Source organism: Nonomuraea basaltis (genome assembly GCF_005893125.1).
In the GTDB taxonomy this organism is placed as follows: domain Bacteria; phylum Actinomycetota; class Actinomycetes; order Streptosporangiales; family Streptosporangiaceae; genus Nonomuraea; species Nonomuraea basaltis.
In genome coordinates, this window is record NZ_VCJS01000005.1 from 1 (window position 1) to 53,810 (window position 53,810).

General features: G+C 69.9%; 61 protein-coding genes and 1 pseudogene (1 of these 62 running past the window's edge). 34 read left to right on the forward strand and 28 right to left on the reverse strand.

What is annotated here, in order from left to right; translation table 11 throughout:
• Positions 1-200: 200 nt before the first annotated feature.
• On the reverse strand, positions 201-656 hold the full coding sequence (locus EJK15_RS70075) for a hypothetical protein (RefSeq protein WP_171074078.1): 456 nt from the start codon (positions 654-656) through the stop codon (positions 201-203).
• Positions 657-662: 6 nt separating this feature from the next.
• Between EJK15_RS70075 and recX the strand changes: the two genes are divergently transcribed.
• Positions 663-1,388, forward strand: coding sequence for a recombination regulator RecX (gene recX, locus EJK15_RS03095; protein ID WP_276615357.1), 726 nt, complete (start codon positions 663-665; stop codon positions 1,386-1,388).
• A 743-nt stretch (positions 1,389-2,131) separates the two neighbouring features.
• Positions 2,132-3,748 (forward strand): ribonuclease Y, encoded by a 1,617-nt coding sequence (gene rny / locus EJK15_RS03100; RefSeq protein WP_138708813.1) that lies wholly within the window; start codon positions 2,132-2,134, stop codon positions 3,746-3,748.
• Between the two features lie 15 nt (positions 3,749-3,763).
• Here rny and EJK15_RS03105 read toward each other — a convergent pair whose 3' ends face one another.
• The 5 genes from EJK15_RS03105 to EJK15_RS03130 all read right to left on the reverse strand — a co-directional run bounded on the left by EJK15_RS03105 (position 3,764) and on the right by EJK15_RS03130 (position 9,230).
• A complete protein-coding gene (locus tag EJK15_RS03105; RefSeq protein WP_138708814.1) occupies positions 3,764-5,623 on the reverse strand; it encodes a S9 family peptidase in 1,860 nt (619 codons plus the stop codon).
• 330 nt (positions 5,624-5,953) lie between these two features.
• Complete coding sequence (locus EJK15_RS03115; protein ID WP_138708815.1) at positions 5,954-6,871, reverse strand: amino acid ABC transporter permease; 918 nt, start codon at positions 6,869-6,871, stop codon at positions 5,954-5,956.
• Positions 6,868-7,536, reverse strand: coding sequence for an amino acid ABC transporter permease (locus EJK15_RS03120; RefSeq protein ID WP_138708816.1), 669 nt, complete (start codon positions 7,534-7,536; stop codon positions 6,868-6,870). The genes EJK15_RS03115 and EJK15_RS03120 overlap by 4 nt, the downstream gene beginning before the upstream one ends.
• Before the next feature lie 58 nt (positions 7,537-7,594).
• Entirely contained in the window at positions 7,595-8,431 is an 837-nt protein-coding gene (locus EJK15_RS03125; RefSeq protein ID WP_240776745.1) for a glutamate ABC transporter substrate-binding protein, read from the reverse strand.
• A 43-nt stretch (positions 8,432-8,474) separates the two neighbouring features.
• Positions 8,475-9,230 carry an amino acid ABC transporter ATP-binding protein gene (locus tag EJK15_RS03130; RefSeq protein WP_138708818.1) on the reverse strand — a complete coding sequence of 252 codons (756 nt, stop codon included), beginning with the start codon at positions 9,228-9,230 and terminating at the stop codon, positions 8,475-8,477.
• A gap of 138 nt (positions 9,231-9,368) precedes the next feature.
• Here EJK15_RS03130 and miaB point away from each other — a divergent pair, with 138 nt between their 5' ends.
• Together miaB and EJK15_RS03140 are read left to right on the forward strand one after the other, a co-directional pair.
• The gene (miaB, locus tag EJK15_RS03135; RefSeq protein WP_138708819.1) at positions 9,369-10,856 is read left to right on the forward strand and encodes a tRNA (N6-isopentenyl adenosine(37)-C2)-methylthiotransferase MiaB; all 1,488 of its coding nucleotides are present in this window, start codon (positions 9,369-9,371) and stop codon (positions 10,854-10,856) included.
• A gap of 187 nt (positions 10,857-11,043) precedes the next feature.
• On the forward strand, positions 11,044-11,601 hold the full coding sequence (locus EJK15_RS03140) for a DinB family protein (protein WP_206060634.1): 558 nt from the start codon (positions 11,044-11,046) through the stop codon (positions 11,599-11,601).
• Positions 11,602-11,674: 73 nt separating this feature from the next.
• Here the strand turns inward: EJK15_RS03140 and EJK15_RS03145 are convergent, their stop codons facing one another.
• Positions 11,675-12,343 (reverse strand): HNH endonuclease family protein, encoded by a 669-nt coding sequence (locus EJK15_RS03145; RefSeq protein WP_240776746.1) that lies wholly within the window; start codon positions 12,341-12,343, stop codon positions 11,675-11,677.
• Between the two features lie 252 nt (positions 12,344-12,595).
• Between EJK15_RS03145 and EJK15_RS03150 the strand changes: the two genes are divergently transcribed.
• The gene (locus EJK15_RS03150) at positions 12,596-13,579 is read left to right on the forward strand and encodes a helix-turn-helix transcriptional regulator (RefSeq protein WP_138708820.1); all 984 of its coding nucleotides are present in this window, start codon (positions 12,596-12,598) and stop codon (positions 13,577-13,579) included.
• Here EJK15_RS03150 and EJK15_RS03155 read toward each other — a convergent pair.
• From EJK15_RS03155 to EJK15_RS03180, 6 genes are read right to left on the reverse strand one after another with little or no spacing between them, the layout of a single operon-like run.
• A complete protein-coding gene (locus EJK15_RS03155; RefSeq protein WP_138708821.1) occupies positions 13,576-14,334 on the reverse strand; it encodes an SDR family NAD(P)-dependent oxidoreductase in 759 nt (252 codons plus the stop codon). The genes EJK15_RS03150 and EJK15_RS03155 overlap by 4 nt on opposite strands.
• A gap of 55 nt (positions 14,335-14,389) precedes the next feature.
• Positions 14,390-16,666, reverse strand: a complete 2,277-nt coding sequence (locus tag EJK15_RS03160; protein WP_138708822.1) for a tetratricopeptide repeat protein — start codon at positions 16,664-16,666, stop codon at positions 14,390-14,392.
• A 19-nt stretch (positions 16,667-16,685) separates the two neighbouring features.
• A complete protein-coding gene (locus tag EJK15_RS03165) occupies positions 16,686-17,441 on the reverse strand; it encodes an SCO6745 family protein (protein WP_240776747.1) in 756 nt (251 codons plus the stop codon).
• Between the two features lie 48 nt (positions 17,442-17,489).
• Positions 17,490-18,302 (reverse strand): diaminopimelate epimerase, encoded by an 813-nt coding sequence (gene dapF / locus EJK15_RS03170; protein WP_138708823.1) that lies wholly within the window; start codon positions 18,300-18,302, stop codon positions 17,490-17,492.
• Between the two features lie 9 nt (positions 18,303-18,311).
• Positions 18,312-19,217 carry a tRNA (adenosine(37)-N6)-dimethylallyltransferase MiaA gene (gene miaA, locus EJK15_RS03175; protein WP_138708824.1) on the reverse strand — a complete coding sequence of 302 codons (906 nt, stop codon included), beginning with the start codon at positions 19,215-19,217 and terminating at the stop codon, positions 18,312-18,314.
• Positions 19,218-19,230: 13 nt separating this feature from the next.
• Positions 19,231-19,755, reverse strand: a complete 525-nt coding sequence (locus EJK15_RS03180; RefSeq protein WP_138708825.1) for a methylated-DNA--[protein]-cysteine S-methyltransferase — start codon at positions 19,753-19,755, stop codon at positions 19,231-19,233.
• Between the two features lies 1 nt (position 19,756).
• Here EJK15_RS03180 and EJK15_RS03185 point away from each other — a divergent pair, with 1 nt between their 5' ends.
• Positions 19,757-20,671, forward strand: a complete 915-nt coding sequence (locus tag EJK15_RS03185; protein WP_138708988.1) for a ribonuclease Z — start codon at positions 19,757-19,759, stop codon at positions 20,669-20,671.
• Here the strand turns inward: EJK15_RS03185 and EJK15_RS03190 are convergent.
• The 3 genes from EJK15_RS03190 to EJK15_RS03200 form a co-directional block, all read right to left on the reverse strand.
• The gene (locus EJK15_RS03190) at positions 20,647-20,955 is read right to left on the reverse strand and encodes a class III extradiol ring-cleavage dioxygenase family protein (protein WP_138708826.1); all 309 of its coding nucleotides are present in this window, start codon (positions 20,953-20,955) and stop codon (positions 20,647-20,649) included. The two genes, EJK15_RS03185 and EJK15_RS03190, sit on opposite strands and share 25 nt — an antisense overlap.
• A complete protein-coding gene (locus tag EJK15_RS03195) occupies positions 20,906-21,649 on the reverse strand; it encodes an isocitrate lyase/PEP mutase family protein (RefSeq protein ID WP_138708827.1) in 744 nt (247 codons plus the stop codon). Before EJK15_RS03195 ends, EJK15_RS03190 begins: the two co-directional genes overlap by 50 nt.
• Positions 21,650-21,848: 199 nt before the next feature.
• A complete protein-coding gene (locus tag EJK15_RS03200; protein ID WP_138708828.1) occupies positions 21,849-22,421 on the reverse strand; it encodes a hypothetical protein in 573 nt (190 codons plus the stop codon).
• 394 nt (positions 22,422-22,815) lie between these two features.
• Here EJK15_RS03200 and EJK15_RS03205 point away from each other — a divergent pair, with 394 nt between their 5' ends.
• Positions 22,816-23,154 (forward strand): hypothetical protein, encoded by a 339-nt coding sequence (locus EJK15_RS03205; RefSeq protein ID WP_138708829.1) that lies wholly within the window; start codon positions 22,816-22,818, stop codon positions 23,152-23,154.
• A gap of 90 nt (positions 23,155-23,244) precedes the next feature.
• On the opposite strand, the gene EJK15_RS03210 is transcribed toward EJK15_RS03205, so the two are convergent.
• The 3 genes from EJK15_RS03210 to EJK15_RS03220 are packed head-to-tail and all read right to left on the reverse strand — an operon-like array spanning position 23,245 to position 25,572.
• The gene (locus EJK15_RS03210; RefSeq protein ID WP_138708830.1) at positions 23,245-23,571 is read right to left on the reverse strand and encodes a PepSY domain-containing protein; all 327 of its coding nucleotides are present in this window, start codon (positions 23,569-23,571) and stop codon (positions 23,245-23,247) included.
• 35 nt (positions 23,572-23,606) lie between these two features.
• Entirely contained in the window at positions 23,607-24,845 is a 1,239-nt protein-coding gene (locus EJK15_RS03215; protein ID WP_138708831.1) for a sensor histidine kinase, read from the reverse strand.
• Positions 24,846-24,894: 49 nt separating this feature from the next.
• Positions 24,895-25,572, reverse strand: a complete 678-nt coding sequence (locus EJK15_RS03220) for a response regulator transcription factor (RefSeq protein WP_138708832.1) — start codon at positions 25,570-25,572, stop codon at positions 24,895-24,897.
• Positions 25,573-25,666: 94 nt separating this feature from the next.
• On the opposite strand from EJK15_RS03220, the gene EJK15_RS03225 reads away from it, so the two are divergent.
• On the forward strand, positions 25,667-26,086 hold the full coding sequence (locus EJK15_RS03225) for a lipocalin/fatty acid-binding family protein (protein ID WP_138708833.1): 420 nt from the start codon (positions 25,667-25,669) through the stop codon (positions 26,084-26,086).
• 45 nt (positions 26,087-26,131) lie between these two features.
• Here EJK15_RS03225 and EJK15_RS03230 read toward each other — a convergent pair whose 3' ends face one another.
• The 7 genes from EJK15_RS03230 to aceB all read right to left on the reverse strand — a co-directional run bounded on the left by EJK15_RS03230 (position 26,132) and on the right by aceB (position 34,695).
• Positions 26,132-28,045, reverse strand: a complete 1,914-nt coding sequence (locus EJK15_RS03230) for a zinc metalloprotease (protein ID WP_138708834.1) — start codon at positions 28,043-28,045, stop codon at positions 26,132-26,134.
• 63 nt (positions 28,046-28,108) lie between these two features.
• Positions 28,109-28,321 carry a DUF2277 domain-containing protein gene (locus tag EJK15_RS03235; RefSeq protein ID WP_138708835.1) on the reverse strand — a complete coding sequence of 71 codons (213 nt, stop codon included), beginning with the start codon at positions 28,319-28,321 and terminating at the stop codon, positions 28,109-28,111.
• Between the two features lie 56 nt (positions 28,322-28,377).
• Positions 28,378-29,127, reverse strand: a complete 750-nt coding sequence (locus EJK15_RS03240) for an IclR family transcriptional regulator (protein ID WP_240776748.1) — start codon at positions 29,125-29,127, stop codon at positions 28,378-28,380.
• Positions 29,128-29,265: 138 nt separating this feature from the next.
• Positions 29,266-30,468 carry a (Fe-S)-binding protein gene (locus EJK15_RS03245; protein ID WP_138708836.1) on the reverse strand — a complete coding sequence of 401 codons (1,203 nt, stop codon included), beginning with the start codon at positions 30,466-30,468 and terminating at the stop codon, positions 29,266-29,268.
• A gap of 1 nt (position 30,469) precedes the next feature.
• Positions 30,470-31,654: an FAD-binding oxidoreductase gene (locus tag EJK15_RS03250; RefSeq protein WP_138708837.1), complete on the reverse strand. Its 1,185-nt coding sequence runs from the start codon at positions 31,652-31,654 to the stop codon at positions 30,470-30,472.
• On the reverse strand, positions 31,654-33,093 hold the full coding sequence (locus EJK15_RS03255; protein ID WP_138708838.1) for an FAD-linked oxidase C-terminal domain-containing protein: 1,440 nt from the start codon (positions 33,091-33,093) through the stop codon (positions 31,654-31,656). Before EJK15_RS03255 ends, EJK15_RS03250 begins: the two co-directional genes overlap by 1 nt.
• A 24-nt stretch (positions 33,094-33,117) precedes the next feature.
• Positions 33,118-34,695, reverse strand: a complete 1,578-nt coding sequence (gene aceB, locus EJK15_RS03260; protein ID WP_138708839.1) for a malate synthase A — start codon at positions 34,693-34,695, stop codon at positions 33,118-33,120.
• Between the two features lie 153 nt (positions 34,696-34,848).
• Between aceB and EJK15_RS03265 the strand changes: the two genes are divergently transcribed.
• From EJK15_RS03265 to EJK15_RS03290, 6 genes and pseudogenes are all read left to right on the forward strand, one after another.
• A complete protein-coding gene (locus EJK15_RS03265; RefSeq protein WP_138708840.1) occupies positions 34,849-35,541 on the forward strand; it encodes a DUF4097 family beta strand repeat-containing protein in 693 nt (230 codons plus the stop codon).
• 84 nt (positions 35,542-35,625) lie between these two features.
• Positions 35,626-37,038 carry a GTPase HflX gene (gene hflX / locus EJK15_RS03270; RefSeq protein WP_138708990.1) on the forward strand — a complete coding sequence of 471 codons (1,413 nt, stop codon included), beginning with the start codon at positions 35,626-35,628 and terminating at the stop codon, positions 37,036-37,038.
• Positions 37,039-37,633: 595 nt separating this feature from the next.
• A complete protein-coding gene (hutI, locus tag EJK15_RS03275) occupies positions 37,634-38,842 on the forward strand; it encodes an imidazolonepropionase (protein WP_138708841.1) in 1,209 nt (402 codons plus the stop codon).
• Positions 38,843-38,852: 10 nt separating this feature from the next.
• Positions 38,853-39,731, forward strand: coding sequence for a DegV family protein (locus EJK15_RS03280; RefSeq protein WP_138708842.1), 879 nt, complete (start codon positions 38,853-38,855; stop codon positions 39,729-39,731).
• Between the two features lie 424 nt (positions 39,732-40,155).
• A pseudogene (locus EJK15_RS74170) lies at positions 40,156-40,818 on the forward strand (ComEA family DNA-binding protein); the annotation flags it as partial.
• 85 nt (positions 40,819-40,903) lie between these two features.
• The gene (locus EJK15_RS03290; protein WP_138708844.1) at positions 40,904-42,361 is read left to right on the forward strand and encodes a recombinase family protein; all 1,458 of its coding nucleotides are present in this window, start codon (positions 40,904-40,906) and stop codon (positions 42,359-42,361) included.
• 731 nt (positions 42,362-43,092) lie between these two features.
• On the opposite strand, the gene EJK15_RS03295 is transcribed toward EJK15_RS03290, so the two are convergent.
• Positions 43,093-43,497, reverse strand: coding sequence for a hypothetical protein (locus tag EJK15_RS03295; protein ID WP_138708845.1), 405 nt, complete (start codon positions 43,495-43,497; stop codon positions 43,093-43,095).
• A 293-nt stretch (positions 43,498-43,790) separates the two neighbouring features.
• Positions 43,791-44,396, reverse strand: coding sequence for a hypothetical protein (locus EJK15_RS03300; RefSeq protein ID WP_138708846.1), 606 nt, complete (start codon positions 44,394-44,396; stop codon positions 43,791-43,793).
• A 543-nt stretch (positions 44,397-44,939) separates the two neighbouring features.
• Between EJK15_RS03300 and EJK15_RS70085 the strand changes: the two genes are divergently transcribed.
• The 20 genes from EJK15_RS70085 to EJK15_RS03385 all read left to right on the forward strand — a co-directional run.
• The gene (locus EJK15_RS70085; protein ID WP_171074081.1) at positions 44,940-45,077 is read left to right on the forward strand and encodes a hypothetical protein; all 138 of its coding nucleotides are present in this window, start codon (positions 44,940-44,942) and stop codon (positions 45,075-45,077) included.
• Complete coding sequence (locus tag EJK15_RS03310) at positions 45,074-45,925, forward strand: DNA replication protein DnaD (protein ID WP_138708848.1); 852 nt, start codon at positions 45,074-45,076, stop codon at positions 45,923-45,925. The genes EJK15_RS70085 and EJK15_RS03310 overlap by 4 nt, the downstream gene beginning before the upstream one ends.
• A complete protein-coding gene (locus EJK15_RS70090) occupies positions 45,922-46,062 on the forward strand; it encodes a hypothetical protein (protein ID WP_171074082.1) in 141 nt (46 codons plus the stop codon). Before EJK15_RS03310 ends, EJK15_RS70090 begins: the two co-directional genes overlap by 4 nt.
• A gap of 54 nt (positions 46,063-46,116) precedes the next feature.
• Positions 46,117-46,611: an HNH endonuclease signature motif containing protein gene (locus EJK15_RS03315; protein ID WP_138708849.1), complete on the forward strand. Its 495-nt coding sequence runs from the start codon at positions 46,117-46,119 to the stop codon at positions 46,609-46,611.
• Complete coding sequence (locus EJK15_RS03320; protein WP_138708850.1) at positions 46,608-46,913, forward strand: hypothetical protein; 306 nt, start codon at positions 46,608-46,610, stop codon at positions 46,911-46,913. The genes EJK15_RS03315 and EJK15_RS03320 overlap by 4 nt, the downstream gene beginning before the upstream one ends.
• Positions 46,910-47,047, forward strand: coding sequence for a hypothetical protein (locus tag EJK15_RS70095; RefSeq protein WP_171074083.1), 138 nt, complete (start codon positions 46,910-46,912; stop codon positions 47,045-47,047). The genes EJK15_RS03320 and EJK15_RS70095 overlap by 4 nt, the downstream gene beginning before the upstream one ends.
• Complete coding sequence (locus EJK15_RS03325) at positions 47,047-47,232, forward strand: hypothetical protein (protein ID WP_138708851.1); 186 nt, start codon at positions 47,047-47,049, stop codon at positions 47,230-47,232. The genes EJK15_RS70095 and EJK15_RS03325 overlap by 1 nt, the downstream gene beginning before the upstream one ends.
• A complete protein-coding gene (locus EJK15_RS03330) occupies positions 47,229-47,615 on the forward strand; it encodes a helix-turn-helix domain-containing protein (RefSeq protein ID WP_138708852.1) in 387 nt (128 codons plus the stop codon). Before EJK15_RS03325 ends, EJK15_RS03330 begins: the two co-directional genes overlap by 4 nt.
• Entirely contained in the window at positions 47,615-47,911 is a 297-nt protein-coding gene (locus EJK15_RS03335; protein ID WP_138708853.1) for a hypothetical protein, read from the forward strand. Before EJK15_RS03330 ends, EJK15_RS03335 begins: the two co-directional genes overlap by 1 nt.
• On the forward strand, positions 47,908-48,816 hold the full coding sequence (locus EJK15_RS03340; RefSeq protein ID WP_138708854.1) for an ATP-binding protein: 909 nt from the start codon (positions 47,908-47,910) through the stop codon (positions 48,814-48,816). The genes EJK15_RS03335 and EJK15_RS03340 overlap by 4 nt, the downstream gene beginning before the upstream one ends.
• Positions 48,813-49,331, forward strand: a complete 519-nt coding sequence (locus tag EJK15_RS03345) for a hypothetical protein (protein ID WP_138708855.1) — start codon at positions 48,813-48,815, stop codon at positions 49,329-49,331. Before EJK15_RS03340 ends, EJK15_RS03345 begins: the two co-directional genes overlap by 4 nt.
• A complete protein-coding gene (locus tag EJK15_RS03350; protein ID WP_138708856.1) occupies positions 49,328-50,095 on the forward strand; it encodes a hypothetical protein in 768 nt (255 codons plus the stop codon). Before EJK15_RS03345 ends, EJK15_RS03350 begins: the two co-directional genes overlap by 4 nt.
• Positions 50,095-50,289, forward strand: coding sequence for a hypothetical protein (locus tag EJK15_RS03355; protein WP_138708857.1), 195 nt, complete (start codon positions 50,095-50,097; stop codon positions 50,287-50,289). Before EJK15_RS03350 ends, EJK15_RS03355 begins: the two co-directional genes overlap by 1 nt.
• A 13-nt stretch (positions 50,290-50,302) precedes the next feature.
• On the forward strand, positions 50,303-50,710 hold the full coding sequence (locus tag EJK15_RS03360; RefSeq protein ID WP_138708858.1) for a hypothetical protein: 408 nt from the start codon (positions 50,303-50,305) through the stop codon (positions 50,708-50,710).
• A gap of 89 nt (positions 50,711-50,799) precedes the next feature.
• On the forward strand, positions 50,800-51,285 hold the full coding sequence (locus EJK15_RS03365; RefSeq protein WP_138708859.1) for a hypothetical protein: 486 nt from the start codon (positions 50,800-50,802) through the stop codon (positions 51,283-51,285).
• 190 nt (positions 51,286-51,475) lie between these two features.
• Positions 51,476-51,892 carry a hypothetical protein gene (locus EJK15_RS03370; protein ID WP_138708860.1) on the forward strand — a complete coding sequence of 139 codons (417 nt, stop codon included), beginning with the start codon at positions 51,476-51,478 and terminating at the stop codon, positions 51,890-51,892.
• Positions 51,889-52,302: a hypothetical protein gene (locus EJK15_RS03375; RefSeq protein WP_138708861.1), complete on the forward strand. Its 414-nt coding sequence runs from the start codon at positions 51,889-51,891 to the stop codon at positions 52,300-52,302. Before EJK15_RS03370 ends, EJK15_RS03375 begins: the two co-directional genes overlap by 4 nt.
• Positions 52,299-52,439: a hypothetical protein gene (locus EJK15_RS70100; RefSeq protein ID WP_171074084.1), complete on the forward strand. Its 141-nt coding sequence runs from the start codon at positions 52,299-52,301 to the stop codon at positions 52,437-52,439. Before EJK15_RS03375 ends, EJK15_RS70100 begins: the two co-directional genes overlap by 4 nt.
• Positions 52,432-52,638: a hypothetical protein gene (locus tag EJK15_RS03380; RefSeq protein WP_138708862.1), complete on the forward strand. Its 207-nt coding sequence runs from the start codon at positions 52,432-52,434 to the stop codon at positions 52,636-52,638. Before EJK15_RS70100 ends, EJK15_RS03380 begins: the two co-directional genes overlap by 8 nt.
• 105 nt (positions 52,639-52,743) lie before the next feature.
• A protein-coding gene (locus tag EJK15_RS03385) for a DNA cytosine methyltransferase (RefSeq protein ID WP_138708863.1) crosses the window boundary here: on the forward strand, positions 52,744-53,810 show its 5' portion. 91 nt of this gene lie beyond the right edge of the window; the window shows 1,067 of its 1,158 coding nt (coding positions 1-1,067); it begins with the start codon at positions 52,744-52,746; its stop codon lies off the right edge, out of view.

Below are 53,810 nucleotides of genomic sequence, written 5' to 3' on the forward strand. Positions count from 1 at the left end.
CCGCTCCCTCGGGCCGCGGCTCGAAGTCCACCCCCAAGCCTGGTGACGTCTGATCGTCCACCTCATGAGTGACACGAACCGGCCACAGACGCCCCACGTTCGGGGCGTCTGGCCCGACCACCCCTGCGGGAGGCACGGGTCCCGCACCGCCGTCCTCGCCGGAGGGCCGGCCCGTGGGTAGCCCGTCGGACAGCACCGGGTCACGCGGGCGTGACCTGGCTCGTTCGGCGGCGGACGGCTGGCCGTCGGTGGACGCGTGGCGCGAACAACGCGACCGCCTCCGCGCGGAGCCGCCCCACGCCGAGCCGCCCCCGGGCACGGGCGAAACCCCACCCGCCACGACCGGCTCCCCGCTCTCGGGCCGAGCCACGCCGCCCCAAGAGAACGAGCGACCCTCGGACGCTGGGGACGCGGGAGAACCATCCACAGGCGACGAGCAGGCCGACGCGGGGAGAGCAGCCGCAGGCCGTCAGCAGGCCGACGCGGAGAGACCGGCCGCAGGCCGTCAGCAGGCCGACGCGGAGAGACCGGCCGCAGGAGACCAGCACACCGCCGCCCCAGACGATCGGGTCGATGCTGCCGTACAGAACGCTGCCGCACGGACCTCCGACGACGAGGCCCCGGCCGGCGGCGGCTACGGGGGCGGCGGGTGGCACTCCGAGGTGCTGGCCGGCAGCAGTTGGTTCGCGGACGATGAGATGGACGGCGGCAAGAAACGAACGGGCAAAGGACGCAAGTCCAGTCGCTCCGCCTATCGATCCGATGGTCGCTCTGGTGGTCAATCCTCTGGACTGGCCGGGGGACGATTCAAGGGACAGACAGGGAAGGGGCAACGGGGCCGCGGCTGGGTGCCTGAGGGACCCGACGCTGACAGCCCCGCCGGTGCGGGCCCCACCGCCGATCCGGAGTCGGTGGCCCGGGCCATCTGCCTGCGTCTCCTCACCATGGCGCCCAAGACGCGAGCCCAGCTCGCCGAGGCCCTCCGCAAACGGGACGTGCCGGAGGAAGCCGCCGAAGCGGTCCTCGGCCGGTTCTCCGAGCTGGGCCTGATCAACGACGAGGCGTTCGCGGAGGCCTGGGTCGACTCCCGGCACCATGGCCGCGGCCTCGCCAAACGCGCCCTGGCGGCGGAGCTGCGCCATCGGGGCGTGGACAACGACACGGTCAAGGAGGCCGTGGAGCGCCTGGACCCCGACCAGGAGGCGGAGACGGCCCGTCGGCTGGTGGATCGCAAGCTCACCGCCACCCGATCCCTGGACCCGCAAACTCGCACCCGCCGGCTCGCGGGCATGCTCGCCCGCAAGGGCTACTCCTCCGGCCTGGCTTACCGCGTCATCCGGGAGGCGCTGGAAGAGGAGGGCATCGACCTGGAGGACGACTTCTCGTAACGCCGCGCTGCCGCGTTTGACTGTGTGTGCGTCTGTCCCACTCGCGCGCGGTGTCCTGTGGTCCGCCTTCCACATGCCATCTGTGGCGGTTATCTTTGCCCACTTGGGTGTGTGCCCCGCTTGCGCGCGGCGCTTGCTTCGGCCGCACCCCGGGAGCCGGGAGCCGGGGGCCGGGTGCTGGATCTCCGACTCAGCCTTGCGTCTCGGGCTCGTGCGATCCCGTTCGAAGATCGTGACTTTGCGTTGTGTTCACCTTTCCCCGGCGGGAGGTGCGAAGCCGGGACTCCCGGGTTTGCCTTGCGTCGTCCCTGTGCCCGATCATCGGCATGGCGGGCGTCTCGGCTGGCCGAAATCCCTGCTCGGACAGGTCTCCCCCTCTCGGACGGGGCCATCGAGCGGGGCAATTCCGGCATCATCGGGGGATATAGGGCCGAATGTGGAGATGCAGGCCTGTAAGACACGCTTGATGACGCGTTTGCTTGCTCGTGACCAGTTCGACGCATAACCTCGACGGCAGTGAGGAGTTACTCCGCGCAGCGCGGATTGCCATACCGGTGAACGACGGACGAACGAGCTTGGTTGATCGAGGCGGGCGAGGTGTCGGCTATCCCAGTCGACGCCCGGTCAGTCTTGGCTTGACCTCGATTCCGGCGCCGAACGGGCTTTTCGCGGCGCGCTTGTGACCCCTCCCGTTTTGGGTCCGCGTTATGAGGTGTTGACGACGCGAGGAGGGCGGGGCGCACATGGGGCCGCTGGTCGTGGTGCTGATGGTGGCTGTGCTCGTGCTCGCGTTCGGGATGATCGTCGCGCTTCTCGTCGTCATACGCCGGACCTCGGGCAGCCTGCCAGGGACCGCCAAGCCGAGCCCCGAGCAGGTGCAGGCCGTACAGGAGGAGCTCGAGCAGGCACGTGAAGAGGCGCGGGAGATTCGCAACAAGGCGGAGGCCGACGCCGAGGAGATCCTGCGCAGGTCCGAGTCGGCCGCCGAGAGCACCGCGCGGATGCGGCGGGAGGTCGAGGAGGAGAGCCGGATCCTCAAGTCCGAGCTCAAGGAGCTGCGGGCCGACCTGGAGCGCCGGGAGGCCCGGCTGGCCGAGCGGGAGCAGCGGCTGGACGAGGAGGCCAGGCGGCAGTCGGAGCGGGACAGGAAGCTGGCCGAGACCGAGATCGAGCTGGCCGACCGGCGCGAGGAGCTGCTCCAGGTCGAGGCGGAGCGGCGGGCCATCCTGGAACGGGTGGCCGGGCTGACCAGCAACCAGGCCAAGGCCGAGCTGGTCAAGGAGATCGAGAACCAGGCCAAGCGCGAGGCCGCGCTGATCATACGGCAGATCGAGGGCGACGCCCGCAAGGAAGGCGAGAAGCGAGCCACCAAGATCGTGACGCTGGCCGTGCAGCGGGTGGCGGCGGAGCAGACGGCGGAGTCGGTCGTCAGCGTGCTGCATCTGCCCGGCGATGAGATGAAGGGCCGGATCATCGGGCGTGAGGGGCGCAACATCCGGGCCTTCGAGTCCACGACCGGGGTGAATCTGATCATCGATGACACGCCCGAGGCGGTGTTGCTGTCGTGCTTTGATCCGGTGCGGAGGGAGACGGCGCGGCTCACGCTGGAGAAGCTGGTGCTGGACGGGCGCATCCATCCGCAGCGCATCGAGGAGGCGCACGATCGCAGCCGCCAGGAGGTGCAGGACCTGTGCGCGCGGGCCGGTGAGGACGCCCTGGTCGAGCTGGGGATCACCGACATGCATCCGGAGCTGACGCTGCTGCTCGGGCAGCTGCGCTACCGCACCTCCTACGGGCAGAACGTGCTCAAGCATCTCATCGAGTCCGCGCACATCGCCGGGATCATGGCCGCCGAGCTGAAGCTGAACCAGTCGCTGATGAAGCGCTGCGCCCTGCTCCACGACATCGGCAAGGCCCTCACGCACGAGGTCGAAGGCAGCCACGCGCTGATCGGGGCGGAGATCGCCCGCAGGTACGGCGAGGAGGAGGACGTGGTGCACGCCATCGAGGCGCACCACAACGAGGTCGAGGTCCGTACCGTCGAGGCGGTTCTCACGCAGGCCGCCGACGCGATCAGCGGGAGCCGGCCGGGCGCCCGCCGGGAGTCCCTGGAGGCGTACGTCAAGCGGCTGGAGCGGCTGGAGGAGATCGCGCAGTCGTACGAGGGTGTGGAGAAGGTGTTCGCCATGCAGGCCGGGCGGGAGATCCGGGTCATGGTCAAGCCGGACGCGATCGACGACATCCAGGCCCAGGTGATCGCCCGGGACGTGGCCAAGCAGGTGGAGGAGGAGCTGACCTACCCCGGCCAGATCCGGATCACCGTGGTCAGGGAGTCGAGGGCCACCGAGTTCGCCCGCTAGCCAGAGCGAGCAGAGCTAGCTGAAGAGCTGCTGGTAGAAGGCCAGCTCCGCGGCCAGGGCGGCGGCCCGGGTCTCGGTGCGGCGGAAGCCGTGCGACTCGCCCTCGAACGCCAGGTAGGTGCACGGGATCCCGCGTTCGGACAGCGCGTCGGCGAACGCCGCGGACTGCTCGGGCGGCACCACGGGATCGTCCAGGCCCTGCAGGAGCAGCATGGGGCAGGAGATGCCGTCGGCCAGGGCGAGTGGTTCGCGCGTGGCGTACACCTGCGGATCCTCCGGCCCCACCAGCCACTCCACGTAGCGCGACTCGAAGTCGTGGGTGTGCGCGGCGAGCGGTGCGAGCGCGCTGACGCCGTAGTACGACACGCCGCCCGCGAACACACCGGACCGGCAGCAGGCCGCCATCACGGTCCACCCGCCCGCGCTGCCGCCGCGCACCGCGATCCTGGCGGGATCGGCCAGCCCTTCGGCGGCCAGCCATTCGGCGGCGGCGACCGTGTCGGCCACGTCCACCAGCCCCCACTGCCCCCTCAGCCGCTCGCGGTACGCCCTGCCGTAGCCGGTGGAGCCGCCGTAGTTGACGTCGAGCACGCCGATGCCGCGCGAGGTCAGGAACGCCTTCTGCAGGTCGAGCGCGGTGCCGGCGTGCGCGGTAGGCCCGCCGTGCACGAAGATCACATACGGCGGGGCGCCGCCCTCGGCCGCGGGAGCGTACGGCGGGGCGCCGTCCTCGGTCGCAGGGACGTACGGCGGGTAGAGGTAGGCGTGGACCTCCCGGCTTCCTGGGACCCGCACCGCCCGCGGAACGGGCAGGTAGGCCGGATCGGGCAGCCGATCCACGTCCTGCCGGAGCGATCGGGCCGCGCCCGACGCCGTGTCCACGCTGACGACCGACCGAGGGACCGTGGCGGCGTACCCGATCCCGACCACGGACGTCCCGTCGGCGGCCAGCGCCCCGTCCCAGCCCTTGTAGGGCACGTCGAGGTCGGCCAGCACGCCCGACGCCGGGTCGAGCAAGCCCAGCCGCAGGTCGCCGCTCCCGTGCAGGACCGCCAGCCGCCCGTCCCCGAGCACCGCGTACGGCAGCCCGCCCAGCTGCCACGGCGGCAGGATGAACTCCTCCTCGGCCGGACGCACCGCCCGCGCGCCCTCGCCGTCGAGGCCCACCTCGTAGAGGTTCCACCAGCCGGAGCGGTCGGAGATCAGGTAGAGCCGGGAGTCGTCGTGCCACGACGGCGCCAGCACGGACTCCGCGGGCCCGCCCTGCACCGTCCACGACCCGCCGCCGCCCGACAGGCGGGTGACGCGCAGCTCGGTGCCGTCCCAGGGCATACGCGGGTGGTTCCAGCACACGTACGCCAGGTGCCGCCCGTCGGGCGAGACGGCGGGGGAGGCGTAGAAGTCGCAGCCGGTGGCCCATTCGCGCACCTCGCCGCCGTCCAGCGGGATCGACACGACGGCCCGGGTGACCTTGCCGTCCTCGTCGTGCCGCTCGCGCACGCACCACACCTGGCCGTCGTGGATCAGCAGATCGGCGTAGCGGCAGCCCTCCGGAGTGAGCGGTTTCGGCTCGCCGTTATCCCCGAGGACGTACAGACGCTGGTCCTTGAGGTTGGCGAAGACCAGCTCGCCCGCGGGGGTCACGGCGTACGGCCGCCCGCCGTACTCGTGGACCCGGGTGCGCGCGCACCACGGGGCAGGTAGCAGCTCGCGGCGGGTGCCGTCGGCGGCGCGGCACATGATCGTGGTGCGCCCGCCCTCATCCGGGCGGTCCTCGGTCCACCACACCCGGCCGCCCTGGGCCGTCGGCCAGGCGGGACGCACGCCCGAGCCGGCCACGTCTCTGGTCGAAATGGGGGAGGGCCAGAAAGGCATACCCGCATCCTGCCGGAAGATCGCCGAGCGTGCGGGCGGTCCCCAAAGATCAGGGGCAGCTCCCGGCACGCGGCAGGGACGAGGGCAGCCGCAGACCGTCTTGCCGAACCACTTCCGCAGCAGCCGGGTGGCCGTGCCGTCCCGCCACATCTCGGAGATCGCCCTGTTCACGGCCTCGCAGGTCGCGGTGTCGCCCTTCTTCAGCCCGACAGCCCACTTCTCGTCGAGGACCGGGTCGGAAACCGGTCCCTCGGCGGCTCCAACGGAGATGTGGGACTTTCTTGGCGATCTATGGATGGACGGGCGGCGGGCCGGTCGCCCGCCGCCCGGTCAATCCGTGCCGGAATCGAGCGCCACGCCCGTCGCGGCGCCGCCCAGGCCGGCCGACAAGGCGAGGGTGCCCGCGCCGGGCGGCACGATGGGCCTGGCGGAGCTCTTGCGGCTGCGCCTGCTGCGCCGCTCCAGCCTGTTGGCCAGGTAGCTCAGCGCCATGTTGAGTGCCACGTACATGACGCCGATGACGATCGCCGCCGGGATCAGCGAGCCGAAGAAGACAGCCGGCAGGATCTTGAAGCCGGTGTTGAGCAGGTCTTCGTAGGCGATGATGTAGCCGAGCGCGGTGTCCTTCAGCAGCACCACGAGCTGGCTGACGATCGCCGGCATCATCGCCGTGACGGCCTGCGGCAGCAGCACCAACCGCATCACCTGGTTCTTGCGCATGCCGACCGCGTACGAGGCCTCGGACTGGCCCTTCGGCACGGCGTGCACACCGGCCCTGACGACTTCGGCCAGCACCGAGCCGTTGTACAGGGTCAGGCCCAGGACCACGGCCATGAAGGCGTAGTCGCCGCCGCCCATCAAGGTGGGCGCCAAGTAGAAAATGAAGAAGATCAGCAGCAGCAGCGGGATGGCCCGGAAGACCTCCACCACCAGGCCGGCCGGGATCCGGATCCATCTGTGGTCGGAGAGCCTGGCCAGGCCGAAGATCGCGCCGAAGGCCAGCGCGAGCACCGCGGCCACCGCGGCGGCCTGCAGTGTGCCGATCAGGCCGGGGATGATGTTGATCTGCCACGTTTTCCACTGCAGGAACGGCTGCCAGATCTTGGCGTCCCACTGACCCTTGGCGTCGAAACCGGCGTAGATGCCGTACAGGACGGCCGCCACCGCGACGATGCTGATCGCCGTGAGCGCGCCGTTGCGCACTCGCGCGCGCGGGCCCGGGGCGTCGAACAGGACGGACGTGCTCATCGGACCACCGCCAGGCGTCGCGACAACCAGCCGGTGAAGAAGCCGACGGGCATGGTCAGCGCCATGAACGCGACGACGATGCCGAGGAAGATCGGGATTGATGCGCCCGTCGTGTCGAACACTTCCTTCATCGTGGCCGCCGCGTCGGCGAGAAACCCGCCGGCAGTGGCGACGGTGGTGTTCTTGATCATGGCGATGATCACGCTGCCCAGCGGCGCGATGACCGCGCGGAAAGCCTGCGGCAAGATGATCAGAGTCAGCGACTGTGTGAACGTCAGCCCGATCGCCCTGGCCGCCTCCGCCTGCCCGAGCGGCACCGTGTTGACGCCGGCGCGCAGCGCCTCGCACACGAAGGCCGAGGTGTAGACCGACAGCCCCATCGCGACGAGCCAGAAGGAGTTGGTCTGGGGCGCGTCGGAGAAGACCAGGCCGAGCTTGTCGCTCAGGCCCAGTGCCGAGAACGCCAGCACCAGGGTGAGCGGGGTGTTGCGCACCACGTTGACGTAGACGGTGCCGGCCGCGCGCAGCACCGGCGTCGGAGAGACCCTCATCGCCACCAGGACCGTGCCGAGGATCAGGGAGACCACGACGCCCACGAGCGCGAGCTTGACGTTCTCCAGGAAACCAAGCCCGAGTTCAGGGGCGTACTTGATTAGTTCGTCCATCGTGCTCCACCACATAGGGCGGCGGCGGCCGGGTTACCGGCCGCCGCCTCTGGTGTGATCAGCTACAACCCTCGGCCGGCGGGGCCGCCTCGGACAGCTTCAGGCCCTGAATGCCGCCGAACCACTTGTCCAGCAGCTGCTTCATGGTGCCGTTGTCCCACAGCTTCTTCACCGCGGTGTTGACGGCCTCACAGGTCTTGGTGTCGCCCTTCTTCAGGCCGATGCCGTACTTCTCGTCCGTGAAGCCCTGGCCCAGCACCTTGAAGTTGCCGCCGGCCTGCTTGGCGAAGCCCGCCAGGATCAGGTCGTCGGTGGTCACCGCGTCCAGGTTGCTGCCGCCCAGCTTCTGCACGCACTCGGAGTAGTTGGCCGCGTCGACGGTCGTCGCGTCGATGTCGAGCTCGCCGTCCGGCGGCGGGTCGGTGATCCGCTTGTACGAGTTGGAGCCCGCGGCCTTGCAGATCTTCTTGCCCTTGAGGTCCTGTGGGCTGTTGATCGAGGTGTCGTCCTTGCGGACCATCACGTCCTGGTGGGCGATGACGTAGGGGCCGCCGAAGGTGACCTTGCCCTTGCGCTCCTCGGTGATGGAGTAGGTGGCGAAGATGATGTCGACCGTGCCGTTCTGGAGGAACGGCTCCCGGTTGGACGAGGCCGACTCCTTCCACTCGATCTCCACGTCCTTGCCGCCGGCCATTTCCTTCACGACCGCCTTGGCGACGTCGACGTCGAAACCTTCGGGCTCGTTGCCTGCCTTCAGCCCCAGGCTCGGCTGGTCCCACTTGGTGCCAACGACGATCTTGCTGGCGCCCTGGACCTTCTCCATCACGGTGGCGTAGGTCTGGTCCCCGCCGCCACAAGCGGCCAGGCTCGCGGCCAGTGCCGCTACCGAGAGCACCGCTCCCGCTCGACGCATGTGCATGTGTACCTGCCCTAATAGTTCAGTGCGTGAGGATCTTCGAAAGGAAGTCGCGCGCCCGGTCGGTCTGCGCGTTGGTGAAGAACTCATCGGGAGTGTTCTCCTCCACGATCTGTCCGTCTGCCATGAACACCACCCGGTTGGCCGCCCTGCGGGCGAAGCCCATCTCGTGCGTGACGACCACCATGGTCATCCCGTCACGCGCCAGCCCGATCATGACATCGAGCACCTCCTGCACCATCTCGGGATCCAGTGCAGATGTCGGCTCGTCGAACAGGATCATCTTCGGGTCCATGGCCAGTGCCCTGGCGATCGCGACCCGCTGCTGCTGGCCGCCGGAGAGCTGTGCCGGGTATTTGTCCGCCTGCGCCGCGATGCCCACCCGCTCGAGCAACTCCATCGCCCTCTTGTTCGCGGCGTCCCTGGCGGTGCCGCGCACTTTGATCGGGCCGAGAGTTACATTCTCCCGGATTGTCTTGTGGGCGAACAAGTTGAACGACTGGAAAACCATGCCGACTTCGGAACGGAGCCGGGCCAGCGCCTTGCCCTCCGCGGGCAGCACCTGGCCGTCAAATATGATCTTCCCGTCGTCGATCGTCTCCAACCGGTTGATCGCGCGGCACAGGGTGGACTTCCCGCCGCCCGATGGGCCGATGACGACCAGGACCTCGCCACGAGAGACGGTCAAGTTGATGTTCTTCAGGACGTGCAGTGCCCCGAAGTGCTTGTTGACGTTCTCCAACTGAACCAGTGGAGTGGCGTCGCCGTTCTCCGTCATGGAACGAAACGGTAGAGGGCATTAAGACGCTGGTCACTAACCGAGCGGTACCGATCCGATCACATCCGGCCACTAAGCTGGTCTTTTAGAACCGTACGGGCTGCCGCAAGCCGGACAGCGACTACCCTTGAACGTGCGATGACTGTGACCCAGGAGGGCGCCCGCACGTACCAAGTGCGCACATACGGGTGCCAGATGAACGTCCACGACTCCGAGCGGCTGTCAGGCCTGCTGGAGGACGCCGGCTACGTGCCCGCCCCCGACGGCGAGACCGCCGACGTGGTGGTGTTCAACACGTGTGCCGTGCGGGAGAACGCCGACAACCGCCTCTACGGCAACCTCGGCCACCTCAGACCGGCCAAGACCCGCAACCCACGCATGCAGATCGCGGTGGGCGGCTGCCTGGCGCAGAAGGACCAGGGCGAGATCGTCCGCAAGGCGCCGTGGGTCGACGTGGTGTTCGGCACCCACAACATCGGCTCGCTGCCGGTGCTGCTGGAGCGGGCCCGCATCGAGGGCGAGGCGCAGGTCGAGCTGAAGGAGTCGCTGGAGGTCTTTCCTTCGACGCTGCCGACCAAGCGCGAATCCGCCTACGCCGCGTGGGTGGCCATCTCGGTCGGCTGCAACAACACGTGCACGTTCTGCATCGTGCCGTCGCTGCGCGGCAAGGAGAAGGACCGCCGGCCGGGCGACGTCCTCTCCGAGGTCCGGACGCTGGTCGGCCAGGGCGTCCTGGAGGTCACGCTGCTGGGCCAGAACGTCAACACGTACGGTGTGGAGTTCGGCGACCGGCTGGCCTTCGGCAAGCTCCTGCGCGCCTGCGGCGACATCGACGGACTGGAGCGGGTGCGCTTCACCTCGCCGCACCCGGCCGCGTTCACCGACGACGTGATCGCCGCCATGGCCGAGACGCCCAACGTCATGCACCAGCTGCACATGCCGCTGCAGTCGGGCTCTTCTCGTCTCTTGAAGGCGATGCGGCGTTCGTACCGGGCCGACCGTTATCTCGGCATCATCGAGCGCGTCCGCGCCGCCATGCCGGACGCCGCCATCTCGACCGACATCATCGTCGGCTTCCCGGGGGAGACCGAGGAGGACTTCCAGGGCACGCTCGACGTGGTCCGGCAGAGCCGCTTCGCCAACGCCTTCACCTTCCAGTACTCCATCCGGGCCGGCACGCCTGCGGCCACCATGCCGGACCAGGTGCCCAAGGAGGTCGTGCAGGAGCGCTACGAGCGGCTGGTCGCCCTGCAGGAGGAGATCTCCTGGGATGAGAACAAGAAGCAGGTGGGGCGGACGCTCGACGTGCTGGTGGCCGAGGGGGAGGGGCGCAAGGACGACGCCACCCACCGGCTGTCGGGGCGGGCGGCCGACAATCGGCTCGTGCACTTCGCGGTGGGTTCCGACGTTCCTCGGCCAGGTGACATGGTGACGGTCGAGGTCACGTACGCGGCGCCGCACCACCTGGTGGCGGACGGGCCCGTACGGGTCAGGCGGACCCGGGCGGGCGACGCCTGGGAAGCCCGCCAGGCCGCGCCGTCCGCGGGCTCCGGCGTCCTGCTGGGCATGCCCACCATCGGCCGCCCGGCTCCCGTCGCCCCGACGAGCGCCTGCTCCGCCTCCTGAGGCGTCCTCTTTCCACAGCCGGGGTCCTGCCAGTGAGCCTTTCCGCGCAAGGTATTGGTCACTCTGGGTGATCAGGAGCAGAGCGTGCCCGAACCCGTTGACCGTGAGTGCGGGCATCGTTAATCAGTTGCCGACGCCATGCGCGTCGCCGATGATTGCGGCCGTGACTACGACACGACGAGCCGACATGTTCACCGCGGACGGCAAGCCGTCGGACGACGACCCGCGTGAGAACGGACCAGCGTTGGGCGACGAGCGCACCACGCTGGTCGAAGCCGTGCGCTGTGCACGCCTCACATTGGAGATGAAATGCTCGGGTCTTGATGCGGAGGCTATGGCGCGGCGTTCCGTTGAGCCGTCGACGATGTCGCTCCTGGGGCTGGTGCGACACCTGGCCGAGGGGGAGCGTGCGACGTTCCGGGTGATGATGGCGGGACAGGACGTGCCCCGGCTGTTCACCTCCGGGACCGACCGTGACGGTGATTTCGATGGTGCTGTTCCCGACCCTCAGGTGGTTGCGGAGGCATGGGACGCATGGCGTGCGGAGGTGGACTTCGCCGAGCGGTTTGTGGCCGAGGCGCCCAGTCTCGACATCACCGGCCACGATCCCTTGAATCTGCATGGCAGCGGTGGAGGGTCGATGTCGCTGCGCGAGGTGCTGGTCGGGATGATCTGGGAGTATGGCCGCCACATGGGTCACGTCGACCTGTTGCGCGAGCGGATCGACGGACGCATAGGCCAGTAATGAGCCCTTCCGCGTAGGTCATGACGTAAGGACTCGCGGGAGCCCGGGCTCCACGGATCTCGCGGAATGCGGATCAGCAGTCCGAGAGCACGGTCTCCATGGCGTCCTTCTCGGCTGCGGTCACCCAGACCTCGTACTTCGCCTTCACGTCGATCTGGCGGGCGATGTACGTGCACCGGTACGCCTTGCGCGGCGGCAGCCAGGTGGCCGCGTCGGCGTCGCTCTTCTGGCCGTTCAGCGGCCCGTCCACCGCCAGCAGATTCAGTGGGTCGTTCGCGAACTCCTTGCGCTTGGTCGCCGTCCACTGCTGGGCTCCCTTCTGCCAGGCGTCCGACAGCGGGATCAGGTGGTCGATCTGGACGGCCATGCTGGTCTCCTGGCCGCGTTTGAACTCGATCGTCTTGCCGCTGTAGGGGTCCTTGAGCGTGCCCGTCAGGACGATGCAGTCGTGGGTGCCCGACTTGAAGGTCTCGTCCTTCAGATCGCGCTTGAGGACGTCATTGCGGGTGTCGCAGCCGTTGCGGTCCACGTCGGCCCAGGCGGAGCCGAACTCGTCGCGGTCGAAGCCGGTCTTGGGGGCGCGGCCTTTGACGGCCAGCTTGGCCAGCTTCTTGCGGGCGTCCGAGACCGAGGCCGAGTCTGGCTTGGAGGTCTCGGGGGTTGTGTCTTGCGCCTCCAGACCGCCGCAGCCGGTCAGTACCGCCATGGTGGCCAGACCGGCCATGAACGCCCGAACGCGCACGTGTGCTCCCTAGACTTCAGTTTTCGTAAAGTCTAGGTATAGCAAGTGCCCGTAAATCGTCTTATAACGCCTCAATGGCGTCGATCAGCCACTCTGCCAGGCATCAGGCGAAAGACGAGCAAGGGGCCCGCGCACCGCGGAACAGGACCTGGCCGGGACGGCGTAGGTGTAGTCCCTGCTATCTGTGGTGGACCGCTGGACGCGGATCACCATACTCTGATTGTGGATCATGGCGGGTCAGAGAGAGGTGGCATGGCGCAGCGGCGCTTGTTGGAAGGGCTCGGGGTCACCGTGGCCGAGGAGACGGCGTACCGGGCCCTGCTCAGGCACGGGCCAGCGACGCTGAACGAGCTGGCCGCCGAGACCGGCTCGTCCGCGGCCGCCATCCGCCGCATGCTGCCCCGGCTGGAGGACCTCGGGCTGATCTCCCGCGTGGCGGGCCGGCCGCTGCGGCTGGTCGCGACCCCGCCGAACGTCGCCATCGACATCCTCGTCGCGCGCCGCCAGGAGGAGATCGCGCACAGCCGGGCCGCCGCCGCGCTGCTGGCCACCGAGGTCGCCGAGCGCAGCGGGCCGCAGCCGGAGGAGGTGCTGGAGGTGGTGACCGGGCGCGACGCCGTGGCCCGCCGCTACCTCCAGCTCGAACGCAACGCCACCAGCGAGATGCTGGTGCTGGTGCATCCGCCGTACGCGGTGGACATCAGCGACGACAGCGAGAACCGGCAGCGGGCGGCCCGCCGGGGAGCGCCCGTCACCCGCGGCATCTACAGCCCGCTCGCGTTCGAGCACCCCGGCATGCTGGCCCACACCCGCCGCGCCGTCGCCGACGGCGAGCAGGCCAGGCTCGGCCAGGTGCCGGTCAAGCTGGCCATCGCCGACGCCCGGACCGCCATCCTGCCGCTGGTCTCCGACGAGGACCGGGCCGTGGAGAGCGCCCTCGTGGTGCACCCGTCGGCGCTGCTCGACGCCCTGGTGGGCCTGTTCGAGACGCTGTGGCGGGCCGCCGTCCCGCTGCGTCTGGCCACGGAGGGCCTGGAGCCGGAGGCATGGCCGCAGCCGCCGGACGCGGAGGTGCTGGCGCTGCTGGCGGCCGGCATGAAGGACGACGCCATCGCCAGGCAACTGGGTCTGAGCCCGCGTACGGTGCAGCGCCGCGTCCAGGTGCTGAGCGAGCGCCTGGGCGCCAGGACCCGTTTCCACGCCGGCTTCCTCGCCGCCCAGCACGACCTTCTCTAAGTGATCAGGATCCCGCCGTCCACCGGCAGTGTCACTCCGGTGATGTACGAGGCCGCGTCGCTCGCCAGGAAGACCGCCGCGGCCACCAGCTCCGCAGGGTCGCCCGGCCGTCCCATCACCACCCGGGACTCCACCATCCGCTCCAGGTAGCCGGGTTGGTACTGCTCGGTCATCTCTGAGGCGAAGAACCCCGGCTCCAGGCAGTTGACCCTGATCCCGCGCCGCCCGGTCCACTGCTGGGCCAGGTCGCGCGTGAGCCCGAGCACCGCCGCCTTGGACGCGCTGTAGGCGGCCTGCGGCAGCCCGGCCGTGGTCTCGCCGAGCACGCTGCCGATGTTCACGATCGACGATCCCGGCCGCATGACCCGCGCGCAGGCCTGCGCCATCCAGTATGTGCCGTGCAGGTTGACGTCGACGACCTGCCGGAACTCCTCGGGCGTCTCGCGCAGCGCGGGCACGGCGCTGGCGATCCCGGCGTTGTTGATCAGCACGTCGACGTGCCCCATGGCCTCGACGGCCGCGGCGACGAGCGCGTCGCAGTCCTCCGGGCGCGACACGTCCGTGCCCACGGCCAGGCACCGGCGGCCGGTCTCCTCGACCAGCCGCCGCGTCTCTGCCAGCCGGTCCGCGCGCCGGGCGCCGATCACGACGTCGGCGCCCGCCTCGGCCAGGCCCTGGGCAAAGGCCACGCCCAGCCCGGACGAGGCCCCGGTGACGATCGCCACCTTGCCGTCCAGCCGGAACCGCTCCAGCACGTCAGACCTCGCATCCCGGGCCGAGACCGAAACGCTCCAGCACGGCCAGAACCCTCTAGAGCCCGTATTCCTTGACGATCCGCTCGTGCCGCTCGACCTCGACGTCGATGTCGCGGGCCAGGTCGAGCCAGGCCAGCGGGTGCACCCACCGCTCGGTGGCGTCGTCGAGCAGCGCGTCCACCTCGGCGGGCGCCACGTCCGGCGGCACCGCGACCCAGCCGAACACGCCCGGCAGCGGCTCGCCGCTCGACGGGTGGGTGACCTGGTAGTTCTCGTCGCTGTAGACCCACATCGGCCAGCCGCGCTCGGCCATGACCTCGGTGAACTCCGCCCAGTCCTCCTCGCTCGGCGCGGCGCCGTCGAAGAAGTAGCTGGTGTAGCCGCCCGGCCGCAGGATGCGCACCGCGGCGAACGGCGGCACGAAGTTCTGCTGCTCCTCGGGGTCTTCGGGAACCGGCTCCAGCAGCTGCGGGTCGAACACCACCAGGTCGCCGGCGTTGTAGTCCATGCCCCGCGGCTGCGGCAGGGCCAGCCTGGCCGTGGCGGGCCCGGTGCGGATCGACAGCACCTGGCGCTGGCCGCCGTCGGGCGCGGGGAGGATGACCCTGATGAGGCCCATCTCCTCCTCGATCGGGCCCTCCGCGGACTTGACCGGCATGCCGATCCTGGCCGCGCCCTTGCGCACGATGTCCCAGTCCTCCGCCGAGGTGGCCATGACGATCATGCGCCAGACGTCCTCGTCGGTGAGCTCGTCGATCACTTCGAGCAGCACCTGGGCGGCCCTGGCGTTCTGGTCGAGCTGCTGGGCGGCGCCGGACAGCAGGCGGCGGGACTCGATGCCGGCCCCGGCCGCGACGGCGTGCTCGGCGGCGTCGAGCGCCTCCGGCCACCGCTCCCGGGCGCTGTGCAGGCGGGCGAGCGCGACGTACTGCTCGTCGTGCGGCAGCATCGCGGCCAGCTGCTCCAGCCGCTCGTCCTGGCGGGCCTCGATGAGCAGCGTGGTCAGGTAGCCGATGTCGTCGGAGTCGGCCTCGCCGATCTTCCCGGAGTCGACGAGCAGCTTCCAGTAGATGTCGGCGCCGGTGGCGGGGTAGCCGAGGAAGCCGAGCGTGGTGGTGTGGCGGCGGGTGCCCTCGAGGTCCTCGCCGGACAGCGGCGCCAGCCAGCCGACCCACTTCTCCGGGTCGGCGTTGAAGCCGTCGGCGGCGTCGAACAGACCGACCCGCTCCCCGACCGGCCCTGGGGCCTCGGGCTCGGTGGCGGCGTCGGCGGCGGCCCGCAGGGCGGCGATGCGCTCGGGCACGCCCTCGGCGTCGCGCAGCTCGGCGGCGCCGGACTCGGCCAGGTCGGCCAGCAGCCTGGCCTGCCACACGGCCTGTCTGGCGACGGCCAGGTCGCCCGCGATCAGCGCGAGCTCGACGCGGGCGCGGTAGCCGCCCATCATGCCGAAGTAGTCCATCCACTGGCGCAGCACGCGGCCGAGCTGCCAGGTGTTGGTGATCTGCGAGGAGCCGGCCAGCAGGCTGACCGCCCGCGACCACTCCACGAAGACGCGCGGGTGCTCGCCGACCACGTCGAGGTCGGGCAGCGCGTCGACGGCCTCGGTGATGCGGCCCAGCGTGGCCAGGATCAGCGCGCGGCGCACGCCGTCGCGGTGCTCCTTGGCCACCGGGTCGTCCGGCTGGAACCCGGCCGCCGCCTGCAGCGCGTCGAGTGCGTCCTCGGCGCGGCCCGCGGCCAGCAGGGCGCGGGCACTCTCCGCGCCGAGCTCCCAGCTCGCCTCACGCCCGGCCACCCGCAGCCGCTCGACGGCGGACTCGGCGTAGGTCACGGCCTCGCCCGGCTTGCCGGCGTCGATCAGCGCGGCGACGTATTGGGTGACGAGCCCAGTGAAGGCGGGCTTCTCCGGGCTCATGCCCTCGATGTGGGTCCCCAGCGTCTCCAGGCGCTCGCCGGCGTGGCCCGGGCCGTCGGCGTTGGCCCACACGATGGCCAGCGCCTCGACCGCGGCCGGGACGGACGGGCACTCGCGCACTTCTTCGCGCAGGGCGAACGCCAGCAGCTGCTGAGCGTCGTCGATGGCGACCGCGCCCTGCGCCCGGTCGCCGACCCGGCCCATCAGGTGCCAGTAGCGGGCGTAGAACTCGATCCACGGCAGCTCCAGGGCCTCGGCCTGCTGCGCTATGGCCGGCGCCATGACGTCGAGCTGCGGGTATCGGCCCTCATAGGCCTGTGCGGGAAGGTCTCCCAGCGCCATGGCGAGGCCAACGTTGCCCGCCTCGGAAAGCTGCTGCTGGGTTTCGCCGACCCAGGCCCAGATGTCCACGTCCATGGGCAGTCAGTCTGCCAGGTCAATGGGCGTGCCCAAAACGCAGAAGCTCGATCAGCTCGTCCGATTCACTGTCGTCCAAGACCGAAAACATCGGCGCCATGAGATCGTCGGTCACCTCCTCGACCGCTGCCCTGCGTGCGACGACCTCGGGCGCCGGCGTGGCGTAGGGCTCCGGCCAGGTGAAGAATTTGGCGATCATCTCGCCCGTCGTGTGCCCGAACGGGGTCGCGTCGTGGGCCGCGGCGAGCGTGGCCTCCAGCGGGTGCAGGCCGGCCGCGATCACGGCGTTGGCGTGCAGGCCGCCGCGCAGCTCACGGACGACGTGCATGAGCTGGGTGGCCCGGGCGGGCGGGTCGTCGGCCAGCGGCACGGCGCGCCATCCGGCGAACAGCGGCGCGCCGGTGGACGGGGCCCGCTCGACGACGCGCTGGAGGAGCTCGGAGATCCTGGCGCAGCCGTCGTAGCCGCCGAGCTTGCGCCTGCCCCAGGCCCGGCACACCTCGGCGTAGAGCTCGACGGCCTGGTCGGCGGGGAGCTTGCGGCCGCCGTTCCAGTTCTCCTCGACGTGCTCGGGCGGGTAGAAGACGACGACCGCGTTGACGACGTCGGCGCCGCACTCGCCGAGCACGCCGCAGCGGCCCCTGAAGTAGAGCTCGCGGGCGCCGAGGCCGTACTCGTCGCAGACGGCCTTGGCCTCTCTGGAGATCGTGAATCCGCCGCCGAACTGGCCGATAGGTGCTTTGACCTGTGTCGCGGTGGTGCGTGGGTCTGCCATGTCCACCCCTCAGTTCGTGAAGTAGACCCAGAATCCCTCAGAAGAACATCATTCTGCAAGCATCAGATCCCCGCTGGCGACGATGACGGCCGGACCGGAAAGGTAGCTCGTGTCCTCGTCGAGAATGACGGTCAGCGTGCCGCCGGGCACCTCGATGGTCCAGGTGCCGGTGGTGTCGCCAGACAGGTTCGCGGCGGCGACGGCCACGGCCACCGCGCCGGTGCCGCAGGAGCGGGTCTCGCCGGAGCCGCGCTCGAAGACGCGCATGACCACGCGGGCCATGCCGACCGGGTTGAACAGCTCGATGTTGACCCCGCCGGGGAAGACGCCGGTGTCGAAGCCGGGCTGGTGGGTGAGGTCGAGCTGGACCACGGGGTCGCCGATGGGGCACGCCAGGTGGGGGTTGCCCATGTCGACGTGGAGGCCGGTGTATTCGTGGACGCCGACGGTGGTCACGCTCTCGCCGTGGATGACGGGCTTGCCCATGTCGACGGTGATGTCGCCGCCGGGCTCGACGCGGATCCTGCGCAGGCCGCCCCTGGTGGCCACCGAGAACTCCTGCGGGTCCGCCAGCCCGGCGTCGATCAGGTAGCGGGCGAAGACCCGCACACCGTTGCCGCACATCTCGGCCATGCTGCCGTTGGCGTTGCGGTAGTCCATGAACCACTCGGCCGCCGACGCCTGTTCGGCCACCTCATGGCACTGCTTCGTGCGAACCACGTGAAGCACGCCGTCGGCGCCGATGCCGGCCCTCCTGTCGCAGACCTTGGCGACGAGCGAGGCCGAGACGTCGAGCTCGCCGTCCGGATCAGGCAGGATGACGAAGTCGTTCTCGGTGCCGTGCCCCTTGAGAAAGCGCATTGTAGGAGTTTATGCGCAGTGGTGTTCGGCGATTCGCGCGAGGGACCGTTCGAGAAGGTCCGGGGCGTCGTACGGCAGCCAGCACACGCGCGGGTCGCGGCGGAACCACGACTCCTGGCGGCGGGCGAAGCGCCTGGTCGCCCTGACCGTCTCCGCGATCGCCTGCTCCTCGCTCCACTCGCCCTCCAGGAAGCGGATGACCTGGGCGTACCCGAGGGCGCGGCCTGCCGTGCGGCCCTCCGCCAGCCCGTGATCGAGCAGCGTGCGCACCTCGTCGACCAGGCCCGCCCGCCACATGCGCTCGACGCGGAGCGCGATCCGCTCGTCCAGCTCCGGTCTCGGCACGTCGAGGCCGATCTGCACACTCGGGTAGACGGCGTCATAGGACGGCATGGTGGCGGAGAACGGGCGGCCCGAGTGCTCGATCACCTCCAGGGCGCGCACGATGCGGCGGCCGTTGCTCGGCAGGATCACCGCCGCGGCCGCCGGGTCCAGCCCGCGCAGCCGCTCGTACAGCGGGGCGGGGCCGCGCTCGGCCAGCTCCGCCTCCAGCCGCGCCCTGATGACAGGGTCGGTGCCGGGGAACTCCAGGTCGTCGAGGGCCGCCCGCACGTACAGGCCGCTCCCGCCGACCAGCACGGGCACCTCGACCTTGTCGATGACGGCCCTGGCCAGCCGCTGGTATTCGGCCACGCTGGCGGTGACCGTGACGTCCCAGACGTCCAGCAGGTGGTGCGGAACCCCGCGCATCTCGGCCGGGGAGAGCTTGGCCGTGCCGATGTCCATTCCCCGGTAGAGCTGCATGGAGTCGGCGTTGACGCACTCGCCCCCTAGCCGGAGCGCGATCTCCACGGCGAGATCGGACTTCCCGGCCGCGGTGGGGCCGACGACGGCGATGACTGGATGCTGGCGCACACCGACAAGTTTGCTAGAGGTCGAGGAGTGTCGGTTGCAGGTAGCCCTCGTGGGTCAGCAGCCGGCGCTTGGTCTCCACGCCCTCGCCGCCGCTGAACCCGCCCAGGCCGTTGCCCGCCGCGATCACACGGTGGCAGGGCACGACGATCGGGATCGGGTTGGAGCCCATGATCGAGCCGATGCCGCGGGCCGGCACCTTCGAGCCGCTGAGCTCGGCCAGCTCGCCGTAGGTGACGGCGGTGCCGTACGGGACCCGGTGCAGGGCCTGGAGCACCTGGAGCCGCGCGCCGGACATGAGCCGCCAGTCGACGGGCGTCTCGAAGGTACGCAGCTCGCCCGCGAAATAAGCGTTCAGCTCCGCGACCGCGAAGGCCGTACGATCCGAATCATGGACTTCAGCCAGCCCGAGCCGGCCGGCCAGCCGCGCCCGGGAGCCCCAGCCCGACGCGACGAGGCCGGCCTCGGTGATGGCCAGCACGAACGTGCCTACCGGCGTCGGCACCTCGGCGAAGGCCACAGTGTCCTCTTCGGGGGCCATGATGTCCTCACGTGAGCTCGTGGTGCTGGGCACCTCCAGCGCGGTTCCTACCCGACACCGTAACCACAACGGCTACCTTCTGCGCTGGGACGGTCAAGGCTTCCTTTTCGACCCGGGCGAGGGCACGCAGCGGCAAATGGTGCACGCCGGGTTAAGCGCGCACGACGTGCACTGGGTGTGCCTCACGCACTTCCACGGCGACCACTGCCTCGGCGTGCCCGGGGTCATCCAGCGCATCGCCCGCGACAAGGTCAGGCACCCGGTGCGGGCGGTGTTCCCCGCCTCCGGCGAGAAGTACTGGCGCCGGCTCCGCCACGCCGCCGCGTTCGCCGACACGTCCGTCATCAGCGAGCATCCCGTCTCCGGCGAGCTGGCCGGCGTCGGCCCGCTGACCGCGCGCCGCCTGTCCCACCCCATCGAGTCGTACGGCTACCGCATCCAGGAGCCGTCCGGCCGCCGCATGCTGCCCGACAAGCTGGCCGCCCACGGCATCCGCGGCCCCGAGGTGGGCGAGCTGCAGCGCACCGGCTCCGTACGCGGCGTCACCCTCGACGAGTGCAGCGTCCCCAAGCCGGGGCAGAGCGCGGCGTTCGTCATGGACACCCGGCTCTGCGACACCGTCTTCGAGCTGGCCTCGGGGGTGGACCTGCTGGTGATCGAGTCCACGTTCCTGTCGCCGGAGAGCGCCCTGGCCAAGGACTACGGGCACCTGACGGCGTTCGAGGCGGGGCTGGTGGCGGCGGACGCGGGGGTGCGCAGGCTGGTGCTCACGCACTTCTCGGAGCGGTACGGGTTCGGCGACGAGCCCGCGTTCGTGGCCGAGGTGCGGCGCAGCTTCGACGGCGAGGTGGTGCTCGCCCGCGACCTGATGAAGGTTCCCGTGCCGAAGCGTCAGGTCCACAGCCCGGCGAAGTAGCCGACGCCGTAGGGGGCCGCCCGCATGAGCAGGCTCCCCGTGTAGGCCGTCCCCGCCGCGCCGGCCAGCACCTGCAGGGCGGCCCGTCCGCCGGCCCACAGGCGGTCCGCCTGCGCGGGGTCCAGGCGGGCGAGGGCGGTGGGGTCGGCGGCGGCGATGGCGTCCGCGATCAGGTCGTCGTACGGCTGCGCGGCGTGCCGTGGCCCGCCGTGACGTCCAGGCCCCCGGGGGCCGTCAGTAGGGGCTGTGGCCGTCCCTGACCTTCGCGAACAGGCTCTGGGCATGGGCGTGGGCCGCCTGGTGCAGGCCGCCCCCGAAGCTGATCCTGGCCACGCCCAGCTCGGCCAGCCGCCCGAGCGCCGGCGTGCCCGGGATGAACAGGACGTTGACCGGCCCGCCGGCCTCCGCGACCAGCGCCTGGATCTCGCCCTCGTCTCCCAGCGTGATGGGGTACACGCAGTCGGCCCCCGCCTCCAGATAGCGCCGCCCGCGCTCGACGGTCTCCTGCCTGGAGGTCCGGCCGTGGAGGTAGGTGTCGATCCGCGCGTTGATCACGAGATCCTGGCCGGCGGCCGCGCGGACCTCGGCCAGGAAGCCGGCCTGGACGTCCGGATCGACCAGCTCGCCGGTACGGGGGTCGGTGTCCTCCAGGTTGCAGCCCACGGCTCCGGTCGCGACGAGCCGCTCGACCAGTTCGGCGGGCTTGAGCCCGTAGCCGCGCTCGACGTCGGCGGTCACGGGCACGTCGACGGCCCTGGCGATGCGGGCGACGGCGGCCATCATCTCGGCGACCGGCGTGTCCTCGCCGTCGTCGTACCCCAGCACCCTGGCGACGGCGGCGCTGCCGGTGGCGACCGCGGGGAAGCCGGCCTCCTGGACGGCGCGGGCCGAGGCGGCGTCCCAGACGTTGGGCAGGACCACAGGGCTTCCCGGCACGTGCAACGCCCGCAGGGCGGCGGCCTTGTCAGTCGTCGTCATACCGTGACCTTAGGGAGCGGAGTGGCTCCTGCCGAAGGTCCAATCCAGGCTATTAACGGCAAGCCACTTCACCGGCACGCCGCCGCTCAAATGCGCGGCGACCGGTCTCGGGGGGTGTGACGCAAGCGCTCAGAGGCCGGTCCTGGCTGATGATCCGCAAGCGCTCGGCGGCAGGTCCTGGCTTGTGCGCCGCAAGCGCTCAGCAGCCGCTGCTGGCGCACTGGCCGATGACCTCGCCCGCCGGGCCGTCCGCCGGGGTGTCGCCTTCGTCCGACTGCGGTGGCTTGGTGGGGGAGGACGTCGCGGGCTTCGTGCCGTTGCCGGTCTGGGCCGTGCCGCGCGAGGAGTCGGTGCCAGTGGAGGAGTCGGCGCCCGTCGAGCCCGGGTCCGGGGCCGGGTCGCCGCCGGTGTCCGTGTCGGGGGCGGCGTCGCGCACGGTGCCGTCGCCGGGCTGGTCGTCCTTGGGGGCGTCGGTGGTGACGTCGCCCATCGTGGCGTCGTCGTCCTGGAAGTTCTCGTCATCCGCGGCGCTCTGCGAGGGTGCGGGCCGGTCGCCGCCTTCCTGCGTGGCCGGGGTGGCGGGGTTCGCCGCCAGCATGTAGCCGGCGCCGCCCGCTGCGAGCAGGCCGACGAGCACCGAAGCGGCGATGACGATGATCTTCTTCTGGTTCTTCGGGGGTTTGCCGCTCGGTCTGGAGTCCCGTTGGGCGAGGCGGACATCGCCTGGTCCGGACAGGATCTCCTGGCGATCCGGCTCGGTCGGATCTTGCATGGTGGCACGGCTCCCTGCGGTCGTATCGGGGAAAGCTCGCCGGCTTCCGAGGGTGATGGACCACACTAGCCGCAACAGAGGAATGCTCGCACACCAATCACAAAGGAATCACGACATGTCCCCCCTTAGATCCGTTTCCGCTGGTAGCCGCACCCGTCTGACGTCTTTGGCAGGAGCGGCCGGGGTGCTCGTCACCGCCGTCCTCGGAATATTCCTGGCATTCACCACCTCCCCGGAACCGGCCCCACAAAGCACTCCGGAATTCGATGAGGTAACGCAGCTTTCCGTAAGATCGAATTCACCGTCCGCTACTTCGGCGGCCTCTCCATTGACATTGATCGCATCGCCGACGCTCTCTTATGGAACGCTCCAAGGTTCCGCTGGGGCCGTATCCGTGCCTCTGCCGGTGCCGTGGATCGAGGTCGTGCCCCCGCCGGGAACGGGGGTCTCCGCCGTCCCGTCGCTCACGCCGGGTCCTCAGGCGGCGCCGGCTCCTCGGCCACGGCGGTCGGCCGTGCCCGGGGTGCCCGCCCAGGAGCGGTCCGCGACTCCTCGGCTGGAGGGGTCGCCCACCCCGCAGGCGCCGCCTGAGGCGCCTCCCCGGGAGCGGCCGGCGCCGGAGCCGGAACGGCGACCCCCGGCTTTGACGGGCGGCGGCGCGGACCCCTGCGCCACCTTCCACGATTTCCGGCGGGAGCCCTGCTACAGCTTCCTGGACCGCCTCACCAAGTAGCGGGATGAGGCCGTATGCATCCGGTTGGAGAGCACGCCGGCCCGCCACCGATGGCGGTGGCGGGCCGGCGTCACTCACGGAATCCCGGAATCAGTCGTCGCGGTCGTCGTCGTCCCCGTCGGACTGCTTCGTCCCGCGGTCGGTGACCTTGCCGGTGGCCGCGTCGACGTCCACCTCGTGCAACTGCGCGCCCTTGGTCAGCTCGATCTCCCACGTGTCCGGCCGCGTACCGCGCCGGTCGTAGTCGAGCTCGCTGATCCAGGCCCCCGGCACCTGCTTGTGCGCGATATCCATGGCCTTCTCGGCGGTGATCTTCGGCGCGGTGGCCGCGGAGGTGGCGGCGAAGGCGGCGCCCCCGCCCGCGACCAGCGCGACGACCGCGGTGCCTGCAACGATGAACTTCTTCGTGATTCGCATGACTCCACGACATCGCGATCTTCGATAACCGCGCGCTAAGCGCTCGTTAAGAGCACCTCTACGCGTGTCCCGCCCCCGGACGGCGCGGAAACGGTCAGGCGGCCACCGGACGATTCGGCCGTACGCCGGGCGATGTCGAGGCCGAGCCCGGTCGAGCCGACCGCGCTGTTCCCGCGCTCCAGCAGCGCAGGATCGAACCCCGGCCCCGAGTCCTCGACCGCCAGCAGGGCCCCGGAGGGACGCGGCCGGAGCCGCACCGACATCGCGGCCCCCTCGGGCGTGTGCGCGAAGACGTTGCCCAGCAGCGCGTCCACGCACGCCGCGAGCTCCTCGGCACCCACCGCGACCGGCAGCGGCCCGTCCGGCAGCGAGATCGACACCTCCCGCCCCTGGTCCTCGGCCAGCACCGACCAGAACCGCACCCGGTCCCGCACCACGGCAGTCGCGTCGCACGACGCGCGCCCGGCCGTACGCTGCCGCGCCTCCGTGATCACCGAGCTCACCGCCCGCTCCAGCGCGTCCACCCTGGCCTGCACCCGCGCCGCCTCCTCCGGGTCGCGCAGCGACTCGGCGTCCAGCCGGAGGCCCGTCAGCGGGGTACGCAGCCGGTGCGACAGATCCGCCACCGACTCGCGCTCGGCCACCAGCAGCTCGTCGATCCGCCCGGCCAGATGGTTGAGCGCCAGCGCCACCGAGCGCACCTCGGGGGGTCCGCCCAGCTCCGCCCGGGCGCTCAGGTCGCCTCCGGCCAGCCGGTGCGAGACCCGCGCCAGCCCGTCCACCGGCCTGGTCACGGCCAGCGCCAGCCGGTCGGCCAGCAGGATCCCCAGCACCACCAGCGCGAGCCCGAGCACCAGCAGCGCCGCCCACGCCTCAGGCACGCCCCGTGTCAGCTCGGCGTCCGGCACGAACACCCTGATCACGGCCGTGCCCTCGGGCGACTGCGCCGAGACCAGCACCTCCCTGCCCCCGGCGGCGGAGGCCGTCACGCTGCGCCCGGTCGCGCTCAGGTGTACGGCGTCGGAGCGCGGGGCGGCCGCGCCTGCCGTTCGCCCGTCGGGCAGGAACACCGTCACCGGACGCGACACCTGCTGCACCGCCAGCTCCAGGTCGGGCGTGCCGACGGCGACCGCCACGGACTCGGCGGCGGCGGTGGCCCTGCTCATCGCGCCGTTCTCGGCCACCGCCCGGATCAGCAGCGCCATCGGCACCAGCAACGCGATGAGGACGAGCGAAGTCGTCGCCGCGACCAGCAGGGCCAGCCACCGCCTCATGACGCCCCCGCCGAGGCCGCCGGCCACCGTCCCGGCGCGGACTCGTGGCTCATGACGGCTCCACCAGCTTGACGCCGACCCCGCGCACCGTGTGCAGGTAGCGGGGCTCGGCGGCGGTCTCGCCGAGCTTCCTGCGCAGCCACGACAGATGCACGTCCACGGTCTTGTCCGCGCCCCCGTACGGAAGCTGCCACACCTCCGTCAGCAGCTCCCGCTTCGTCACCACCTCGCCGGGCCGGGCGGCGAGATAGTGCAGCACGTCGAACTCGCGCGGCGTCAGATCCAGGGGCGCCCCGTCCAAGGTGGCGGTACGCGCCCGCGGGTCCACCCGCAGTGCCCCCACCGCCAGCGGCTCGGGAGCCGAACCGCCCGCCCGCCGCAGCACTGCCCTGACCCGCGCGTCCAGCTGCGCCGCGCTGTACGGCTTGACCACGTAGTCGTCGGCCCCCGCGTCCAGCACCGGCACCATCTCGGCATCGCCGTCGCGCGCGGTCGCCACGATGACCGGCACCCGGCTGACCGCCCGGAGCATCCGCAGCAGCTCCACCCCGTCGAGGTCGGGCAGCCCCAGGTCGAGCACGATCAGGTCGGGGCGGTCCTGCACGGCCAGCCGCAGCCCGTCCAGCGCCGTGGGGGAGGAGGAGACGGCATGGCCCAGCTCCCGCAGCCCCCGGCCGAGGGCCGTGCGAATCGTCACGTCGTCCTCGATGAGCAGGATGTCAGCCATATATACGAACGTAGACGGTCGATTGCCGCGTCTTGGGTCGCGTTAGCGTCGCCTTAACCCGCCCTTAGCCCGACATGGGGGAACCTGGTGGGCGATGAAGAAATTCGTGCTGGCCTGGGCCGCGACCGCCGTCGCCGCCACGGGGGCGTCCGTGGCCGTGCTGGGCCTGCTCGGCACCGGCCTCACCGGGACCTCCGCCCACGTGCTCAGCCAGGAGGAGGTGCGGGCCGCCCTGACCACCGTCACCCCGCGCACCGCCGCCACGCAGGCCGGCACGCCCACGTGGACGCAGCAGGGCAAGCTGATCCGCAGCGCGGGCGGCACTGTGATCGCCGCCTGCGTCGGCGACCAGGTCACGCTGCGCTCGTGGAGCCCGGCACAGGGCTACTCGGTGGACGGCGTCGAGCCGGGCCCGGGGCGTACGGCCACGGTCGAGTTCGAGCCGGGCGAGGGCGAGGACGTCGAGCTGACGATCACCTGCGAAGGTGGACAGCCCGTCGCCCGCGGCCAGTAACGGTCGCCCTCGTAACCGAGATGATCAAGGTGAACCCGGCGGCGCTCAGACCTCCGCGCTCAGCGCCGCCTTCGTCAGCTCCGCCTGCCGCCTGATCTGCCCCAGGACGATCGGGTTGACGCCCTTGGACTCGAACAGGGTGACCATCTTGTCCATCACCGCGTTCGCCCGCCCCAGGTCGCCCTGCCTCGCCTGAGCGCGAGCCAGCCGCCGCATCACCATGTTCAGGGTGATGTTGTCGATGGTGCCCGCCTGCGCGACGCGGGTGAGGTGGTCGATCCCCTGCTTGGGGTCCGGCGGGCGGATGAGCAGCCGCTTGCCCGTGGTCAGCGCCTTGAACTCGCCCTCGGCGTTCAGTCCCTTCACCATCCGGGCGTACGTGGCCAGGTGGTGGTCTCCGTACCGGTCGATCACCTCGTCCAGCGCCAGGTTGCCCGAGCGCAGCGTCGGCGAGTCCGAGCCGAGCAGCGAGAACAGCTTGCCCTGCTCCTCGCCCAGCATCAGCTCGGCCACCTGGTGGTCGTCGCGGCTGACCGGGAAACGCACCCTGACCAGGCAGGCGGGGGAGACGATGCGGGAGCCGTCGGCGGCGATGTACTGGGCGCGGACCTGGTATTCGCCGGGCTGCTGGAAGTAGTGCCCGTCGCGGCCGTGCCCGATGTACGCGCTGCGGTACATGGCCGGGTTGCCCTCGTCCAGCCGGATGTCCGGCGAGGTGTCCACGCAGTGCCGCATCATCGGCCGGTACAGTACGGTCCGGCCGCCCGGCTGGCTGATCGACACCTGCGTGAACTCCGTGTCCGGGTGCAGGTGGCCGTGGGTGACGCGGGGCTCCCCGGCGCAGGAGAGCTTGAGCTCGACGACGACGGGCTCGCCCAGCTCGAACGACTCCTTGGCGCGCAGCTCCAGCCGCAGCCCGGAACGGTCCTCGATCGGCTGCTCGAACGGCTCGATCTCGGCCGCCCCGGTGCCGAACGCGTGCGCGCCCATGGCCACGTCACGGAAGAAGCCGTGGCGCAGGTGCACCAGCTCGGGATCGGTGAACTGGAAGGGGAAAGCGGCCCAGTAACCTTGCTCGCCGTTGGGGCGGTAGTTATTGACATAGTTCATCCACGACAGATCGCCGAAGCCGCCGTCCGGCCCGAGCGGCTGTGGTGGCGTGGCCAGGTGTTTCTGCCAGGAGTGCAGCAGGTTGAAGGCGTGCCCGAGTTCGTGGACGTACGTCCGTAACTGTGCGCGCTGCGACTCGGGCGTCGTCCCCTTGATCGCGTCGTAGAAGACCGCCGCCCCCTGCCGCTGGTGGGCGTCGTTGTAGTCGAACATGATGCCCCGGTAGCCGCCCACGTGCCTGCTGGCCACCAGCAGCCACAGCCGCCACGCCGGCGCGTCGCCGAACATGCTGAACTGCTGCGTCATCGCGTGGTGCAACTCGGCGTCGCTCCACGCCAGATCCGCCCCCGACCCGTCCACCGGGATCACCCCCGGCTCGGCCAGGGTCAGCTCGATGCCTGCCTCCGCGTACGCGGCGGTCACGGTCAGCTCCCTGGCCGGCGAGCCGCTCGGCCCGGGCAGCGACCCCGTCCGGTACGACACGAACGGCACGGTCCCCGTCACCGAGTCCTGCTCCAGCAGCACGCGTCGGAAGTACGGCGAGGCGAACGACACCTGGTAGGTACGCCCCGCCACCGCAGCCGTACCCGACCCGTTCGTGATCGTGACGCTCACGTCCTTGACCGCCGTGTCGAACGAGAGCACCCCGCGTCCCCGGATCCGCGCCTCAGCGCCCTCGGCCTGCACGGCGGGGGCGTTGACCATGAACGAGCCCACATAGGAGGTCGTCGCGCCCGACACGGTGAACAGGTCGCCGCTCACCCGCCCGGTCGGCCTGATCCCGTCGACGTCGACCCGGAGCGCCAGCCGCGAGTCGCCGTCCTGTCCCTCGTACAACCCACTGATCATGGGAGGCTCCTGGGGGATCGCTGGGGTATATATCCGGGACACTTCCCCCGCCGGCAGGGCCTGTCAACGACTCCCGCGAACTTCGAGCGCCTCCAGCAGTTCCTCCGACGCCTTGGCGATCGTCTCGACGGCCCGGTCGAACGCCTCGGCGTTGTGCGCCGCGGGGGCCCGGAATCCGGAGATCTTCCTGACGTACTGCAGCGCCGCCGCCCGCACGTCCTCTTCGGTCACGCTCTCGGCGTACGGCGGCCGCAGCGTCTTGATGCTTCTACACATGCCCTAACGGTAATGGCCGATGCGCCGGCTCGTCTTCCGCACGGGCGGCGGCGGTTTCAGCCTGCGCCGGCCGCTGGGCCGAGCTCGTTGCCGAAGTCGAGGGCGATCTTGCGCAGGCCCTCCGCCAGCTCGTCGCGGTCCAGCGCGTCGATGCGCTCGGCGGGCCCCGACACCGACATCGCGGCCACCACCCGGGCGCCGTCCCACACGGGCACGGCCAGGCAGTGCACGCCGAGCTCCTCCTCGCCCAGGTCCATGGCGTAGCCGCGGGTCCTGACCAAGTTGAGCTCGGCGAGCATGGCGGAGATGTCCGTGATCGTGTTCGGGGTGCGGCGCGGCATGCCGGTCCGCTCGAACACGGCCACCGCGTCGGCGGGCCGCCCGGCGAGCAGCACCTTGCCCACGGCCGTGCTGTGCGGCAGCACCCGACGGCCGACCTCGGCGAACATCCGCAACCTGCGCGGCGAGGGCACCTGCGCCACGTAGACGACGAAGTCGCCTTCGAGCACGGCCAGGTTCGCGGTCTCGCCGGACAGCTCGACCATCTTCGTCAGGTACGGCTGCGCCCACACGCCGACCATGCTCTCCGCGATGCCGCCGAGCCGGACCAGGCCGCCGCCCAGGGCGTAGCGCCGGTCGGATTCCTGGCGCACGTAGCCGCGCGCGAGCAGGGTCTGCAGCAGCCGGTGGATGGTGCCGTACGGCAGCCCGGTCCGGGCGGCGATCTCCGACAGCCCCGCCTCGCCACCGTGCTCGGCCAGGGCCTCCAGCACGTCGAGCGCCCGCTCCACCGACTGAACGCTCACAGGCCCTCCTCCGTCGGTCCTGTGAGCGTTAGACGGCTGTGTCTAATGGTTCGCTCGCTTCGCTCGCTCACGGGCCCTCCTCCGTCGGTCCTGTGAGCGTTAGACGGCTGTGTCTAATGGTTCGCTCGCTTCGCTCGTTCACAGGCCGACCCCGCGCAGCGAGGCGTCCAGCACCTCGGCGGTGTGGGCCACCCTGATGTCCCGGCCGGCGCGTCGCATGGCCGCGGCGATCTGCATCGTGCAGCCGGGGTTGGCGGAGACCAGCAGCTCGGCGCCGGTCGAGCCGACCGCCCCGGCCTTGCGGTCGCCCAGGTCGCGGGCGGCCTGCGGCTGGAAGATGTTGTACGTGCCCGCCGAGCCGCAGCAGATCGCCGACTCGGGGATCTCGCGCAGGTCCAGGTCGGGGATGCCGCCGAGCAGCTCGCGCGGCTGGGCGCGGATGCCCTGGGCGTGGGCCAGGTGGCAGGCGTCGTGGTAGGCGACGGTGAGCGGCAGCGGGTGCCGCTTGGCCACGGGCCCCAGCTCGGCCAGGAACTCCGCCAGATCCATCACCCGGAACTGCGGATCGCTGCCGAGCAGCACGCCGTACTCCTTCATCGACGAGCCGCAGCCGGCCGCGTTCACCACGACGGTGTCGACCCCCGCCCGCTCGAACGTCCTGACCGTGCGCCGCGCCAGCCGCCTGGCCTGGTCGTCGCGCCCGGAGTGCACGCTGAGCGCCCCGCAGCAGCCCTGCCCGCGCGGGATGACCACGTCGCAGCCCTCCAGCGCCAGCACCCGCGCGGTGGCCGCGTTCACCTGCGGGAAGAACTCGCCCTGCACGCACCCGGTGAGCATGCCGACCACGGCCCGGCGCTCTCCCCTGGCCCTGACCACGCGCGGCAGCCGCTGCCGCCGCTCCACGCGGGGCGCGAGCGCGGCCATGGCGCCGAGGCTCGGGTTCGCCCGGCCGAGGAACGGCGCCAGCCGCCTGGCCAGCCACATCGTCGGCCGCAGCAGCCGCAGCCTGCGCGGGTAGGGGAACAGGGAGAACACGATGCCGCGCACGGCCCGCTCCTGCGGCTCGCGTACGTGCTGCCGCTCCACCTCGACCCTGGTCAGCTCGATCAGCCGGTCGTACTGGACCCCGGACGGGCAGGCGGTCACGCAGGCCATGCACCCGAGACAAGCATCGAAATGTCCCGCCATTTCGGGCGTGATCGGCGTCCCCTCGACGTGCTGCTGCATCAGATGGATCCGCCCGCGCGGCGAGTCCATCTCCTCCCCCCACAACACATAAGTGGGGCATGTCGGCAGGCAGAACCCGCAGTGCACGCAATCGTTGATCAGTTTCGGGTCCATGTCAGATCCCTCCCACGAACCGGCCGGGAGACATCCTGCGCCCGGGATCGAACCGTTCCTTGACCCGCCGCATCAGCGGCAGCCCGCTTACCTGCCCCCACCGGTCGACGCCCTCGTACGGGCAGGCGAGCACGCTCACCCGCCCGCCGGCCGCCTCGACCCGCTCTCGGAGCCGGGACACGGTCGCGGCCAGTTCGTTCTCCCCGATCGCGCCCCCCGACTCCAGCAGCACCCGCCCGGACAGGGCCGAGCCCCGCAGCGACAGGCCGGCGCCGGCCACGGCGTCCAGCACGGCCGGCGTGCCCGTGGCCGGGAACCGCACCTCCACCAGCACCTCGTCGCGCGAGATCAGCCCCCACCACGGCGGCTGCGCGCCGGTCACGGAGCCCTTGCCGACCAGGGCGCGCAGCGTCTCGGCCCGCGCCTCGGCGGCCGCGCCCTCGACGAGCACGGCCAGAGTCAGCGGCCCGCCCGGCTCCGGCCAGTCCACCTCGGCGGCGCTCGGCTCGGCCTGCGAGGCGGCCAGCGCCGCGGCGACCGGCGGCAGCTCGGCGCGGTCGAGCTCCGCCGTGATCCAGCGGCGGGCGGCGGGCAGCGGATGCAGGCGGAACGTGGCCTCCGCGATGACGCCGAGGGTGCCGTACGAGCCGGTGAAGAGCTTGCCGAGGTCGTAGCCGGCGACGTTCTTCACCACCTTGCCGCCCGATCGCGCGATCGTCCCGTCGGGCAGCACCACCGTGATGCCGATGATCAGGTCGCGGGCGGTGCCGTAGCGGAACGCGCGCGGGCCCGCCGTCGCGGTGGCCAGCGTGCCGCCGACCGTCGCGCCCTCGGCGAACGGCACGTCGAGCGCCAGCTCCTGCCCCTTCTCCGCGAGTGCGGCGGCCAGGGCGTCCATCGTCACCCCGGCCTGCGCGCGCACCACGAGGTCACCGGCCGCGTGCTCCAGGATGGTGTTCATGCAGCACATGTCGAGCAGCACGTCGCACCGCTCCGGCGGGCGGCCCCAGTGCAGCTTCGTGCCGCCGCCGACCGGCACCACCGCCAGGTCCCGCTCCGCGCAGGACCGCAGCACGGCCGAGACCTCCTCGACCGTCTCGGGCAGCGCCACCCAGCGAGGACGCACGCCGCTGACGGCGTCGTCCGCGTCCGCCTCCCTGAAGGTCACTCCTGTTCCGGCCGGCATCAGAACTGCTCCGCCTTCCCGGACTCGACCAGCGGATGCACTCCTTTGCGCACCCCTGGCACCTCACCGCACAGCCGCGGCGTCGGGAACACCTTGCCCGGGTTGGACAGCCCCCGGGGGTCGAACGCGCATCGTACGAGCTGCATGGTGTCCAGATCGTCCTCGCTGAACATCCGCGGCATGTACCGCGACTTGTCCACCCCCACCCCGTGCTCGCCCGTGATGGAGCCGCCGTGCTCGATGCACAGGTCCAGGATCGCGCCCGAGACCACCTCGGCGCGCTCTCCCGCCCCGGGTTCCGCGTCGTCGAACAGCACCAGCGGGTGCAGGTTGCCGTCGCCGGCGTGGAAGACGTTGGCCACCCTGATCTTGTGCTCGGCCGAGAGCCGGTCGATGGCGGCCAGCACGCTCGGGAGGGACGTGCGCGGCACCACGCCGTCCTGCACGATGTACGCCGGGCTGATGCGCCCCACGGCCGCGAACGCCGACTTGCGGCCCTTCCAGATCGCCGCCCGCTCGGCCGGATCGGCCGCCACGCGCAGCTCGAACGCCCCGGAGCAGATCTCCCTGAGCTGCGCGAACTGCCGCTCGACCTCCGCCTCCGGCCCGTCCAGCTCGACGATCAGCACGGCGCCGGCGCCGGCCGGGTAGGAGCAGGCCACCGCGGCCTCGGCCGCTTCGATGGACAGCGCGTCCATCATCTCGATCGCGGCCGGCACGATGCCCGCCCCGATGATCGCCGACACGGCCTGGCCGCCCCGCTCGATGCTCTCGAACGCGGCCAGCACCGTGGTCACGGCCTCCGGCGTGCGGCTGAGCCGTACCGTGATCTTGGTGGCGATGCCCAGCGTGCCCTCCGAGCCGATGAACGCGCCCAGCAGGTCGTAGCCCGGGTCCATGCGGTCGAGCGTGACCAGGTCGCCGTCCGGGGTGACGATCTCGCAGGCCTCGACGTGGTTGACGGTGAAGCCGTACTTGAGGCAGTGGGCGCCGCCGGAGTTCTCCGCCACGTTGCCGCCGATCGAGCAGACCTGCTGGCTGGAGGGGTCGGGGGCGTAGTAGTAGCCCCGGTCGCGCACGGCCTCGGTGATCGCCAGGTTGGTGACGCCCGGCTCCACGACCGCCCTGCGGTTGTCCAGGTCGATCTCCAGGATCGCGCGCATCTTGGAGGTGACGATGAGCACGCCGTCCTCGCGGGGCAGCGCGCCGCCCGACAGGCCCGTGCCCGAGCCCCTGGCCACGAAGGGCACGCCGAAGTCGTTGCACAGGCGTACCACGCGGGCGACCTGCTCGGCCGTGCCCGGCAGCACGACCACGCCGGGGGTCGCCCGGTGGTAGGTGAGGCCGTCGCACTCGTAGGTGCGCAGGCGTACCGGATCGGTGATCACCGAGTCGTCGGGCAGCAGCGAGCGCAGCGCCGCCACCAGCGTGTCCAGCATGCGATCACCTCCGTTTCCGATTATTTACGGCATCCGAGCGTATGCGGGAAGAGTCAGGAACTCGGCGAAGTCGTCGTCCAGCGCCACCTCCGCGAACAGCGCGGTGGCCTGGTCGAACAGCTTCGAGTCGTAGCCCGGCTCCGTGGCGATCTTGGCGATCTCCTCCAAGATGATCCGCTCGACCAGGTCCTTGGTCACCTGCGCGCCCGTGTCGGCGAGCGTGATGTCGTTGTGGATCCACTGCCAGATCTGCGAGCGCGAGATCTCGGCCGTGGCGGCGTCCTCCATGAGGTTGTGGATCGCCACCGCCCCCAGCCCGCCCATCCAGGCGGCCAGGTAACGCAGCGCCACGTCCACGTTGTTACGCAGTCCTGTCTCGGTGATCTCACCGGGCGTCTCGGAGACGGCCAGCAGGTCGGCGGCGGACACGCTGACGTCCTCGCGCAGCCGGTCGAGCTGGTTGGGCCGCGACCCCAGCACCCCGTCGAACACCTCGCGGCAGATCGGCACCAGGTCCGGGTGCGCCACCCACGACCCGTCGAACCCGTCGCCCGACTCGCGCGTCTTGTCCGCCCGCACCTTCTCCAGCGCCACGGCGTTGACCTCGGGGTCGCGGCGCGAGGGGATGAACGCCGCCATCCCGCCGATGGCGTGCGCGCCGCGCTTGTGGCAGGAGCGCACCAGCAACTCGGTGTACGCGCGCATGAACGGGGCCGTCATCGTGACCGCGTTCCGCTCGGGCAGCAGGAACTCCCGGCCCCTGGTGCGGAACTTCTTGATCACGCTGAACAGGTAGTCCCAGCGGCCCGCGTTGAGCCCGGCCGAGTGGTCGCGCAGCTCGTAGAGGATCTCCTCCATCTCGAACGCGGCCGGGTAGGTCTCGATGAGCACGGTCGCCCTGATGCTCCCGTACGGGATGCCGAGGAGCTCCTGCGCCCGGGTGAACACGTCGTTCCAGAGCCGCGCCTCCAGGTATGACTCGATCTTGGGCAGGTAGAAGTAGGGACCCTTGCCCTTGTCGATCTGCCGCTGGGCGCAGTGGAAGAAGTAGAGCGCGAAGTCGAACAGCGACCCCGACACCGGCTGCCCGTCGAGCGTGGCGTGCTTCTCGTCCAGGTGCCATCCGCGCGGCCGCACCACGATGGTGGCCAGCTCGGCGTCGGGCTTGAGCGCGTACGTCTTGCCGCCGGTCTCGAAGTCGATCGTGCGGTCGAGCGCGTCACGCAGGTTGAGGTGGCCGGCCACGCAGTTCTCCCAGAGCGGGGAGTTGGCGTCCTCGAAGTCGGCCAGCCACACCTTGGCGCCGGAGTTGAGCGCGTTGATGGTCATCTTCTTGTCGACGGGACCGGTGATCTCGACCCGGCGGTCCTCCAGGCCGGGGGCCGGGGGCGCGACGCGCCAGTCGCCCTCCCTGATCTCCTTGGTCTCGGGCAGGAAGTCGAGCATGCCGCCGCCCGACAGCTCCGCCTGCCGCGCCTGCCGGGCCTCCAGCAGCTCCAGCCGTCTGGCGCCGAACTCCCGCTGGAGAGCCGCCACGAAATCGAGCGCCTCCGGCGTGAGGATCTCATCGAACCGGTCGAGCATCGGGCCGGTGATCTCCATGGGACCTCTTTCCACTCTATGGAAAACAGATTCTGGATTGTGGAAACGAAGCTACTCCCATGGTGGTTCCCTGGTCAAAGGTGGGGTTCCCCCAGGGCGCGTTAGGGGGCATCCCCGATGCCGCCGCGGCCCCGCCGCGAAAGGATTACCCGCATGAAGACGATGGCGATCGCGGGCGGGTTGCTGGGCTCCGCAGTGCTGCTGACAGGGTGCGGGCTTGCGAGCATCGCCGGCCCCAACAACCAGGACACGACGTCCTACCAGGTGACGGACAAGGTCACCAAGCTCCAGGTGGAGAGCCACGCCGGCGACACCGTGGTCACCGAGACCGACGGCACGGCGATCCGCGTCGTCGAGACCCTCCGCTGGCGGGGCGACGACAAGCCCAAGGCGGAGCACAAGGTCGAGGGCGAGGCGCTGTTCGTCACGTACGACTGCGCTTCGACCCTGGGCAGTTGCAGCGTCGACTACAAGATCGAGATCCCCAAGGGGCTGCCCGTCGACCTCGAGAGCGGCTCGGGCAACATCACGCTCAGGGGCCTGACCGGGGACATCGAGGTACGCGTCGGCTCCGGCGACGTGGACGCCTCGGAGCTGGCGGGCAAGAAAGTGGTCGCCGAGGCCGGGTCCGGTAACGTGGAGCTGAAGTACACCGCCGCGCCCGACAGCGCGCAGGTGAAGGTCGGATCGGGAGACGCCGTACTGAACGTCCCCGACGGGGCTTATGACGTGAAGACCGATGTGGGATCCGGCGACGAGACGGTCTCGGTCAAGGCCGACGGCTCGTCCCCGCGCAAGATCTCGCTGACCTCGGGTTCCGGCGACGTCAGCGTGTTGCCTGGATAACCAGGTGATTGCGCCGCGGATGTCGTGCCACCATCGTGGGAAGACACCGAGGTGTCCAGACGTTCCCTATTAGAGATGACACGAATGCACGAATACACCGCGCTCGACGAGTTCGAGACCGGCGAGATGGACCTTGAGGAGCGCCAGGCGCTGCGCCGCGTGGCGGGCCTCTCCACCGAACTCCAGGATGTCTCCGAGGTCGAGTACCGGCAGCTGCGGCTGGAGCGGGTCGTCCTCGTAGGGGTCTGGACCGACGGCACCGCGGCGGACGCCGAGAACTCGATGCTCGAGCTCAAGCTCCTGGCGGAGACCGCCGGGTCGCAGGTGCTCGACGGGCTCGTCCAGCGCCGCCAGAAGCCTGACCCGGCCACGTACATCGGCTCGGGCAAGGCCCTTGAGCTGCGCGACGTGGTCGACTCCAGCGGCGCCGACACCGTGATCTGCGACGGCGAGCTGACCCCCGGTCAGCTCCGCCAGCTCGAGGAGACGGTCAAGGTCAAGGTGATCGACCGTACGGCGCTGATCCTCGACATCTTCGCCCAGCACGCCAAGAGCCGCGAGGGCAAGGCCCAGGTCGAGCTGGCGCAGCTGCAATACCTGCTGCCCCGCCTGCGCGGCTGGGGCGGCAACCTGTCCAGGCAGGTCGGCGGCCGCGCCGCCGGCGGCGTCGGCATCGGCGGCCGCGGCCCCGGTGAGACCAAGATCGAGCTGGACCGCCGCCGCATCCGCGAGCGGATGTCCAAGCTGCGCCGCCAGATCGGCGGCATGTCCACCTCGCGCGAGACCATGCGTCAGCGTCGTCAGCGTCGCGAGGTTCCGGCCGTGGCCATCGCCGGCTACACCAACGCGGGCAAGTCCTCGCTGCTCAACCGCATCACCGGTGCGGGCGTGCTGGTGGAGGACGCGCTGTTCGCCACCCTCGACCCGACCGTGCGCCGGGCGCGCACGCCCGAGGGCAGGCTGTTCACGATCGCCGACACCGTCGGCTTCGTGCGCCACCTGCCGCACCAGCTGGTCGAGGCGTTCCGCTCCACGCTGGAGGAGGTCGCCGACGCCGACCTGATCCTGCACGTGGTCGACGGCTCGCACCCCGACCCCGAGGGTCAGCTGGCGGCGGTGCGCGAGGTGTTCGCCGACATCGAGGGCGCCTCCGACGTACGCGAGATCGTCGTGGTCAACAAGGCCGACGCGGCCGACCAGGACGTCATCGACCGCATCACCAGGCGCGAACGCGACAGCGTCGTGGTCTCGGCGCGGACCGGCAAGGGCATCCCCGAGCTGATCGCGCTCATCGAGCGCGAGCTGCCCAGGCTGGACCACGAGATCCACCTGCTGGTGCCGTACGACCGGGGCGACCTGATCTCGCGGGCCCACAAGGAGGGCGAGGTGCTCTCCGTGGACCACGTGGCAGACGGCACGATCCTGCACGCCCGCGTGCTGCCCAGCCTGTTCCAGGAGTTGGAGCGGGTGGGCAAGCCGGTCGAACGCGTCTCCTGAAAGTCTTTCGCCGATTCCTGCGGGGCGGCCCACGGTGCTGCGGTACGGTGGGGCCGCCCGGCACGGTCCACGCGTGGCCGAGTCGGGCGGCCGGCAGCACGTCCGGGCTTACATGGATCTCTCACGGCACGGACAGGCGGTCGGCGTCACGGTACGGTGGGGCAGCTCTTGCCGCAAAGTGCGCAGAGTTGCCCAAAAGCGGCAGTGGTCCCCGAACCCCGGGTATTGCTAGGATTGGCCAGACCTAACGTTGGTCTGGGTTTGGGTTTGGGTTTTGATTCTGGGTTTCGGATGATGACTGCTGGTGCCGAAGTCGTCAGCGGGGGCCATGGGAACGAGGCGGGGCTGGGTGACGGATGGGATCTGTGGTCTTTCTTCCGAATAACCCTGTACACCGGCCCGGCATGTGAAATAACGTAACTGAACTGAAATCGCCGGATCATGAGTCCGGCGATACGGTCACCGCACAGCATGACGCGGATGAGAGCAGGAGACCCCCCATGTCGTCCGGACCCGGAGCGGACTCAGTGGGCGCGGCACAAGCCGTGCGCTGGGTGTTGCGCCCGCGCGGGGGCTCGCGCAGGGCGGTGATGCGGTGACCGTTCGACTTCTCACCAACATCGGCCGCCTCTGGACCGGTAACGAGGTCCTCAGCAACGCGGCCATCCTCGTGCACAACGACCGCATCGCGTGGGTCGGGCGGGCGCCCGACCTGCCGCAGAGCGTTCCTGGAGTCGTCGACGACATCGTCGATGTCGACCACGTCGAAAACCTCGGCGGCGCGCTCGTCACACCCGGCCTCATCGACGCCCACACGCACCCGGTCTACGCCGGCAACCGCTACGCCGAGCTGGCCATCCGCACCGGCGGCTCCAGCGCCGCCTCGATCACGGCGGCCGGCGGCGGCGTGGGCTCGACCGTCACCGTGACCCGCGGCACCGACCCCTGGACTCTCTGCAACGGCGTACGCGAGCGGCTGCGCGGCTGGTTGCTCAGCGGCACCACCACGGTCGAGGCCAAGACCGGCTACCACCTCACGCGCGACGGCGAGCTGGCCGACGTGCGGCTCCTGCGCGAGCTGGAGAAGGAGCCGATGATGCCGCGCGTGCACGTCACGTTCCTCGCGGCGCACGTGGTGCCACCCGAATACTTCGGCCGCCAGCGCGAATACGTCGAGGCCGTGGGCGCCTGGTGCGCCGACGCGGCCGCGGCGGGAGCCGACAGCGTCGACGTCTACTGCGACGAGGGCCACTTCACCACCGAGGAATCCCGCTGGGTCCTCGCCTCCGGCCGCAACGTCGGCCTGCTGCCGCGCGTCCACGCCGGCATCTTCAGCCGCCGCGGCGCCGTCCAGCTGGCCGCCGAGCTCGGCTGCGCCTCCGCCGACGGCCTGCACCACATGTCGGACGAGGACATCGCCATCATGTCCCGCTACGGCGTGCCCGCGGTCGTCTGCCCGGCCACCGCCCTCCAGCGCGGCCATCTCCCGCCCGTCCGCCAGATGATCAAGCACGGCGTGCAGATCGCACTCGGCAGCGACCACAACCCCGGCTACTGCGGCATCACCTCGATGTCGCTGGTGATCGCCATGGCGGTGTCCGCGTTCGGGATGAGCGTCAACGACGCGCTCCGCGCGGCCACCCTCGGCGGCGCCACCGTCCTGGGCGCTCCGGACCGCGGCGTCCTGGCACCGGGCCGGCTGGCCGACATCGTCCAGTGGGACGCCGACCACGAGGGCGCGTTCGCCTGGTCCTTCGGCCTCAAGCCACGCCGCGTCTGGCGGGGTGGGACGCCCGTTCAGTAGCTCTCGCGTCATGCCCCCCACGGTCGCCGTCGTCACCGACTCAACTGCTTACCTTCCTGCGGTGCCGGGTGTCACGGTCGTGCCCTTACAGGTGATCATGGGGGATACCTCGTACGACGAGGGCTCCAACGGCAGCTGGGTGCCGGGTCATGAGGGCTCGGACGGCGAGAATTCCTCCGTGGGCGACCTCGCCTCCGCCACCACCTCCCGCCCTTCCCCGGCCCGCTTCGTCTCCTGCTACTCGTCCTTGGCCGCGGCGGGCGCCACAGGGGTGGTCTCGATCCACCTGTCGGCCGAGATGTCAGGCACGGTCGAATCCGCCCTCGCAGCAGCCCGCGACGCCCCCTTGCCTGTGGAAGTGATCGACAGCCGCTCGATCGCGATGGGCCTGGGGTTCCCGGTCCTGGTGGCGGCGCGTGCCGCTGCGAGCGGGGCCTCCCTGGAGGCGGTGACGTCGGCGGCCCGCCGCTGCGCAGAGACGACCCGAACGTTCTTCTACGTCGACACCCTCGACTACCTGCGGCGCAGCGGCCGCATCGGCACCGCGGCCTCTCTGTTCGGCTCGGCCCTCATGATCAAGCCGCTGCTCCACATCGTGAACGGCCAGATCTCGCTGCTCGAGAAGGTCCGCACGTCGGCGCGCGCCATCGCGCGCCTGGAGGACCTGGCGGTGCAGGCGGCCGGTGACGGGCCGGTGGAGGTGGCGGTGCAGCACCTGGCGGCGCGAGGCCGAGCCGAAGCACTCGCGGAACGGCTGCCGAAGCGGCTGCCCGGGCTGGTGGAGCTGCGGGTGGTGGAGGTAGGACCGGTGATCGGGGCGCATGTGGGCCCCGGCATGCTCGGCCTGACCGTCACACCATGTGATCTCTCGGCTCCTCCAGGCTCCTGATCTCACCGCCTCCCAGCGCGTTTGCCGCAGCACCGGGCAGATCCCGTGGGGGCCACCGTGGGGGCACCGTTGCGGCCTTGAGAGCGCCTCTGGGGTCCCTTTATCCACAGGCCCATAAACCATACCTGCACTGTCCCCAGAACGCCGCTCGGGCCCCTACAGCGGCCTCCGGCGGCCTACGTTCTCTCGCGTGCGAACCCCTGATGCGACCGCGGAGCGAGCCATAGCCGAATCCCGGCTACGGTCGATCATCAATCCTGCCCGACGCCCCCACCGGGTTCTCCTTCGGCGCACTGGTGGTGACCGCATCGAGAATCCGGAAAGCGGTGGCGGTGTTTCGGTCCGGGATCAGGAGCGCGCAAGCTTGACCGGGGAGACCGCAGGCGCACCTCGCGGAAGAAGCTCCCGAAACGGGATCGACTCGATGGAGGGCCTGGACGATGACAGCCCGCCGATCGGCTGGCGTGAGACCGCCTCAACTACGCGCCCGAAACCAGACGACGAGCGCCCCGCCACGTCGGCCCCTTCTCGCCGCAACGGCGGGCCCATCCCCGTACCACCCTCTTTCCAGGCGTTCCGCACAGCCTTGGCCTCCCAGGCTCCTGCTCTCGACCCAGGCAAGCCGGGCCTTCGTGTGCTGCTCGCCGTTGGAGCCCTCGCGATAGCCGTCGCCGCCTTCTTCGTCTGGCGATCCCAGCCCGCACCCGAGCCGCTGCCGCCTCCCACCCCGATCTCGCCGTCGCCCCCGTCCCCCACCGACAAGGTCACCGTCCACGTCGCCGGAAAGATCCGCAAGCCAGGCGTCTACCTGCTCCCTTCAGGCGCCCGGGTCACGGACGCGGTGACGGCGGCCGGGGGAGTGGCACGTGGCGCCTCCACCGGCTCGCTCAATCTCGCCAGACGCTTGATCGATGGCGAGCAGATCGTGGTGGGCGCCACCGCAGGCCCGGCCGCTCCTGGCTCCCCCGTCACTGACCCGGCCGGCGCCGTCATCGACCTGAACTCCGCCACGGCCGAGCAACTCGAGCAGCTCCCAGGCGTGGGGGAGGTCCTGGCGGCGCGCATCATCGAGTTCCGCGACAGCCATGGCGGCTTCACCAGCGTCGACCAGCTCCGCGAGGTGAGCGGCATAGGCCCCCCGAAACTGACGAATGAGGTTAAGCTAGGGCATCGTGAAGCCCTTACGCGCCATCCTTCTGCTGCGCATCAGCGACGACAAAAGCGGCGAAGCGGCAGGAGTCGGACGACAAGACGAAGATGGGCGACGGCTGGCCGAAAGGATCGGCTGGACGATCGGCCCCGATGAGACCCACGTCATCATCGAGAACGACACATCGGCGTTCAAGCGCCGCAAAATCGCCCTTCCGGACGGGACGACGGCCCTGAGGACAGTCCGCCCCGGTTTTCGACGCTGCCTCGACATGCTCGCCACCGGCGCCGCAGACGGACTCCTGGCCTACGACCTCGACCGTGTCGCCCGTGACCCCCGAGACCTGGAAGACCTGATCGACGTCGTTGAATCCAGCCGGCCACGTATCGCCGTCGAATCGGTCAGTGGATCGCTGCGGCTCAACAACGACGGGGACGTGACGATGGCGCGCGTCATGGTCGCGGTAGCCAACAAGAGCAGCCGGGACACAGCCCGGCGTGTCACCCGCAAGCACGAGGAACTCGCCGCGCAAGGCAAGACGGGCGGCGGCGGCATCCGAGCCTACGGCTACGACCAGAACGGGATGACCATCCGTGAGGACGAGGCGGAGGTCATCCGGTGGATGGCCGCGGAGATCCTCGATGGGCAGACCCTTGTCGGCCTCGCGAACCTGCTGAACGAGCGCGGCGTGCGACCAGTGAAGGCCGGACAGTGGAACTCCCGCTCGGTGTGGTCCGTACTCACCGGTCCGCGGATCGCAGGGCTGCGGCGGTTCCGAGGAGTCGTGGTCGGCGATGCGGTGTGGCCCGCCGTTCTCGACCGGGACACATGGGATGCCGTCCGGGCGAAGATCTCGGCCCGCGCTACCGGTCACACCAACCAGCTCGTCCGCTGGCTGACAGGCAGCCTGTGGTGTTCCCTGTCTGGGGACCTCCTGACCGGCATGTCAGTCACCAAGCGCGCGGGGGCCCAATACTGGTGTTCCACCCCGCGTGGTGGATGCGGAAAGATCACCGTGACCGCCTCCCATGTTGAGGATCTGATTGGCCGGCGCGTCGTCGAACTTCTGACCAACCCCGATTTCGTCAAGCGAGTGCTCACCATCACCTCGAAGTCATCCACCGACGAGACGCGCACCCAGCTGGCGGAGGACGAGAAGCAGCTGAAGGAGCTCGCGCGCATGTGGGCGACCCGGCGGATCACGCTTGCCGAGTACACCGAAGCCCGAACCATCATCGAGGAGCGGATCAAGAACGCGCGGGCGTTCGCTCTCGGCTCCGCTCCTCGTGTCCTGCGGCATCTGCTTGAGGGCGACGTGCAGGCCAAATGGGATGGTCTGACGCCTGTCGATCGCCGCGAGGCCGTGCGGGCGATCATTCCTGACGGCTTCGACGTGCTGCCTCTCGACAAGGGCAAACCGCGGCGGTTCGACCCCGACAGGATCGTTCCACGGCTAGCCGAGCGCACACACGTCAAGTAGCGGGTCCAGGTCGACGCGCAGCACGCAGTCCCGTCCGGCAGTAGGCGCCGGAGGTGCGACGCCGGAGGATTCGCCAGTCGGTGGTGTGGTCGCCGCGGTCGGCGGAGGCGTCGGGCTGGCGGAAAGGTCCTCAGGGGTGAGGCGGGGAGCTTCGGGAATCTCTGTCTCTGAGGGCTCCGCTGTCCCCGTAGGCCGGGGCTGGGTTGACCGCGTTGGTGTCTGCTCCGGGCGGGGCGTCGGCCGGATCGCGGGACGGGTCCCTGGCCCATCCGTCGGTTCTGACCTGTCCGTCGGCTTGCGCCCGTCCTGGCCGGGCGTGGCCGAGGGGGTCGGCTTGCGCGTGATGGGCGGGCTCTGTGACCGCATGGTGGGCGTGGCCGTGACAGTGAGTGGCGGCGCGGCGATTTTCGGCTGCTCAGCACCATCGAGAAGCATCGGCAGCATGAGGGCCGCGCCGGCTGTCAAGGCGCTGCCTGCTGCTGCGGTTGCCGCCAACGCTGCTCCGGGGTGATTCCGCCCCCAGCGTTTGAGGGGCTCCCAGGCGAACGCCGCGATGGGCAGGCCGACAAGTGCGGCCAGGCCGTGCTCGTGCATGCGCACCGCCGCCCATATGGCGACGGCCCTCGCTTTGCCCTTGAGCTTCTCGTCTACCTCGACCACCGTGCGGCCATGCTCGGTGAAGGCCACGGCCGGGCTGACGGGGTTCTTCACTTCCCGGATCTCAGGCCATCTCACGAGCATTCGCCGCCGTACTGCTCTGTGAATCGTCGCCACCACTGCGACTCGGCGATGGGGTCGGCCCGCCCTACTGATGGGACGAGGAAGGACCGCATCCGGCCACCGATTCGCCAGCGGACAGGGTGCCATTGTCCGGCTGTGCTGCGCATGGCGTTGACCACCGCTGTGGGCGGCGGATCTGTCAGCAGGGCGTAGATCGTGTCTTGCAGGTGCTGGATCATGTCGTGGGAGAATTCGAGGTCCGCGGCCATGTCGGCGAAGCGCTGCTTGGTGAAGGTCTCATCGCGCAGTTGGGCCGTGGCGGCTCGTCTTGCGATGTCGAGGCGCTCTTTGATGGTGGCGAGGATGCTCCGGATCCGCTCCTGGTCAGACTCGTCACGACGTTTTTCGGCGATCACGTGCTTTCCACCCCCAGGCGATATTGCGCAAAACGCGCAGACTTGCCCTAATGCGCCCCCTCGCCCCGAACGGTGCAGACCGTTATTCCATGACGAAAACCTTCAATAGTCCACCCTAAGTGAAGGCCCGTAATCGTATCGTGACATAGGGCAACAAGGTCACGCCAGGGCACACCAGGGCACGCCCTCCGACCTGCGCCTTCCTGAATGATTGCTGAGAATAGGACGCGAGCCGGGTGACCTAAAACCCGCAAGGTGAGCAGCCGCAATAAAGAAAGCGCGTAGCTGTCGGACTAGCCGCGTGACCGAAACTCTCGCACATCGGCAGATGGCCTCTCGTCCAGCTGCCGAGCTTTTGCTTCCTCCAGCCTGCGCAAGGACTCCAGTTGGTGGATCAAGTACCGGCGCTCCACCTCGTCCAGGCCCGGCGTCTCCCACAGGTGCTGCTCCTGCGGATCCTCGTACCGGCGCTCCACGGCAGGGGTGTCAGACCTTTGCGAGGCCGGAGCCACCTCCTCCAGGATGGCGCGCACCCTTTCAGGGCTGAGTCGGCGCGACAGCTCGCGGAGGGCAGCCTCTAGCCCGTCGGCAGCCTGTACCTCGCCCGCGCCCGCGGTCACTCTGATGACGCCGGCGCCGCCTGGCGCGGTGACGGAGGTCATCTCTGTGGGATCGCCGCCCGCCAGGACGCTCTCGATAGAGCCGGACGCCCACTGGAGCGCTTCTTCGAGCCGGGCGCGGACCAGGTCACTGACGCCGGCCTCTCCGCTGCGGAACTTGCGGAGGTGGGCAGTGGAGATCCCTGCCTGTTCCGCGACGTCGTTCCACTGGAGTCGCAGGGCTACTCGCCGCTGGTTCATGAGCTCGGCGAGGCGCTTGAAGTTGTCGACTCGCTCCATCGTGTTCGTCCTCCGAATGTTGGTTGGGCTCGCGGACCCTGACCGCAATGTATCGCAAATTGCCTGTTCAGATGGCCAGGTGACGCGCTCTGCTTGAGGGGTTAAAAGAATCATGAGCGCTCTGTTGCGCTCTCTTAAATTATTGCGCTATGTTGCGTTCATGAGGAAGCGACTCAAACTCCCCTTCGACGGTGGTCTAGCGAGGGAACAGCGAGAACGCAGAGGTTTCACGCTTGCTGAGCTCGAACTTCGCTGCGAACAAGCTGGCACAAAAATCGCCGCCAGCACTCTATGTAGGTGGGAGACGGGAGTCTTCGGTCCTACTGCGGCGCGCTTGGCCGTCCTCGCCATAGCTCTCGACGTTGATGTTGACGCCCTGTTGCGCAACTCTGACGGATCCAAGGCGGAGTGTGCCTGATGCGCAGAGAAGCGATCAATAGCGCTCCCGATACATCCTCGTGCCCTGGCGGACCGGGATCGGTTCCCCCCGGCAACTCCATGGCGGGACGTGGCCTCTCTCGCCCGCTCATCGAGCTCATTGACATGCCGAGCGATGAACAGATCCGCACTGTCGCCAGGATCTTCGGCCTTCACGAGGGCGGAGCGCTCTATGAGGCCATCAAGGAGCGCCTCGACCGTGAGACCGCGGACAGCAAATCAGCGGGGGAGACGGCAGCATGACCGACCTCGACATCCCGAACGGCTCCCCGTTCGACGCGATCAAGCGGGTAGACGAGTGCGGCGAGTACTGGTCGGCCCGTGAGTTGATGCCGCTTTTGGGCTACCGGAAGTGGGACAAGTTCGAGGACTCCGTCGAGCGCGCCCGCGTCTCCATCGAGACGATGGGCATGGACCCCGACGCGGAAGCTTCCCGGCGCCGGGAAGCTTACGGCCGGACCAGGCAGATTGGCGCGAACTACCGGCTGACCCGCCACGGCGCCTATATCACCGCCATGAACGGCGACGTCCGCAAGCAGGAGATCGCGGCGGCGCAGGCTTACTTCGCAGCCAAGGCACGCGAGGCTGAGGTTGCCGAGTCTGGCCGCCAGGTTGCCGCGCGGAAGCTGTCGAACCGCGAACTGGCCGCCATGGTGATCGAGGAGGCCGACCGCGCCGACAAGGCCGTGTACCGGGCTGAGATCGCGGAGGGCAAGTTCCAGGCGATCGAGGCCGGCGACGGGCTGACGCTGACGGCGTTCCACAAGAAGTACTTCAGCGAGGTCACTGAGCGGACGTTCTTCGAGCACCTGTACTCGCGCGGCTACCTGATCGACCAGCGCGGCAAGGGCTCCGAGCGCGACGACGGAACGTTCCGGAACGGTCCAGAACACCGCCATCCGACGTTCAAGGGCAAGCCGTTCTTCTACCTGCACGGCAGCGGAGTCCACGGCAAGAAGCGGCGCGAGAACACCCGCGTCCGCCCTGGTGATCCGGAGCTGCTGCTGAAGGCGGCGCTGTCGAAGGACGGGCTGCGGGCCAACGAGCACAAGGCGGGTTACCTGTTCGCCATCGAGGGCGGCGTGTCATGACCGCCTACGAGTACCACCGCAAGGTGATCGCCTGCTGGCGTGTCGGCTGCATCGAGCGTGACGTCGCCGACCGCGCCGACTACGTGGGCCGCCACCACAAGCCCACACAAGACGCGAGGCCAGCCGGCCAGGGCTGACCTCGCAGACCACCCGCTCATCCCAAGTCGGACCACGACAAGGAGCAGGAGTCAATGACAGTTTACGACCCACCGCCCCGACGAAAGGGCGGACCGAAGCCCAAGCCCATCGCCGAGCAGTTGCTGAGGAAGGTTACGCCAGGCCACGGCGGCTGCTGGATCTGGACCGGCATTGTCATCAACTCGGGGTATCCGAGGCTGGGCATCACCCGCCAGAACAAAACCAAGCAGTACCTCGCGCACCGCCTCTCCTACCAACTCTTCGTGGGCCCCATTCCCGAGGGCATGCAGATCGATCACCTGTGCATGGTCCGGCGCTGCGTCAACCCCCAGCACCTCGAAGCGGTAACGCCTCAGATCAACGTGCTCCGATCGCCCAACACCATAGCCAGCCGTTGGGGTCATCGAACCCACTGCGAGAGGGGCCACGAGTACACCGCTGAAAACACTTACCTGCAGCCGCGTCGAGACAACCCGGACAAGACCTCGCGCGTGTGCCGCACCTGCAAGAAGGCGTGGAAGCGAGACCGGAAGGCGGCGCAGTCATGAGCGTCAGCATCAGCGCTACATCTCCCGAGAAGACCGGCGTGACGCCGGAGGCCAAGTACGCCGTTCTCGCGACAGCGGCCTACCTGTTCCGGCCGGAACAGGGCTCCCATCTGCTGCGCCGGGCACTGCTGGCGTCGATCCTGGCTGACCGGCTCGGCCTGGACCCGCAGGAGGCCATCGAGCAGGCGATGTACGGCTGCGACTTCCGTGTGGTCGCGGCTGGCGACGAGTGCGAGCGCCTGATCAAGCAGGCCGAGCGCGCCGTTCTGGCCGCCGAGCAGGACGGGCAGGTGGCCCGATGACGTACGTGCTGCCCCCGAAACCCGCCGACGTGGCCAAGCAGATCGACCACTACGAGTACTCCAAGCGGAAGCTGCGCTGGTTGTACGCGACCGAAGTGCAGGTGGCCGAGCAGCGTCCGGAGCGTGACCAGTGATGGGCCGCCACTGCGAGCTCTCCCGCTGCGATAACTACGGCGCCGAGCCGATGTCCGCCTGCGGCATCACCTACGTGTGCCCCTCATGCCGGACCGTGATCGAGCAGCTCACCGCCATCTACCAGGAGCAGGGCGCGGCTGAGGCTGCCCGTCTCGCTGAGAAGGCGGGAGCGGCGGCGAAGTGAGCAGCAACGTATACGGAGAACAGCTCCGCCAGAGGCGACGGGATGCACGGCTGACGCAAGAACAGCTTGCCGACCTCGCGGGCATCGCAAAAACCACGCTCCGCAACGCGGAAGCCGGGCGCAACATGCCCCGGCCACAGCACGCCGCAGCCATAGACGCCGTACTTGACGGCGTCGTGTCGGGCGACATGAAGCTCCCCGAGGACGTCGAGCGCGAGCGCACCGTCCGGGAGGAGATCGCCCTCCAGTTGGAGGCCGCCGCCGAGTGGTACCCGGAGTCCGTCTTTCCGTCCAGCTCCCAGAACCCGGACGCCATCGCGGGCCGAGCGATGCGCTACGCCTACCAGAACGCCGCACGTATCGCGCGGGGTGAGGACCTGTGATGGCGCAGTCGCGTCCCTGGTTGACGCTCGCTGACGCGTCGTCCGTCCTGGGGATCCCCGAGTTTCAGGTGCTGGACCTGGCCGTGTCGGGTCGTCTGCACTCCCGCCTCAAGCACGATCACCGCGAGGTGTGCGCGGCTGACGTCATCGAGTTCGACGTGGAGATGCACACCTCGCGGGCCGTGCACGCGGACAAGCCGACCTGGGAGCCGTGGACCGCCGCCGAAGACCCGGGCGCTTTCGCGGAACGGGCAGACCACGACACCCCCAACGACGAGGGAGCAGAGCAGCAGTGAACTTCAGCTTCGAACCCGCCACCAAGGACGAGGCCAAGGCACGCGTGGCCCTGACCGGCCCGTCCGGGTCGGGCAAGACGTACACGGCGCTGACGGTCGCCACCGGCCTGTCGGACAAGGTGGCGGTCATCGACACCGAGCGCGGCAGCGCCAGCAAGTACGCTGACGAGTTCGCGTTCTCCAGGCTCAACCTGCAGTCGTTCGAGCCCCACACGCTGTGCCAGGCGCTGGCCGCCGCGGGCGCGGCCGGGTTCGGCGCGGTCGTCGTGGACTCGCTGACGCACTTCTGGTCCGGCACGGGCGGCATGCTGGAGCAGGTCGACGCGGCGGCCAAGCGCGGGTACGGCGGGAACTCGTTCGGCGGGTGGAAGGAAGCCCGCCCGCAGGAACGCCAGATGATCGACGCGCTGGTCTCTTACCCGGGCCACGTCATCGTCACGATGCGGTCCAAGACCGACTATGTGATCGAGGAGGACCAGCGCGGCCGGAAGGTCCCGCGCAAGGTCGGGCTCAAGCCTGAGCAGCGTGAGGGCATCGAGTACGAGTTCGACATTGTCGGCGACCTCGACCACGAGAACACGCTGGTCATCACCAAGTCACGGGCCCGCGACATCGCCAACCGCGTCATCCCGAAACCGGGTGGCGAGTTTGCGCAGGAGATCGCCGTCTGGCTCGGCGATGGCAAGCCGTCCCCGGACGCGCTGCACTTCCGGGACCTACTGCTTGACCAGTACGCCACTCAGGAAGACGTGGCCGCCGCCGGCGCGGACATCCGAGCGCGGGGCCTGTTCGGCGCCCAGGTGGTCAACGAGCACGGCGACGCTGTCGCTCTGGGGGAGTTGGCCCGCCGCCGCTGGAACGAGTTGGGCAAGGCCAAGCCCGCTGACGGTGGTGAGGCGGCATGAGCGACCTCACCCCGAAGGAGGCGCGTCTCGTCTTCGCTCTGCTGAAGATGCGCGCCTCCCAGATCTCCGCCGCACTCAAGCAGGTGACTCCGTTCATCGAGCAGGAGCCCGGCGACAAGAACGCCGCCCTGCTCGGCGCGGCCCGGCTGGGCAAGGTCGCCATGACCGAGCCCGAGGTGAAGGCGATCGTCAACGACCGGGAGAAGTTCGTCGCGTTCGTTCAGGAGACCGCCCCGACCGAGGTCGAGCACATCCCCACCGTGCGCACCGCATACGAGATGAAGCTCCTGGAACAGGCACTCCGCAATGGCGCCCCGGTGGACGCGGACGGCCAGGAGATCCCCGGCGTGGAGATCGGCTACGGGGCGTCGCCGCAGCAGCGGTTCTACGCCGACGAGGGCGCCGACCGGCTGCTGGCGGTCGTCGAGCCGAAGGACCTTCCGGAGCTCGACGGCATCGACCTGACCGAACTGCTGGGCGTCCGCCCTGCCATCGAGGCGGGCGAGCAGTCGTGAAGACGAAGACGCCTACCTGCTGCAACAAGGCCACCTTCGCGAACGAGGAGGAGGCACGCCGCTACTGGGACCGCATGGCACGTCTCGGCGTGCGGCGCGAGCTGCCCACCGACGTGGAGCAGTGCATGCGCGGCTGGCATCTGACGTTCCCGCCCGCCGAACGCGAGCAGAAGCCGCGTAAGGCGTTGAAGCGGACCCAGCCGAAGAAGCCGGCGAGGCCGAAGAGCGTCCCTGCCGATGTGAAGGCCACCGTCCGCCGGAGAAGCGGCGGCATGTGCGAGGTCGGGCTCGTCTGTGGCGGCGTGGCGGCTGGCGTCGATCCGGCACACCGGGAGGGCAAGGGGTCGGGCGGCACCGACAAGAACTGGTCGAACCTGGCCAGCAATCTGCTCTGGTCATGTAGGGATGATCACGACTTCATCGACCAGAAGCAGCCCGCCAAGGCCGAGAAGCTCGGACTGAAGGTCCGCGCTGGCGTGGCCCGCCCGTGGGAGATCCCGGTGCTGCACAAGCGGCTGGGCTGGGTGCTGCTGCACTCCAACGGTGGCCACCGCCTCGCGCCTGTCGGGGCGCACCCTGACGGGAAGCGGCCCATCCCGGTCGTCGCCTGCACCACGTGGGAGCTGATCCAGCAGAACGGCGCCTTCGCCGAGGCGATGGAGCGCTACAAGCACCTGCAGTGCCCCGGCTGGTCGGCTCCGTGCGAGGGCTTGTTCACCTGCGGTTGCGGCTCCACGCCCTTCTATCTGGAGCAGGTGGCGTGATGACCCGGGTCGCGCCGATCGAGTTCTGCCACTACTGCAAGCAGCACGTTGAGGAAGGCCACGACTGCCCGTACGGGCCGCCGAAATGCCCGACCGACGCGGGGGAGACATGCGGCATATGCAAGCCCTGCCTCGCCCTCATGGAGTCCGACCCGAGGTATAGGCCCGCGTCCGCCTCCGACCATCCCGCCTGACCTGGAGACCGCCATGACGCACGTAGACGACTACGACGAGCCGGGAGACGACCGAGAGCCCGGCGAGCCCGAGCAGGAACCGCCGATCAGTACAGAAGAGTTGGCCGCGCTGCTCCGTCGCGTCCAGTCGGTCGGCCGGTCCTCCATGTGGGCGGGCGTGCTCTTCGACCGGATGCCGGAGCTGGTCGACGAGCTGATTGCAGCCCGCCAGCGGATCGCCGAGTGGGAGGCGCTGCCGACCCGCGAGGAGTGGACGGTCACGGGAGGACCGAACTTCCCGGTCGAACCCGGCGAGCCGACGATCGCGCCGGGTGAGCAGGCGGTGGTCGAGTACGCCCGTAGGCATGAGACGGCGCAGCTGTGGCGCCGGATGCTCTCAGTCCACCCGTGGGAGCCGCTCGACGAGGCGTCCCCGTTCTAGCCCATCCCTGATCTTCCGCTGCTGGCCTCGTCCTCGGGGGTCGAGACCAGCAGCGGCGCACCAAGACCACATCTGAACCAGGAGCCCAAGTGAGCAACACCAACGCCGTTCTCGAACCGCAACGGCTCGCCTACCGGCCCGAAATCGTCGACCTGATCCAGCAGGTGACCGAGCCGCAGATCATGCAGGCCGTCACCGAGATCACCGGCATGCAGGAGAAGGTCAACGCCCTGCAGACGCAGATCGCCGACAAGAAACGCTTCATCGCCGAACTGCGGCAGGCGCAGCGCGACATCGAGGCGTGCGCGGACCTGCCCCTGTCTCTCCCTCTGCAGGGCCAGGGGGACCCGGTCAAGCACGCCGAGGTGTGGGGCGGCCCTCAGACGGGCGTGATCCTGCCGAAGGGCTCTTTCCCGGAGACGGAACCGGACGGCTACTGCATCCACTGCGGGAAAGCGGCCTGGCTGGTGTCGACGACCACGGCCAGCCCGAAGGGTGCCCGCCACTCCTACGGCGCCACCTGCGACCCCGAGAACCCGGCCAGCAACGTCGCGGAACTGGCGGTCGAGTCATGAGCGCCGCCTACGAGCTGGTGTGCCGCCTCACCCGGCCCGCGAAAGGCCGCCACGGGAAACGCCGCCGGCGCCCTGAACCGCTCGCCCCGTTCCCTGTGGCGGACCCGGACGCGTGCCGTCCCGCTGACCTGGTCCCCTTCTCCGACTTTCCCCGTGTCCGCCCCTACGACCCGTCGAAGGGATCCGCAGCATGAGCACCGAAACGCCCGAGACGAAGAACCCGTACCAGCTCCGCCGCGAGGCCGTAACCCGCGCCGTCAAGGCTTGGCAGCAGCAGGCCGAAGAGGCGGACGAGGCGGGCGACCGGGAGCCCACCGCTTCGGAGAACGCGGCAGACCTGGAGGACTGCCTGATGGACGAGGGGCTGGTCCTGCTGCCCCGCTCTACCGGCCACGGCAAGTGGATCGTCACCGTCGATGGGCAGCCCGCCGCACGGCCGGGCAAGGACCGCCCTGCGGGGCCGGTGGACGCTGAAGAGGCCGCTGAGATGTTCCTGACCCGGACGGCCGCCGACTACTACAACGAGTACCAGGTGACGATCCGCCCCGCGTCCCCTGACGAGCTGGTGGCTTCCGTGTGGGACCACATCACAGGGGGTGGGTCGTGACCGCCCTCGACCAGATCACCCCGTTGTCCGCCGAGCAGCGCGACGCACTGATCAAGCTGCACGAGTACGACGAGCTCATCTTCGGCGGGTTCATCTGCCTGCACTGCACCCCGGACGACTGCGACGACCCGGACGACAACGTGTACTACCCGTGCCCGCCGCTGCGGGCCGTGGGAGTCACGAACGAAGAGGCCGTCCTCATCATCAAGCTGGCCCGAGCCGAGCGTGCCGCCAAGCATATGGGCGACGCCCTGACCAATGTCGGCACCGCTATGCAGAGCGCAGCCTCCACTGCCCACGAGCTCGGCGCGGGAGCGGGGATGGACGTCATCGTCGGTTACCTGTCCGATGCCGGGATGCTGCCCGCCGGTCTCCTCACTGAGCCCCAGGACGGGGGCGAGACCCGGTGAGCCTCGACAACCTGGCCGCGATCGTCCACCTATGGAACGCCGTCTCGGGCGGGACGCTGCTCCCCGTCGTCGCGGGGTTGTGGGTGTTCGTCATCGGATGCGCGCTCATCGCCGTGTGGCAGGTGCGCCGTGGCTGACCTGATCCGCAACGTCCTCACTGGGGTCGGCGGCCTCGTAGTCCTCGCTGCCGTGGTCTTCGCCGCCCTGTGGGCGCGAACGAGGCGCAGGGAGGCTCCCAAGCCGCTGCCGAACTCCGACCTGCCCGCTATCCCTCCCAACGACTACCAGGCCCTGTGGAACGACTTCGACGCGTGGGAGCGGGGTGAGAGGCCGTGATCGGCTTCGCTGCCCGCCTGTCGGCCTGGAGCGTCGCCTGGGCCGTGCACCACCTGCTGAGCGCCCTGTGTCCTGCTGACCTCCACGACGTCGAGGAGGACGGCGATGACGCCTGACCTCAACGTGGATCTGTTCGGTGGCCCTGGCGGCTGGGCGGTGGCCCTTAGGAAGCTCGGCCTGCGTGAGGTCGGCCTGGAGTGGGACACCTCGGCATGCAAGACCCGGGCCGCGGCTGGGCATCCGACGATCCAGTGTGACGTCGCCGCCTACCCGACCGAACCGTTCAAAGCCCGCACCAAGGGCCTCATCAACTCGGCCCCTTGTCAGGCGTGGTCCCGAGCTGGCAAGGGCCTTGGGCTGAAGGACCAGCCGCTCGTTCATGAGGCTGTCCACGACCTGTCCCAGGGCCGCGACACCCGCGCCAGGCTGCTCGCGGCCTGCCGTGACCCGCGGTCCCTGCTGGCCGCGGAGCCGATGCGCTGGCTGTACGACCTGCGCCCCGAATGGACCGCCATGGAAGAGGTGCCGGACGTGCTGCCGCTGTGGAAGCAGTACGCCGAGGTGTTACGCGGCTGGGGCTACAGCGTGTGGTGCGGCGAGCTCAACGCCGCCAACTACGGCGTGCCGCAGACCCGGCGCCGTGCGATCCTCATCGCCTCCCGCGTCCGATCCGTAACCGCCCCGGCGCCGACCCACACCCAGCACCCGGCAGGGGACGATCTGTTCGGCGGTTCCCTGGCGGGCTGGGTGTCCATGGCCGAGGCTCTCGGCTGGGGAGCGACGGACCGTGTCTCGCCGACTGTGACGGCTGGTGGGGGCAAGACGGGCGGTCCCGAGCCGTTCCCCACTCAAGCGCGCCAGGCGCTTCTCAACGCGCAGGAGCGTGGCGCGTGGGTGTTGCGGACATCGTTTGGTGAACCGTCAGGCGCCAGCGGGACGCATGAGATGGATCCCTTTGTGCGACCCGCCCATGTCGTCACCACCAAGGCCAAAGACTGGGCCCTGTCTCGCCCGGCCACCACCGTGTGCGCAACTGACCGGATTGGCGAGTCGCAGTTTGCCAGCCCAGACACGGTGCGGATCACTGTTCGGGAGGCGGCGATCCTGCAGTCCTTCCCCGCTGACTATCCGTGGAGCGGAACGAAGACCAAGCAGTTCGAGCAGATCGGCAA

What these genes read in the sequence shown, in the direction of transcription:
- EJK15_RS03120 (WP_138708816.1), bottom strand. Translation starts at nt 7,536, where the DNA reads ATGGACGAACTAATCAAGTACGCCCCTGAACTCGGGCTTGGTTTCCTG.
- EJK15_RS03255 (WP_138708838.1), bottom strand. Translation starts at nt 33,093, where the DNA reads ATGCTGGACACGCTGGTGGCGGCGCTGCGCTCGCTGCTGCCCGACGAC.
- EJK15_RS03300 (WP_138708846.1), bottom strand. Translation starts at nt 44,396, where the DNA reads ATGGAGCGAGTCGACAACTTCAAGCGCCTCGCCGAGCTCATGAACCAG.
- EJK15_RS03195 (WP_138708827.1), bottom strand. Translation starts at nt 21,649, where the DNA reads ATGACGACGACTGACAAGGCCGCCGCCCTGCGGGCGTTGCACGTGCCG.
- EJK15_RS03215 (WP_138708831.1), bottom strand. Translation starts at nt 24,845, where the DNA reads ATGAGGCGGTGGCTGGCCCTGCTGGTCGCGGCGACGACTTCGCTCGTC.
- EJK15_RS03250 (WP_138708837.1), bottom strand. Translation starts at nt 31,654, where the DNA reads ATGCCGGCCGGAACAGGAGTGACCTTCAGGGAGGCGGACGCGGACGAC.
- EJK15_RS03280 (WP_138708842.1), top strand. Translation starts at nt 38,853, where the DNA reads ATGCCCCCCACGGTCGCCGTCGTCACCGACTCAACTGCTTACCTTCCT.
- EJK15_RS03115 (WP_138708815.1), bottom strand. Translation starts at nt 6,871, where the DNA reads ATGAGCACGTCCGTCCTGTTCGACGCCCCGGGCCCGCGCGCGCGAGTG.
- EJK15_RS03245 (WP_138708836.1), bottom strand. Translation starts at nt 30,468, where the DNA reads ATGGACCCGAAACTGATCAACGATTGCGTGCACTGCGGGTTCTGCCTG.
- rny (WP_138708813.1), top strand. Translation starts at nt 2,132, where the DNA reads ATGGGGCCGCTGGTCGTGGTGCTGATGGTGGCTGTGCTCGTGCTCGCG.
- EJK15_RS03230 (WP_138708834.1), bottom strand. Translation starts at nt 28,045, where the DNA reads ATGATCAGTGGGTTGTACGAGGGACAGGACGGCGACTCGCGGCTGGCG.
- EJK15_RS03315 (WP_138708849.1), top strand. Translation starts at nt 46,117, where the DNA reads ATGACAGTTTACGACCCACCGCCCCGACGAAAGGGCGGACCGAAGCCC.
- dapF (WP_138708823.1), bottom strand. Translation starts at nt 18,302, where the DNA reads ATGCGCTTTCTCAAGGGGCACGGCACCGAGAACGACTTCGTCATCCTG.
- EJK15_RS03185 (WP_138708988.1), top strand. Translation starts at nt 19,757, where the DNA reads ATGTCCTCACGTGAGCTCGTGGTGCTGGGCACCTCCAGCGCGGTTCCT.
- EJK15_RS70095 (WP_171074083.1), top strand. Translation starts at nt 46,910, where the DNA reads ATGACGTACGTGCTGCCCCCGAAACCCGCCGACGTGGCCAAGCAGATC.
- EJK15_RS03335 (WP_138708853.1), top strand. Translation starts at nt 47,615, where the DNA reads ATGGCGCAGTCGCGTCCCTGGTTGACGCTCGCTGACGCGTCGTCCGTC.
- EJK15_RS03160 (WP_138708822.1), bottom strand. Translation starts at nt 16,666, where the DNA reads ATGGACGTGGACATCTGGGCCTGGGTCGGCGAAACCCAGCAGCAGCTT.
- EJK15_RS03320 (WP_138708850.1), top strand. Translation starts at nt 46,608, where the DNA reads ATGAGCGTCAGCATCAGCGCTACATCTCCCGAGAAGACCGGCGTGACG.
- hflX (WP_138708990.1), top strand. Translation starts at nt 35,626, where the DNA reads ATGCACGAATACACCGCGCTCGACGAGTTCGAGACCGGCGAGATGGAC.
- EJK15_RS03105 (WP_138708814.1), bottom strand. Translation starts at nt 5,623, where the DNA reads ATGCCTTTCTGGCCCTCCCCCATTTCGACCAGAGACGTGGCCGGCTCG.
- EJK15_RS03130 (WP_138708818.1), bottom strand. Translation starts at nt 9,230, where the DNA reads ATGACGGAGAACGGCGACGCCACTCCACTGGTTCAGTTGGAGAACGTC.
- EJK15_RS70085 (WP_171074081.1), top strand. Translation starts at nt 44,940, where the DNA reads ATGCCGAGCGATGAACAGATCCGCACTGTCGCCAGGATCTTCGGCCTT.
- EJK15_RS03355 (WP_138708857.1), top strand. Translation starts at nt 50,095, where the DNA reads ATGACCCGGGTCGCGCCGATCGAGTTCTGCCACTACTGCAAGCAGCAC.
- EJK15_RS03345 (WP_138708855.1), top strand. Translation starts at nt 48,813, where the DNA reads ATGAGCGACCTCACCCCGAAGGAGGCGCGTCTCGTCTTCGCTCTGCTG.
- EJK15_RS03200 (WP_138708828.1), bottom strand. Translation starts at nt 22,421, where the DNA reads ATGCAAGATCCGACCGAGCCGGATCGCCAGGAGATCCTGTCCGGACCA.
- EJK15_RS03360 (WP_138708858.1), top strand. Translation starts at nt 50,303, where the DNA reads ATGACGCACGTAGACGACTACGACGAGCCGGGAGACGACCGAGAGCCC.
- EJK15_RS03325 (WP_138708851.1), top strand. Translation starts at nt 47,047, where the DNA reads ATGGGCCGCCACTGCGAGCTCTCCCGCTGCGATAACTACGGCGCCGAG.
- EJK15_RS03210 (WP_138708830.1), bottom strand. Translation starts at nt 23,571, where the DNA reads ATGCGAATCACGAAGAAGTTCATCGTTGCAGGCACCGCGGTCGTCGCG.
- EJK15_RS03190 (WP_138708826.1), bottom strand. Translation starts at nt 20,955, where the DNA reads ATGCCCAGAGCCTGTTCGCGAAGGTCAGGGACGGCCACAGCCCCTACT.
- EJK15_RS03370 (WP_138708860.1), top strand. Translation starts at nt 51,476, where the DNA reads ATGAGCACCGAAACGCCCGAGACGAAGAACCCGTACCAGCTCCGCCGC.
- aceB (WP_138708839.1), bottom strand. Translation starts at nt 34,695, where the DNA reads ATGGAGATCACCGGCCCGATGCTCGACCGGTTCGATGAGATCCTCACG.
- EJK15_RS03220 (WP_138708832.1), bottom strand. Translation starts at nt 25,572, where the DNA reads ATGGCTGACATCCTGCTCATCGAGGACGACGTGACGATTCGCACGGCC.
- EJK15_RS03265 (WP_138708840.1), top strand. Translation starts at nt 34,849, where the DNA reads ATGAAGACGATGGCGATCGCGGGCGGGTTGCTGGGCTCCGCAGTGCTG.
- EJK15_RS03150 (WP_138708820.1), top strand. Translation starts at nt 12,596, where the DNA reads ATGGCGCAGCGGCGCTTGTTGGAAGGGCTCGGGGTCACCGTGGCCGAG.
- EJK15_RS03310 (WP_138708848.1), top strand. Translation starts at nt 45,074, where the DNA reads ATGACCGACCTCGACATCCCGAACGGCTCCCCGTTCGACGCGATCAAG.
- EJK15_RS03180 (WP_138708825.1), bottom strand. Translation starts at nt 19,755, where the DNA reads ATGGCCCCCGAAGAGGACACTGTGGCCTTCGCCGAGGTGCCGACGCCG.
- EJK15_RS03235 (WP_138708835.1), bottom strand. Translation starts at nt 28,321, where the DNA reads ATGTGTAGAAGCATCAAGACGCTGCGGCCGCCGTACGCCGAGAGCGTG.
- miaB (WP_138708819.1), top strand. Translation starts at nt 9,369, where the DNA reads ATGACTGTGACCCAGGAGGGCGCCCGCACGTACCAAGTGCGCACATAC.
- EJK15_RS03225 (WP_138708833.1), top strand. Translation starts at nt 25,667, where the DNA reads ATGAAGAAATTCGTGCTGGCCTGGGCCGCGACCGCCGTCGCCGCCACG.
- EJK15_RS03140 (WP_206060634.1), top strand. Translation starts at nt 11,044, where the DNA reads ATGTTCACCGCGGACGGCAAGCCGTCGGACGACGACCCGCGTGAGAAC.
- EJK15_RS03165 (WP_240776747.1), bottom strand. Translation starts at nt 17,441, where the DNA reads ATGGCAGACCCACGCACCACCGCGACACAGGTCAAAGCACCTATCGGC.
- EJK15_RS70090 (WP_171074082.1), top strand. Translation starts at nt 45,922, where the DNA reads ATGACCGCCTACGAGTACCACCGCAAGGTGATCGCCTGCTGGCGTGTC.